General features: G+C 62.6%; 57 protein-coding genes and 1 riboswitch (2 of these 58 only partly in view). Of the genes, 30 read left to right on the top strand and 27 right to left on the bottom strand.

Going from position 1 to position 57009, the window contains the following annotated elements:
- Together AC56PL_RS15730 and AC56PL_RS15735 are read right to left on the bottom strand one after the other, a co-directional pair.
- Positions 1-161 carry the start of a thiolase C-terminal domain-containing protein gene (locus tag AC56PL_RS15730; RefSeq protein ID WP_495516295.1) on the bottom strand. 985 nt of this gene lie to the left of the window's left edge, so 161 of the gene's 1146 nt are visible here — the first part of the coding sequence; it begins with the start codon at positions 159-161; its stop codon lies off the left edge, out of view.
- A 16-nt stretch (positions 162-177) separates the two neighbouring features.
- Positions 178-606, bottom strand: a complete 429-nt coding sequence (locus tag AC56PL_RS15735) for a zinc ribbon domain-containing protein (RefSeq protein WP_495516296.1) — start codon at positions 604-606, stop codon at positions 178-180.
- 274 nt (positions 607-880) lie between these two features.
- On the opposite strand from AC56PL_RS15735, the gene AC56PL_RS15740 reads away from it, so the two are divergent.
- Positions 881-1801 (top strand): tyrosine-protein phosphatase, encoded by a 921-nt coding sequence (locus AC56PL_RS15740; protein WP_497154439.1) that lies wholly within the window; start codon positions 881-883, stop codon positions 1799-1801.
- Positions 1802-1873: 72 nt separating this feature from the next.
- Here AC56PL_RS15740 and AC56PL_RS15745 read toward each other — a convergent pair whose 3' ends face one another.
- Both AC56PL_RS15745 and AC56PL_RS15750 read right to left on the bottom strand, forming a co-directional pair.
- Positions 1874-3877 (bottom strand): SDR family oxidoreductase, encoded by a 2004-nt coding sequence (locus AC56PL_RS15745; protein WP_495516298.1) that lies wholly within the window; start codon positions 3875-3877, stop codon positions 1874-1876.
- Positions 3878-3980: 103 nt separating this feature from the next.
- Positions 3981-5003, bottom strand: a complete 1023-nt coding sequence (locus AC56PL_RS15750) for an ABC transporter substrate-binding protein (RefSeq protein ID WP_497154440.1) — start codon at positions 5001-5003, stop codon at positions 3981-3983.
- 131 nt (positions 5004-5134) lie between these two features.
- Between AC56PL_RS15750 and AC56PL_RS15755 the strand changes: the two genes are divergently transcribed.
- From AC56PL_RS15755 to AC56PL_RS15765, 3 genes are all read left to right on the top strand, one after another.
- On the top strand, positions 5135-6016 hold the full coding sequence (locus AC56PL_RS15755; RefSeq protein WP_497154441.1) for a DUF1295 domain-containing protein: 882 nt from the start codon (positions 5135-5137) through the stop codon (positions 6014-6016).
- Positions 6013-7128 carry an FAD-dependent oxidoreductase gene (locus AC56PL_RS15760; RefSeq protein ID WP_497154442.1) on the top strand — a complete coding sequence of 372 codons (1116 nt, stop codon included), beginning with the start codon at positions 6013-6015 and terminating at the stop codon, positions 7126-7128. The genes AC56PL_RS15755 and AC56PL_RS15760 overlap by 4 nt, the downstream gene beginning before the upstream one ends.
- A 484-nt stretch (positions 7129-7612) precedes the next feature.
- Complete coding sequence (locus tag AC56PL_RS15765) at positions 7613-8275, top strand: nitroreductase family protein (RefSeq protein WP_495516302.1); 663 nt, start codon at positions 7613-7615, stop codon at positions 8273-8275.
- 4 nt (positions 8276-8279) lie between these two features.
- On the opposite strand, the gene AC56PL_RS15770 is transcribed toward AC56PL_RS15765, so the two are convergent.
- The 5 genes from AC56PL_RS15770 to AC56PL_RS15790 form a co-directional block, all read right to left on the bottom strand.
- Positions 8280-9476, bottom strand: a complete 1197-nt coding sequence (locus AC56PL_RS15770; protein WP_497154443.1) for an oxygenase MpaB family protein — start codon at positions 9474-9476, stop codon at positions 8280-8282.
- Positions 9477-9553: 77 nt separating this feature from the next.
- The gene (locus AC56PL_RS15775) at positions 9554-10735 is read right to left on the bottom strand and encodes a metallophosphoesterase (protein WP_497154444.1); all 1182 of its coding nucleotides are present in this window, start codon (positions 10733-10735) and stop codon (positions 9554-9556) included.
- Positions 10736-10904: 169 nt separating this feature from the next.
- The gene (locus AC56PL_RS15780) at positions 10905-12170 is read right to left on the bottom strand and encodes an amidohydrolase family protein (RefSeq protein WP_497154445.1); all 1266 of its coding nucleotides are present in this window, start codon (positions 12168-12170) and stop codon (positions 10905-10907) included.
- Between the two features lie 110 nt (positions 12171-12280).
- Positions 12281-13099: a mycofactocin-coupled SDR family oxidoreductase gene (locus tag AC56PL_RS15785; protein WP_497154446.1), complete on the bottom strand. Its 819-nt coding sequence runs from the start codon at positions 13097-13099 to the stop codon at positions 12281-12283.
- Positions 13100-13221: 122 nt separating this feature from the next.
- The gene (locus AC56PL_RS15790) at positions 13222-13902 is read right to left on the bottom strand and encodes a TetR family transcriptional regulator (protein ID WP_495516307.1); all 681 of its coding nucleotides are present in this window, start codon (positions 13900-13902) and stop codon (positions 13222-13224) included.
- A gap of 147 nt (positions 13903-14049) precedes the next feature.
- On the opposite strand from AC56PL_RS15790, the gene AC56PL_RS15795 reads away from it, so the two are divergent.
- From AC56PL_RS15795 to AC56PL_RS15805, 3 genes are all read left to right on the top strand, one after another.
- A complete protein-coding gene (locus tag AC56PL_RS15795; protein WP_495516308.1) occupies positions 14050-15273 on the top strand; it encodes an oxygenase MpaB family protein in 1224 nt (407 codons plus the stop codon).
- Between the two features lie 127 nt (positions 15274-15400).
- Positions 15401-15838 carry a VOC family protein gene (locus AC56PL_RS15800; protein WP_497154447.1) on the top strand — a complete coding sequence of 146 codons (438 nt, stop codon included), beginning with the start codon at positions 15401-15403 and terminating at the stop codon, positions 15836-15838.
- Positions 15839-15967: 129 nt separating this feature from the next.
- On the top strand, positions 15968-17368 hold the full coding sequence (locus AC56PL_RS15805) for a carotenoid oxygenase family protein (RefSeq protein ID WP_497154448.1): 1401 nt from the start codon (positions 15968-15970) through the stop codon (positions 17366-17368).
- Between the two features lie 658 nt (positions 17369-18026).
- Here AC56PL_RS15805 and AC56PL_RS15810 read toward each other — a convergent pair.
- From AC56PL_RS15810 to AC56PL_RS15830, 5 genes are all read right to left on the bottom strand, one after another.
- Entirely contained in the window at positions 18027-18713 is a 687-nt protein-coding gene (locus AC56PL_RS15810; RefSeq protein WP_497154449.1) for a (2Fe-2S)-binding protein, read from the bottom strand.
- A gap of 215 nt (positions 18714-18928) precedes the next feature.
- Positions 18929-19130, bottom strand: a riboswitch (cobalamin riboswitch).
- Between the two features lie 35 nt (positions 19131-19165).
- Positions 19166-21397, bottom strand: coding sequence for a catalase/peroxidase HPI (gene katG, locus AC56PL_RS15815; RefSeq protein ID WP_495516313.1), 2232 nt, complete (start codon positions 21395-21397; stop codon positions 19166-19168).
- Positions 21398-21433: 36 nt separating this feature from the next.
- Positions 21434-21877 carry a Fur family transcriptional regulator gene (locus tag AC56PL_RS15820; protein WP_497154450.1) on the bottom strand — a complete coding sequence of 148 codons (444 nt, stop codon included), beginning with the start codon at positions 21875-21877 and terminating at the stop codon, positions 21434-21436.
- 78 nt (positions 21878-21955) lie between these two features.
- Positions 21956-22261, bottom strand: coding sequence for a hypothetical protein (locus AC56PL_RS15825; protein WP_495516315.1), 306 nt, complete (start codon positions 22259-22261; stop codon positions 21956-21958).
- A complete protein-coding gene (locus AC56PL_RS15830; protein WP_497154451.1) occupies positions 22261-22764 on the bottom strand; it encodes a flavodoxin domain-containing protein in 504 nt (167 codons plus the stop codon). The genes AC56PL_RS15825 and AC56PL_RS15830 overlap by 1 nt, the downstream gene beginning before the upstream one ends.
- 179 nt (positions 22765-22943) lie before the next feature.
- On the opposite strand from AC56PL_RS15830, the gene AC56PL_RS15835 reads away from it, so the two are divergent.
- Positions 22944-23378, top strand: a complete 435-nt coding sequence (locus AC56PL_RS15835) for an ArsI/CadI family heavy metal resistance metalloenzyme (protein WP_497154452.1) — start codon at positions 22944-22946, stop codon at positions 23376-23378.
- Between the two features lie 18 nt (positions 23379-23396).
- Here the strand turns inward: AC56PL_RS15835 and AC56PL_RS15840 are convergent, their stop codons facing one another.
- Positions 23397-24164, bottom strand: coding sequence for a haloacid dehalogenase type II (locus AC56PL_RS15840; protein ID WP_497154453.1), 768 nt, complete (start codon positions 24162-24164; stop codon positions 23397-23399).
- A 125-nt stretch (positions 24165-24289) separates the two neighbouring features.
- Here AC56PL_RS15840 and AC56PL_RS15845 point away from each other — a divergent pair, with 125 nt between their 5' ends.
- Positions 24290-24691 carry an Rv0313 family protein gene (locus AC56PL_RS15845; protein WP_497154454.1) on the top strand — a complete coding sequence of 134 codons (402 nt, stop codon included), beginning with the start codon at positions 24290-24292 and terminating at the stop codon, positions 24689-24691.
- A gap of 34 nt (positions 24692-24725) precedes the next feature.
- On the opposite strand, the gene AC56PL_RS15850 is transcribed toward AC56PL_RS15845, so the two are convergent.
- Entirely contained in the window at positions 24726-25274 is a 549-nt protein-coding gene (locus AC56PL_RS15850; RefSeq protein ID WP_495516320.1) for a CGNR zinc finger domain-containing protein, read from the bottom strand.
- Between the two features lie 25 nt (positions 25275-25299).
- Here AC56PL_RS15850 and AC56PL_RS15855 point away from each other — a divergent pair, with 25 nt between their 5' ends.
- From AC56PL_RS15855 to AC56PL_RS15875, 5 genes are all read left to right on the top strand, one after another.
- Positions 25300-25509, top strand: a complete 210-nt coding sequence (locus AC56PL_RS15855) for a hypothetical protein (protein ID WP_497154455.1) — start codon at positions 25300-25302, stop codon at positions 25507-25509.
- A gap of 46 nt (positions 25510-25555) precedes the next feature.
- A complete protein-coding gene (locus tag AC56PL_RS15860) occupies positions 25556-26761 on the top strand; it encodes an alpha/beta hydrolase (protein WP_497154456.1) in 1206 nt (401 codons plus the stop codon).
- A 127-nt stretch (positions 26762-26888) separates the two neighbouring features.
- Positions 26889-27182 carry a putative quinol monooxygenase gene (locus tag AC56PL_RS15865; protein ID WP_497154457.1) on the top strand — a complete coding sequence of 98 codons (294 nt, stop codon included), beginning with the start codon at positions 26889-26891 and terminating at the stop codon, positions 27180-27182.
- A 148-nt stretch (positions 27183-27330) separates the two neighbouring features.
- Complete coding sequence (locus AC56PL_RS15870) at positions 27331-27456, top strand: hypothetical protein (protein WP_495516324.1); 126 nt, start codon at positions 27331-27333, stop codon at positions 27454-27456.
- Positions 27456-28400, top strand: a complete 945-nt coding sequence (locus AC56PL_RS15875; RefSeq protein WP_497154458.1) for a PfkB family carbohydrate kinase — start codon at positions 27456-27458, stop codon at positions 28398-28400. Before AC56PL_RS15870 ends, AC56PL_RS15875 begins: the two co-directional genes overlap by 1 nt.
- A gap of 175 nt (positions 28401-28575) precedes the next feature.
- Here the strand turns inward: AC56PL_RS15875 and AC56PL_RS15880 are convergent, their stop codons facing one another.
- The 4 genes from AC56PL_RS15880 to AC56PL_RS15895 form a co-directional block, all read right to left on the bottom strand.
- Positions 28576-29439 (bottom strand): HpcH/HpaI aldolase/citrate lyase family protein, encoded by an 864-nt coding sequence (locus tag AC56PL_RS15880; RefSeq protein ID WP_497154459.1) that lies wholly within the window; start codon positions 29437-29439, stop codon positions 28576-28578.
- Positions 29429-30241, bottom strand: coding sequence for an IclR family transcriptional regulator domain-containing protein (locus AC56PL_RS15885; protein WP_495516327.1), 813 nt, complete (start codon positions 30239-30241; stop codon positions 29429-29431). The genes AC56PL_RS15880 and AC56PL_RS15885 overlap by 11 nt, the downstream gene beginning before the upstream one ends.
- Positions 30238-30492, bottom strand: a complete 255-nt coding sequence (locus tag AC56PL_RS15890; protein WP_482139565.1) for a hypothetical protein — start codon at positions 30490-30492, stop codon at positions 30238-30240. The genes AC56PL_RS15885 and AC56PL_RS15890 overlap by 4 nt, the downstream gene beginning before the upstream one ends.
- A gap of 70 nt (positions 30493-30562) precedes the next feature.
- Positions 30563-31630 carry a class I SAM-dependent methyltransferase gene (locus tag AC56PL_RS15895; RefSeq protein WP_497154460.1) on the bottom strand — a complete coding sequence of 356 codons (1068 nt, stop codon included), beginning with the start codon at positions 31628-31630 and terminating at the stop codon, positions 30563-30565.
- 587 nt (positions 31631-32217) lie between these two features.
- On the opposite strand from AC56PL_RS15895, the gene AC56PL_RS15900 reads away from it, so the two are divergent.
- From AC56PL_RS15900 to AC56PL_RS15920, 5 genes are all read left to right on the top strand, one after another.
- On the top strand, positions 32218-33585 hold the full coding sequence (locus AC56PL_RS15900; RefSeq protein ID WP_497154461.1) for an FAD-dependent oxidoreductase: 1368 nt from the start codon (positions 32218-32220) through the stop codon (positions 33583-33585).
- A 59-nt stretch (positions 33586-33644) separates the two neighbouring features.
- A complete protein-coding gene (locus AC56PL_RS15905; RefSeq protein WP_495516330.1) occupies positions 33645-35117 on the top strand; it encodes an amidohydrolase family protein in 1473 nt (490 codons plus the stop codon).
- Positions 35114-36352 carry a CaiB/BaiF CoA transferase family protein gene (locus tag AC56PL_RS15910; protein ID WP_497154462.1) on the top strand — a complete coding sequence of 413 codons (1239 nt, stop codon included), beginning with the start codon at positions 35114-35116 and terminating at the stop codon, positions 36350-36352. The genes AC56PL_RS15905 and AC56PL_RS15910 overlap by 4 nt, the downstream gene beginning before the upstream one ends.
- 139 nt (positions 36353-36491) lie before the next feature.
- A complete protein-coding gene (locus AC56PL_RS15915) occupies positions 36492-37550 on the top strand; it encodes an alpha/beta hydrolase (RefSeq protein WP_497154463.1) in 1059 nt (352 codons plus the stop codon).
- A 500-nt stretch (positions 37551-38050) separates the two neighbouring features.
- A complete protein-coding gene (locus AC56PL_RS15920; protein ID WP_497154464.1) occupies positions 38051-39241 on the top strand; it encodes a GAF domain-containing sensor histidine kinase in 1191 nt (396 codons plus the stop codon).
- Between the two features lie 30 nt (positions 39242-39271).
- On the opposite strand, the gene AC56PL_RS15925 is transcribed toward AC56PL_RS15920, so the two are convergent.
- The 3 genes from AC56PL_RS15925 to AC56PL_RS15935 all read right to left on the bottom strand — a co-directional run bounded on the left by AC56PL_RS15925 (position 39272) and on the right by AC56PL_RS15935 (position 41484).
- Positions 39272-39724, bottom strand: a complete 453-nt coding sequence (locus AC56PL_RS15925) for an Hsp20/alpha crystallin family protein (protein ID WP_497154465.1) — start codon at positions 39722-39724, stop codon at positions 39272-39274.
- Positions 39725-39836: 112 nt separating this feature from the next.
- Positions 39837-40484, bottom strand: coding sequence for a response regulator (locus AC56PL_RS15930; RefSeq protein WP_495516896.1), 648 nt, complete (start codon positions 40482-40484; stop codon positions 39837-39839).
- A 109-nt stretch (positions 40485-40593) separates the two neighbouring features.
- Complete coding sequence (locus AC56PL_RS15935) at positions 40594-41484, bottom strand: universal stress protein (protein WP_497154466.1); 891 nt, start codon at positions 41482-41484, stop codon at positions 40594-40596.
- Between the two features lie 554 nt (positions 41485-42038).
- Here AC56PL_RS15935 and adhP point away from each other — a divergent pair.
- The 4 genes from adhP (at position 42039) to acpM (ending at position 46877) form a co-directional block, all read left to right on the top strand.
- A complete protein-coding gene (gene adhP, locus AC56PL_RS15940) occupies positions 42039-43067 on the top strand; it encodes an alcohol dehydrogenase AdhP (protein ID WP_495516336.1) in 1029 nt (342 codons plus the stop codon).
- Between the two features lie 70 nt (positions 43068-43137).
- Positions 43138-45630 carry an ATP-dependent Clp protease ATP-binding subunit gene (locus AC56PL_RS15945; RefSeq protein WP_497154467.1) on the top strand — a complete coding sequence of 831 codons (2493 nt, stop codon included), beginning with the start codon at positions 43138-43140 and terminating at the stop codon, positions 45628-45630.
- Positions 45631-45722: 92 nt separating this feature from the next.
- On the top strand, positions 45723-46535 hold the full coding sequence (locus AC56PL_RS15950; protein WP_497154468.1) for a hypothetical protein: 813 nt from the start codon (positions 45723-45725) through the stop codon (positions 46533-46535).
- Between the two features lie 45 nt (positions 46536-46580).
- Entirely contained in the window at positions 46581-46877 is a 297-nt protein-coding gene (acpM, locus tag AC56PL_RS15955) for a meromycolate extension acyl carrier protein AcpM (protein ID WP_495516339.1), read from the top strand.
- Between the two features lie 195 nt (positions 46878-47072).
- Here the strand turns inward: acpM and AC56PL_RS15960 are convergent, their stop codons facing one another.
- Positions 47073-47585 carry a nitroreductase/quinone reductase family protein gene (locus AC56PL_RS15960; RefSeq protein ID WP_495516340.1) on the bottom strand — a complete coding sequence of 171 codons (513 nt, stop codon included), beginning with the start codon at positions 47583-47585 and terminating at the stop codon, positions 47073-47075.
- Positions 47586-47873: 288 nt separating this feature from the next.
- On the opposite strand from AC56PL_RS15960, the gene AC56PL_RS15965 reads away from it, so the two are divergent.
- Positions 47874-50603, top strand: coding sequence for a cation-translocating P-type ATPase (locus AC56PL_RS15965; RefSeq protein WP_497154469.1), 2730 nt, complete (start codon positions 47874-47876; stop codon positions 50601-50603).
- Positions 50604-50666: 63 nt separating this feature from the next.
- Here the strand turns inward: AC56PL_RS15965 and AC56PL_RS15970 are convergent, their stop codons facing one another.
- Positions 50667-50933 carry a helix-turn-helix domain-containing protein gene (locus AC56PL_RS15970; protein ID WP_495516342.1) on the bottom strand — a complete coding sequence of 89 codons (267 nt, stop codon included), beginning with the start codon at positions 50931-50933 and terminating at the stop codon, positions 50667-50669.
- 95 nt (positions 50934-51028) lie between these two features.
- On the opposite strand from AC56PL_RS15970, the gene map reads away from it, so the two are divergent.
- The 4 genes from map to AC56PL_RS15990 all read left to right on the top strand — a co-directional run bounded on the left by map (position 51029) and on the right by AC56PL_RS15990 (position 54166).
- On the top strand, positions 51029-51802 hold the full coding sequence (gene map / locus AC56PL_RS15975) for a type I methionyl aminopeptidase (RefSeq protein WP_497154470.1): 774 nt from the start codon (positions 51029-51031) through the stop codon (positions 51800-51802).
- A 309-nt stretch (positions 51803-52111) separates the two neighbouring features.
- A complete protein-coding gene (locus tag AC56PL_RS15980) occupies positions 52112-52870 on the top strand; it encodes a carboxymuconolactone decarboxylase family protein (protein ID WP_495516344.1) in 759 nt (252 codons plus the stop codon).
- A gap of 34 nt (positions 52871-52904) precedes the next feature.
- Entirely contained in the window at positions 52905-53747 is an 843-nt protein-coding gene (locus tag AC56PL_RS15985) for an SDR family oxidoreductase (RefSeq protein WP_497154471.1), read from the top strand.
- Between the two features lie 47 nt (positions 53748-53794).
- Positions 53795-54166 (top strand): DUF2255 family protein, encoded by a 372-nt coding sequence (locus tag AC56PL_RS15990; RefSeq protein WP_497154472.1) that lies wholly within the window; start codon positions 53795-53797, stop codon positions 54164-54166.
- On the opposite strand, the gene AC56PL_RS15995 is transcribed toward AC56PL_RS15990, so the two are convergent.
- Positions 54137-55411 (bottom strand): RNA polymerase sigma factor, encoded by a 1275-nt coding sequence (locus AC56PL_RS15995; RefSeq protein WP_497154473.1) that lies wholly within the window; start codon positions 55409-55411, stop codon positions 54137-54139. The genes AC56PL_RS15990 and AC56PL_RS15995 overlap by 30 nt on opposite strands.
- Positions 55408-55779, bottom strand: coding sequence for a YciI family protein (locus AC56PL_RS16000; protein ID WP_495516348.1), 372 nt, complete (start codon positions 55777-55779; stop codon positions 55408-55410). Before AC56PL_RS16000 ends, AC56PL_RS15995 begins: the two co-directional genes overlap by 4 nt.
- Before the next feature lie 210 nt (positions 55780-55989).
- On the opposite strand from AC56PL_RS16000, the gene AC56PL_RS16005 reads away from it, so the two are divergent.
- Positions 55990-56418 (top strand): hypothetical protein, encoded by a 429-nt coding sequence (locus tag AC56PL_RS16005; RefSeq protein WP_495516349.1) that lies wholly within the window; start codon positions 55990-55992, stop codon positions 56416-56418.
- 156 nt (positions 56419-56574) lie between these two features.
- Positions 56575-57009 carry the 5' portion of a YceI family protein gene (locus tag AC56PL_RS16010; protein ID WP_495516350.1) on the top strand. It continues 90 nt past the right edge of the window, so the window shows 435 of its 525 coding nt (coding positions 1-435); the start codon lies at positions 56575-56577; its stop codon lies off the right edge, out of view.

A 57009-nucleotide genomic window follows, 5' to 3' on the forward strand; every position in this document is an offset into this window, starting at 1 on the left:
ACCTCGTAGCTACCGCCGATGCCGAACTGGATGTCTTTCCACTCTGCGCCGGCATCGGCCAGTGCGAGTTGGATTGCGTCGGCAGCCATTTCGATTGCTGACTTGGCGCCGAATCGGCCAAATGGGTGCAAACCCACGCCGATGATCGCAACGTCGTTCATATTCGCCTCTCCTCGCTCAGCTGTTCTCTGCCACCGGCGCGAACGCCCAGGTGATGATCTCGGTGCCGTCTTCTTCGGTGTAGAAGGGGATGAAGGTCAGTTCGACGTCCGTGATGGTCGCGAGCTTCTCCGGATCCGCTTCGGTCAGACGCGCTTCGACGCGAACCACGTCGTCGAGCTGGATCAGGCCGACACCGAAGGTCTCGAAGGTTGCCGCCGTCTCGCCGCCCGCGTACGGAAGCTTCGGGACGAATCCCTGGGTGGTGAAGGCGATCAGTTTGCCGCGCCGGGGCAAGAGTAGATCCGACATGTCCGGGCCGCTGCAGCGTGGGCAACGATCCTGGCGCGGCCAGGTCGTTGCGTTGCAGGCATCGCATTTGCTGCCGATGAGCTGCGGATTTTCCGCAGGCCAAGTTGAAACGTCGGGCGCGAGCGCCTTCGTCATGAGCCGTCCTCCATGGTCTGGGGCCCCACCTGAGTCCGGAGGGACCGGGGCTATCCATTCACACTATACGGAAATGGCATTCTCGTCTACGAAAGTGTGATGCTCCGAGTGTCGGGCTCGGTCGACGCTCAGCCCAACAGGACGCACTGCCCCAGTGTGGGCCACCAGGCGCTGCGCGTGAGAATAAAATTGTTGTTGTCTGCAATTCGAATTCTCGGACGTTGAACCCAGATATGTTCCGCTCGTACTTCTTCGACTACGTAAGGAACCTGAGTTGTCTCGAATTCTTGCCGGTGCCCATCGCCGGAATACTGGTCTCGCCATCACCCTCACAGTGGCAGGTTCGCTCTTGCTGTTCGGTTCACCGGCTGCGCTCGCAGCCCCGGTTGCTGATCCGGTCGGCGGGCTCGGCTTCGGCTCATCGGAATCGCCTTCGATCCCGGCCACCCCAGTCCTGACCTCTGTCGACAATTTCCGTGACATTGCAGGTTCGCCTGCCGGCTACCAGGGCATCGGGGGTCTCGAACTCAATCGGGGCACCATCTATCGTTCGAATGCGTTGCTTGCCAGCGACATCGATTTGGCGACGCTCAATACGCTCGGCATCACCAGGGTCTATGACCTGCGGACGGCACCGGAAATCGAGGGCAAAGCGGACCGCCTGCCAGACGGTGCGACCCGGACCTGGCTCCCGACCCTGGCCGGCGACATGCTGAGCCAGGTGAGCCAGCTGAAGACCCCTGCGGACTCGGTCGCTTTCATGGAGGACATGAATCGACAGTTCGTGACCGATGCCGAGGTGAGGAAGAGTTTCACCACGCTTTTCAACGATCTGGCAACTACGCCTGGCGCGCAGGTCATTCATTGCACCGCGGGCAAGGATCGCACCGGTTGGGCCACAGCCGTTCTCCAGAGCCTCGCGGGCGTCTCGCCGCAAACGATCATGTCGGACTACCTACTGACGAACGAGTATTCGGCAGTCTCGATCGAGCGTCAGCTCGCTGGGGTCGGGGCCGCGCGCGGGCCCGAGGCAGTCGCGCTCTATTCGCCGCTGCTCCACGTGGATGAGAGTTACCTGCAAGCGGGACTGACACAATTGCAGGCCGACTACGGCTCTGTGTACAACTACCTGCTCTCCGGATTGGGCTTGAGCCCCCAGACAATTGCCGCCCTGCTCGCCAAGCTCATCGGCTGACCCCGACCTGACCGAGGAGTGATGTGCCGGGGCGGCCGCGGTGGCCACCCCGGCACGGACCTGGATATAGGCCTACCAGTGAACGCCGCCGAGCACGCGCGCCAGGATGAGCTGCTCGGATTCGCGTCGACCCGACTCCTCGCCGCGAGCAGCTGCTGAATCAGGGAAGACCTGATAAGCCAGGTTGAGGATTCGGAATGCGAGCTTGGGCGTGAGGGTGTGCGCCAGCGCTCCGAGGTTCCCGACCTTGGTGTTGATCTCGTGTGGCTTGTCGACCAGGGCAGCGATGACCTTGTCCGCGGCCTGGCCCGGACTGATCGTGGGGAACCGGTCGTAGATCTTGGTCGGCGCGATCATGGGTGTGCGGACCAGTGGCATGTGAATGCTGGTGAAGGAGATCCCGTCGCCGAATAATTCGGACGAGACCACGTTGGACCAGGAATCGAGGGCGGCTTTGGAGGCGACGTAGGCGCTGAATCGCGGCGGGTTGGTCTGAACTCCGATGGATGAGACGTTGACGATGTGGCCGCACCCCTGTTGACGCATTGTCGGCAGCAACCCGATGACCAGCCTGATGGCACCGAAATAGTTGAGCTGCATGGTCCTTTCGAAGTCGTGGAAGCGGTCCTCGGACAGTTTCAGCGACCGGCGGATCGATCTGCCCGCGTTGTTGACGACGAAGTCGATTCGCTCGAAATCCAGACTCAACTGTTTGGTGAGGGCGTCGATCGCGTCCAGATCCGATAGATCGCAGCCGTACGCGTGCGCAGTTCCACCCTGACTTTCGATGAGATCTTTGGTGGCTTCGAGCTTGTCGATACCGCGTGCGATCAGAATCGGGATGGCGCCGGCCTTGGCGACTTTGACCGCGGTGACCAGGCCGATACCCGACGATGCCCCGGTGATCACCACGGTCCGTCCGGCAAGGGCGTCGACGGTGCGCCGGTCGGAGATGATCGAATCGTCGAGGAACTGCTCCCAGTACGCCCACAACCCCGATGCATAGGAGTCGAGGTCGGGCACTGTGATGCCAGAACCCTGCAGTGCGTTCACCGTCCGAGCGGAGGTGTACACCGCCGGAAAAGACACGTGGGCCAACACTTCTGGTGGGATTCCGAGTCTTCCTACGGTCCCTCGCAACGCGAACCGGACCGCACCGAAGCGCAGGGCGGTGCCGAGTAGCTCTGCCGGTTGCAGCGCCCGCGGCAGGAGTTGGGTCGGGATGCGGTCGGTGACCGACCGGTCGAGGGGCAGAGCGAACTGAGGTGCCTTCGCCGCGGCGGCAAAGCTGTTGACCATGCGCACGGTGTTCTGCGGCTGTGGATTCATCAGGTGGAAGGCCTGGCCGTCCAGGTCGGGTACATGCGCAAGGTGATCCATGGCGCGGGCAACGTAGTCGACCGGTACGAGATTGGTGTCTCCGAGGTCGATCGCGACGAGGGGGATGCCGGCAGACAACAGGTCACGGATCCGCTTGATCGCCGGGAAGAAATAGTAGGGTCCGTCGATCTTGTCCATCTCGCCGGTCTCGGAGTCGCCGACCACGATGGACGGGCGATAGACCCTCCATGGAACAGCCGACTCTTCGCGGACCATCCGCTCCGACTCGAACTTGGTGCGGTGATAAGGCGACGGCAGACCCTGACCCTCGTCGAACATCGTCTCGTCGAAGACGCCCCGGTGGTCACCGGAGGCTGCGACCGATGAAACATGGTGAAAGCACGAGGCTTCGAGTGTACCGGCCAACGACAGTGCCGCCCGGGTGCCGCCGACGTTGAGCATTTCGTTGGCCTCGTCCGAGGCGGTCATGTCGTAGATCGCGGCGAGGTGGAAGAAATGATCGATGGTGCCCCGGTGTTCATCGATCCACGTGTCGTCGACACCGAGTAGATCCTCTTGGAGGTCACCGACCACCGGAATCACCCGGTCCGTGCTCCAGATCCGGATCTGCCGGTCGAGTGAGGCCCGAGATCGGTTGCGTACCAGGACGAAGATCGTCCCGACACGGTTGTCGAGGAGCTGCCCGACAAGATGCCGACCGATGAACCCGGTTGCGCCGGTGACGAAGTAGGCCACGGGACCAGCGTAAGTCCACAAATGACACACGTCCCCGAGTTGCGCATACGCGAACCCGGGGACGTGTGTGGAAAAGCTTGGTCGTGACTACTGGATTACTGGACTACTGGGCGAGTTGCGGTGCCAGTTGCTCGACGACGTAGGGGATGGTGAGCACGGACGGGACCGACATCGCGCCGCCGAGGACCTGGTCCACCCAGACGACCCCACCGCGCTTGACGACGTCGAGGTTCATGAACGCGGCATTCTGCTTGAGCTTGTCGTTGGATCCCTGCCAGTCGACAACGACGACCTTGTCGAGTGAGTTCAGCAGGTTGAGGTTCTCGGTGGAGATCGAACCGTAGAAACCGCTGGTGATCGTCGGCACGAGTTCGGCCGGGAATGTCATACCCAGTTCCGCCAGCGTTTGGCCACGTCCGTCGGTGTCGCTGTAGATCGCGACCCCACCGTCGGTTCCGTTGGTGATCACCGCGCCCTTCTTACCCACGATGGTGGGGTATTCGGTCTGGGCATCGGTGAAGACCTGCTCGGTCTCGTCGATCAGCTTCTGGGTCGCCTCGGGCATCCCGACGGCCTTGCCGATCTGCGTCGCGGCGGCCGGCCACGGCACCTGCCAGTCCGGGTACTGGGCCTCACGCAGGATCGTCGGCGCGACCTTGCTCAGGGAGTCGTACTGCTCCTTGGTCACCGAGCTGTTCACCGCGACGATCAGATCGGGGTTCGTTGCCAGGATATTGGGGATCTCGGCGCCGAGGTTGGAACTCGCTTCGGCCAGCACGACCGGAGCGTTGTCGCCGATCAAATCCTCGTTCCAGGGCTCGGTGACACGTTTGGCCTCAGGATCGCTGAACGGGCTCATCGTGGTCGGGACGATACCCAGCGCTAGCAGGGTGTCGCCGTCGCCGACACCCACTGCGGCAACGCGAGTGGGTTCTTTGTCGATGGTCACCGAACCGAAGTTCTGCTCGATGGTGACGGGATACGCGCCGGGCTCTGCGGAAACCGTTGCCGACGTGTCGTTGTCCTCGTCGGGCGAGGAGCACGCCGAGGCTCCGACGAGAGCGGCCACCGTCGCGGACGCGATGACAATCTTTGATACGGCCGAACGGCGGTTCTTCCAGTGCACTAGGGCTTCCTCACATCAACGACTCGGGGGCGGGGATTAGGGCAGGCTCACCATACAGCGTTTGCCGGTTGATTGGGCAAAGATGGTGCTTCCGGGTCGAAATGTGCACGTGCGGTGGCAGTATCGGGGCGGTGACCAGGAGCGCTTCGTTTGTCCGGGTTGGCGTGGCCTATCTGATCGCGTTGGTGCTCGCGGGTGCCTGGCTCGGGTGGGGTCCGCGGACCGACGTCTTGTGGCTCGACACCTTGATCGCCGACGTGCTCGGAACCCTGGTGATCTTCGCCTTCAGCCGGTGGTACGGCAACTCGAGTTTCTATGACGCCTACTGGAGTGTGGTCCCGCCGCTGTTGCTGTTCTACTGGTGGTTCGCCGGCGGGCTGGGCGTCGATCAGATTCACTGCTGGCTTGTTTCGGTCGTGGTGGTCCTCTGGGCGATCCGGCTGACGGCGAACTGGGCTCAGTCGTTTCCCGGCCTGCATCATGAGGATTGGCGATATGGGATGCTGCGGGCCCGGGCCGGCCGGTTCGGGTTTGTCACCGATCTGGTGGCGATCCACCTGATCCCGACCGCTCAGGTGTTCCTCGGCATGCTCCCGGTCTATGTCGCTGTGACCACCGGGGGCGACAACCTGTTGTGGCTCAGCGTGTTTGCGTGTGCGCTGGGGTTGGCCGCGGTCCTCCTCGAATGGGTGGCCGACGGTCAGATGCGTCGGTACGTCGGCAGCTCAGGCCCCGGTCAGATCATGGATCAGGGTGTGTGGAGTTGGTCGCGGCATCCGAACTATTTCGGAGAGTTCATGTTCTGGTGTGCGTTGGCGTTGTTCGGTGTTGCCGCCGCGCCCGCGGATGTGTGGTGGCTGTTCGTCGGTGCTGCCGCGATGCTCGCGATGTTCCTCGGGGCCAGTATCCCGATGATGGAAGAGCGCAGTCTGCAGCGCCGCCCGGGATACCAGCATGTGATCGATCGAGTATCCCGGTTTGTCCCACGGCCGCAACGGAAGGTGACGGTGTGAGCCGTCGGCGCGTGGTCATCGCCGGATTGGGTGACAGTGGCGTCCTGGCCGCAATCCACCTCGCGGGGCGTTGCGACGTGGTGGGGATATCGGTCAAGCCAGGCCTGCTCAGTGGGCAGGAACTGGGTTTGCGGATCAGTCGTCCGGACTCCTGGTCCCGGGACTATCGGGTCGATTTCGACAGGTTTCGCGGCCTGGACGGCGTGCGAACCGTCCACGGAGCCCTGACCGGTGTCGACGTCGGAGCCCGGCACGTCACGATCTCCGGCCCGGACGGGTCGGCGTGGGTCGAAGATTATGACGCACTGGTGATTTCAACCGGTGTCACCAACGGGTTCTGGCGGCGTCCCACGGTCCAGTCCGGCACGGACATCGACGACGACCTTCAGCAGACACACGACACCATCGCGCGGGCGCGCTCGGTCGTCGTCGTCGGTGGTGGTGCGGCCGCGGTCAGTTGCGCCGCAAATATCGCCGCTCGCTGGCCACGTACCCGCGTCGATCTTCACTACCCGGGGCAGCGCGCGTTGCCGCACCATCACCCCCGTGCCTGGCGGCGCGTCAGGAGCCGACTGGTTGACCTGGGAGTCCACCTGCATCCCGAGCACCGGGCGTTGGTGCCCGACGGGTTCGACTGCGACCGGATCATCGACGACCCGGTTCGATGGACCACGGGCCAGCCACCTTCGGAGGCCGACGCCGTCGTGTGGGCGATAGGACGGACTCGTCCGAACACCGAATGGTTGCCCGACGAGTTCCTCGACGAGAGCGGATTCGTGCGGGTCGACAGCCATTTGAGGGTCCCCGGATATACCGGGGTGTTCGCCGTCGGCGATGTCGCCGCCACCGACGCGCTACGAACGTCGGCCCGCAACAGGGCCGATCGTCTCGTCGCGCACAACGTCCGGGCCCACTTCGAAGGCCGTCGACTCAAGTCTTACCGACCGAAGAGCCATCGGTGGGGCTCGGTACTCGGGGCGCAAGCCGATGGCCTGGAGGTCTTTGCACCGACCGGTCACGCTTTCCGATTCCCGGCGTGGTCCATCGACCGGGTGTTGCAACCCTGGATCGTCCGGCGCGGGATCTACCACGGCGTGCGGGGATCGCGCTGACCTTGAAACGAGCCGACCCCGCAACATCGGTGAGATGTTGCGGGGCCGGAAGACTACGGGTGGGGGCAGCGACGTTGGTGCCCGATCAGCTGTGGATCACGGCAATCCGGCAAGGAAGAACCGAAGGATTTCCATCGCCCACGGAGTCGAGTTGAGGAATGCGTCTATGGCGGCATCAATTGGTGAGTACAAAGAAATCCTTGCTCCTCCAGATATGTCCGCAGCCCTCGTGTGTGCACGAGGGCTGCGGAGCGAGTGTCAGTTGATAACAGTACTGGACCCTCTGTGGCGGTGATGATCAGATTCGGGTGATACCGGTTCCGAAGGGGGATGTCGTTCGGATCCGCGCTGGTCGTGCCCGGTGGTGTGAGCACCGATGACGCGCCATGAGAGGGTGGCGAAGACAAATCACTGAAATGTCGGGCAGTTCGCCGCGCCGGGCGTGTCCCGGTCAGGCCGGTCAGGGACGGGTAGGGAGTTTTGCATGGGTGAGACGACGACGGATGTCTGGGAAGCGATGTCGACCGCTCGCGCGATCCGGCGGTTCACCGACGAACCTGTCGACGACGCCACGCTGGCCCGTTGCCTGCAAGCCGCCTCCTGGGCGCCTTCGGGCGCCAATGCGCAGGCCTGGCGGTTTATCGTGCTGCGCTCACCGGAGCAGCGCGTTGTTGTCGGCAAGGCCGCCAAGCACGCACTCGACGTGATCGAGCCGGTGTATGGGATGTCGCGGCCCGCCGACGACGACAACAGTCGTCGTGCGCGGACGAACCGGGCGACGTACGAATTGCACGACCGGGCCGGTGAGTTCACATCGGTGCTCTTTGTTCAGCAGAATTTCACCACCGCCTCCGAGTTGTTGCTCGGCGGCTCGATCTTCCCGGCGATGCAGAACTTTCTGCTGGCCGCCCGGTCCCAGGGGTTGGGGGCCTGCCTCACCGGTTGGGCGTCGTACGAAGGTGAACCGTTGTTCCGGGAGGCGGTCGGTGTCCCGGCGGACTGGATCATCGCAGGACATGTGGTGGTCGGATGGCCGCGGGGACGGCACGGCCTCGTTCGTCGAAAGCCGCTGAGCGACATCGTGTCCCTGGACCGATGGGATGGCGAACCGGGTGCTCTGGCAGATGCTCCACCCCCGGTGAGCTGACGGGTCAGATCGCGTACCCGCCGGTGGTGTGCGGTGCCGCGTCGACCAGATCGTGGGTCACGCGGTAGTGCGTGCGCATCCGTGTCATCTCTTCATCACGCTGCCGGTACCCGCGGCGGGTGAGGTTGTCCCGTCCGCCGGCCAGAACCAGTCGGGCCCGGCCACCGAGCGCGAGCAGCGGGCTCATCGTGCCCAGAACGTATTTGAGTCTGCCGTCGGGGATGCCCAGGTGATCTGCCGCGACGTCACCGATGAACACGCGCGACAGTGACTCCATCAGGCGCCCGGCGACCTGTCGAGAAATGCGGTCCGGTCCCGGCATGAGGTTCGCCAGTTCGGGGACCAGGTAGTCATAGGTGAGTGCGGTGACAAAGTCGCGGTCGTCGTCGCCAGGACCCGGTGAGGTCAGTCGGTAGAGCTCCTCGATGCGGACGTGGTCGGCTTCGTCATGCGGGTTGATCCGTGGGTCGACGCCGATGACGTGGCCGACATATCGCCAGAGATGGTAGATGTCGTCGAGTTCGTGGTCCGTCAGCCGGACGCCGACCTTGTGCATGGCTTCGAGCGCGATGTGTCCGAACTCCGCGAGCGTGAATGCCATGTACGGCTGCGGAATCGGGACACCCCATGACGCGTGATCCCAGAGACCCTGGCTCAACAAACCGGTCCGGACGTGTGCGTGGATGACGCGGACCCGGACGGTGTACGCGAAACCGTTGCCTCCGCGGCGCATGCCGCCCGGGGTGAGCACCGCCCGCAACCACTCACCGACCTCGACCGAACGGATCGCGGGCATCGACGTATATCTCCCGGTGAGGGCGAGAGGCTTGCCTGCGATGGTGTTGCCGGCCCCGCGGACCAGGGATGCCGCACCCAGGACGATGCCCAGTGCGGCGGTATGGCGGACCAGCACATCGGCTGCATGATCGAGGCGGGCGTGGTCGACCCACTCGGGCTCGTCGTCGAGGAATGCGAAGAGCTCCCGAAGCGACTCCGGTGTATCCGCGACGGCTTCGATGCCCTCGGTAAGTGCTGCCCGGACCGCGGTGGTGGCCGATGAACCGTTGAAGTCGTCACGCGCCACCGCATCGGCAAGCGGATCGGCAGACCACATCGCGTCGAGCCAGAACTGCCCGGCCGTGCCGTACCGCGATATCGCCCGCTGGGCGTTGACGAGGTCCGTGGGGAGCTGAGTGGCCATGGATTCAGTGAAACACGAGTGGCGGAGGTTGGCGGCGTTCCACTTTGGCTGACCCCGGTCCGCGACGACGCCGTCGTTCAGGCTTCGCGATGTAGTTCGAGGATGGTGATCTCTGGGGGCGCTCCCACTCTCACCGGGGGTCCCCAGGCGCCGGCGCCGCGCGTCGTGTACAGAACCGTGTCACCGACCCGGTCCAACCCTGATACCGAAGGTTGTTGCAGGCCAACGAGATAATTGAATGGCCACATCTGGCCGCCGTGGGTGTGCCCGGACACCTGCAGGTCGATCCCGAGGTCTGACGCCTCGAACGCCTGGCGTGGTTCGTGTGCCACCAGCAACGTGAAGGTGGCGGGATCGTGACCGTCCAGCGCAGCCGGAAGATCCGGTTCGTAGGGTTGCGGCGAGCTGTAGTCGTGGATACCGACGATGTCGATGCTCGCGCCGTCTCGTTCGATCGATACCCGTTCGTTTCGTAAGGTCCGGATTCCCAACCGATCCCACACATCGAGCCAGCGTCCACCGTCGTCGGCATAGAACTCGTGATTGCCGCTGACTCCGTACACACCCAACGGTGCGGACAGGTCGGCGAGCGGCTCGAGGTCGGCGGCAACATTGGCGACGGTGCCGTCGATGAGGTCGCCGGCGATGAGTATCAAATCCGGCCGTTGTTCGTTGACGAGCTTCACAACTCGTTTGGTGAACCCGACGCCGCGAGCAGGCCCGACGTGCAGATCCGATACCAGCGCGACTTTGAGTCCGTCGAACTGCGTGGGCAGTCGGGGGAGTTCCACCGAGGCATTGACGATCTTCGGTTGTGCCGCAACAACTACGCCGTACGTCGTGGTGACCAGCGCGCCGACGACAACCGCGGCGGTGGTCACGCGCACCACCAATAGACGTGTGTCTCCGCTTGTCCGACCATCACTCGACTCGTCGGTGCCAGTGCTCGACCGACGTCTGCGCAGTGCTCCGATCAATCGGGACAACGCAGATCCGATAGCGATCAGGAGCAGGCCCAGGATCAGATAGAAGCCGACACCGAGCCACACCCACCCGGCAAATCCGAGTGGCCGGGCCCAAGAGGTGTCGAATTGATCGCCGCTGCCCATCCCGATGACCGCGAGCACCCACAGGAGGGCAAGTGCACTGTCGACGACAATCGACCACGGACGTGCGAGCTTGGTTGCCCGGACGAGCCTGCGGTGAAACCAGTAGGTCAGCAGCGCGGCCACAACCGCAAAGACCATCAGACGTGTCATCGACGCACTGGGAACGGGAGATGGGGCAAGCTCTGCTCAGTCATATCCCGACCAGGCTAGCGGCGAATGCGCAGGAGGCGGTCATCGCCGGCGTGGTCACCGCCGATCGGCCACATGCGTGTGGCCCACCGGATCAGATCCGATGGGCCACAGACACGAAGCGCTGCCTCTACGTGTTGGCGAGCTCGTAGCGTCGGCGGTACTCCTCTTTGGACGTCTCGTTGGTGTCGATATCTTCGGCTCGTGCGCGCAGTGCGCCGACGGTCGCCTGTTCGCGTGGGGTGTGCTTGAACGGATCCCAGTTGAAGAACTTGGCGACGTTTCCGAAGGTGATCTTGTCGATTTCCTCGTCGGTGAGTCCGGCGGCGTCCAGCTCCGGCTTCAGCGTCTCCGGCGACAACGGCCAGGTGGAGTCCGAATGCGGGTAGTCGCATTCCCACGCGATGGTGTCGATCCCGATGTGGTCGCGGTTGTTCAGTCCGCTCGGTTCCGTGATGTAGCAGGCCAGGAAGTTCTTCTTCCACACATCGGTGGGCGACATCCCCTTGGGGGTGAAGCTCTTACCTGTCCACGACTGGTTGACCACGTGGCGTTCGAGTCGATCGAGCCACGGTGCAACCCAGCCGACGCCACCCTCGCTCATCGCGAACTTGAGGTCGGGGAACTTCAGGAATACGCCGCTGAGCATGACATCGTTGGCCGCGATCGTGGAGATCAGCGGTGTCAACACCATCATGTCGTCGATGTTGAACCCTTCGGGCCGCTGGATCAGGCCGAAGCCGCCACCGATATGCAGGCTCAGGACGATGCCGTGCTCCACGCATGCGGCAAAGATCGGGTCCCAGTAACCGGATTCGAAGCTGGGGAAACCCGACCCGTACGGGGTTTCCGGGATGCTGATCGACCGGCATCCCATGGCAGCAAGGCGGTGGACCTCTTTGACCGACTCGTCGATGTCGAAGAAGGGGAGAATACCCAGCGGGATGAAGCGACCGGGATGGGCGTCGGGGACCTCGCCGACCACCCAGTCGTTGAACGCCCGGCATGCAACCAGCGACAGGGCCTTGTCGGGCAGGCTTGCCAGGTGGGTTCCGGCAAAGCCGGGGAAGGTGGCAAAGAGCGTGGCCGCGAGGGTGCCGTTGGCATCCATGTCACGGACGCGCAGGTCCATGTCGTAGACGCCCGGCCGCATCTCGGCGTATCCGGTGGGGTCCATGCCCCACTCTTCCTTCGGCCACGAGACAACGGCGTTGAGGCCGGAGCTACCGACCACCTTGTCCTGGAACAGCCAGGCTTGGACCTTGGGATTGCGCGGATTGGCGGTCAGCTTCGGCGCCTGATCCATGAGGCTCTTCGGGAAGTGCTTTTCAAAGATGTCGGCGGGCTCGACCACGTGATCGTCGATGCTGACCATCACCATGTCGTCAATATTCATCAGAGTCCTCTCGTACTGGGCAGCAGTGCCCGGGGGCAGGCCTATGAGAATGATACTCTCATTCACAGAGAAGATGGATCTTTTCAGGTGATTGAAGTCCGTTTTCGGTGCTACTGCAGGCCGTTCGAGAGGATGATGGACTCGCCTGATTTGCACCGTCCGTGGTCGGACACCAGATACAGAACCGCGTTGGCGACGTCTTCGGGCTCGAGAAGTCCAGGCCGTGGATGTCCCTGGGAGAAAACGGATTCGACATCGGCGGAGGTGGGTTCGTCGAGATCTGGGCGAATCATTCGGTACGTCGACGGGTTGTGGATCATCGGCGTGTTGACGCCGGACGGAAGTACGGCGTTCACGGTGATCCCGTACTCGGCAACCTCGTATGCCACTGACTTGACCAGAGCGACAACCCCCGCTTTGGCGGCGGCGTAGTGGCCGGAATTGGCTGCCCCGGTGCCGGCGACAATCGATGCGGTGGCCACCAGTCGGCCCGCGCCAGTATCGATCATGTGGGGGAGAGTCGCCCGAAATGTGTTGAAGACGCCGGTGAGATTTACATCGAGCATGGTCTGCCAACGCCGTGGCGACATCGTCGCAATCGGGCCGGCACTGGCAATCCCCGCGTTGGCCACAACCACATCGATCGCGCCGAACATGGCGGTCGCGCGGTCGACGAGCTCCTGCAGTGCCATCAGGTCCCGCACGTCTGCCATATCCGACAAGCAGCGACGATCGAGAGATTCGACCATCCTGACCGTGTCCGCGAGGTCGTCGGGGGTGGCCCCCGGATAATCGACCTCTTCGACCGCTGCGGCAATGTCACACAGAACGATGTCGGCACCTTCGCGGGCAAGGGTGACGGCATGGGCTCGGCCCTGACCGCGCGCGGCTCCGGTGATGAATGCGACCTTGCCCTCGAGTGCAGCCATGCCGATACGCCTTTCGTCGCCGCCGTGTGGATACCGGTTTCGACCCGGGGTTTTCCGTTCGACCCGGGTTTTCCTATTCGACGATGTAGACCGCACGATGCGGCCGAAATCATCGGCGACGATCAGCTCGAAGTGGCGGGTGGGTCGAGCATGGGCACCAGGAACTGCCAGGCGATTGCGGCCAGTTCGTCGTCGTTGTCCAGGTCGACGACGTGGCTGGGAATGGCCAGGAAGGACGCCGAGATCCGTACCATCATCTCGGCCACGAGATCGGTGTCGAGGCGGGTCGAGACGTTACCCGCGCGCTGTTCCTGACGTAGCTGGGCGGCCAGGAACTGGCGGACGGTGGCCAGCATCAGCCCGTTGTCGCCGATCATCGAACCGGCGACGAGGTTTGGTTCGGCCGAGATGAGGCCGCCGATCATCGGATTGCCGCGAATCGCGCGAAGTGAGCTCACGAATCCCAGCACCACACGATCGGCGGCGGACTCGGCTTGTTGGATGTCGACGAGAAACCGGTCGAAGTATCGTCGGAACTCCCGGAGAATCACCTGCTCGACCAGTTCGTCTTTGGTGGCGAATCGGCGATAGACGGTGATCCTGGACAGCCCGGCCCGGCGCGCGACATCCTCCATGGACGACCGCTGAATGCCCATCCGACAGAACTGTTCGTATGCCGCGTCCAGCAGGCGGGTTCGGGTTCGATCGCCGTTGTCCGCTTGTTCGAGTGCCTGGTGAAACGCACGTTCGATCAGGGATCTGGGCTCGGGTGATCGGGGGCTGTCGGTCGGCGCAGATGCCACTAGCCCTCCTCTTTCGGTGTCGCGGTCTCATCACGATCATATTCCAGCCCGGGCTCACTTGTGATGTGCGGCACACTCTGATAGGTATGATACAAGGAAACGCTTTGTGTTTCACTGCAACAGAATTAGGGATGGGGACAACCGACAATGGACAATCTCAACAGGCGCAGTTTGCTGAAGGCAGGTGGCGTCGTCGGGGCCGCCGGAGCAGTTGCGCTGGCCGCTCCCGCCACGCCGTGGACATGGTCGCCGGCCGGATCGGTGCCCGGAACGGGTGCCGGTGCCGACCCGCGCGGTGTGTGGGATGTCGAGGCCGATCCCGTAGTTGCGGCACTGTTCGACCGTGGTGAGGTGCAGAAAGTCAATGAACTGCTGCGTCATTGGACGAAGAACGGACAGCCCCTCCCGCAGGGTTTGCCCGCGGATCTGCGTGACTTCATGGAATATGCACGGCAACTCCCGGCCTGGAGCGACCAGGAAAAGCTCGCGGACGCAGTCAGATTCAACCAAAAGCGGGGTACTTATCTCGGCGTGATCTATGGGTTTGCCAGCGGCATGATGAGCACCGTCATTCCGCGCGAAGCCCGAGCGGTGTACTACTCCAAAGGTGGTGCGGACATGAAAGACCGCATCACCAAGACTGCGAAACTCGGTTACGACATCGGATCCCTCAACGCATACCAGCCTGATGGCGAGATGGTGGTCACCTGCGTGAAGACCCGGTTGGCGCATGCCGCGGTACGGCACTTGCTGCCCCAGTCTCCGCATTGGGTGAACTCGGCATCGGAAGAGGTACCCATCAGTCAGGCCGACATCATGGTGACGTGGCACAGTCTGCCGACCACGGTGATGCGGAATTTCAAACGCTGGGGTGTGCCCATCGCGGCAGACGAATCCGAGGGCTTTTTGCACTCCTGGCAGTTGAGCGCCCATCTGCTCGGTGTGAAGGACGAGTACATTCCGAACTCGTGGGCCACGGCGGAAACGCAGGCCCAACAGGTGCTCGATCCGATTCTCGCGCCGACGCCCGAGGGCATCAAACTCGCAGACATGCTCCTGGATCTCGGCATGAACCTCGATCTGACGCTGTTGAGTCGGCCGATCCTCGGAGCGTTGACCCGATTCATGTTGGGCAACAAGATCGGCGACTGGCTTCGGCTTCCTACCGAACCGGTATGGACTCCGCTGCTCGAAACCGCCTGGGGCCCATATGTTGCCGTTCGTGAGGGGCTGCTCGACGTGGGCATGCCCAAAGAGGCCTACTGGTTGTTCGACGAGTTCCTCCGGCAGTTCGTGTTGTTCTACATGTCAGAACTGAGGATGCCGATCAACATCATCATGCCGGTAGGGAACAACCCGAACTACAAATAAGCTCACTTCACCCAGGATTGCGGACCGAATCTGTCCTTGTGGTGTGCAAGTGTGAAGTCTGAACGGACTCGCCGCCGGTTGGGTGACCGGTGGTGACACTGCACACCAACACAAAGGGGCGAAGGCGATGAGCCGCGAGTTTCAGGTGACTTTTGATTGTGGAGATCCGGCTGCGTTGGCGGGGTTTTGGGCGGACGTGCTCGGTTACGAGCTCCAGGCCCCGCCACCGGGCTTCGATTCCTGGGATGCAGCGCTCGAAGCGATGAACATTCCACTGGACCGGCGCAACGATGCCTCGGCCGTGGTCAGTTCGGATGGAACGGGTCCACGACTGTTCTTTCAGCGCGTTCCAGAGGGTAAGACCGCCAAGAACAGAGTCCACCTCGATGTTCGCGCGGTTCCAGGATTGACCGGTGACGAGCGAATGGCGGCGTTGGAGCAGGAATCCTCCCGGCTGGTGACGCTCGGGGCGTCGCGGATCCAGCGTTGTGAGCCGGACCCGCCGCTCGGCACCGGCCACATCGTCATGACCGATCCGGAGGGAAACGAGTTCTGTCTGGATTGATGCCCTGGGCGCTGCGGGGGGTGCGGTCATCCGGCGCATTGAGACGCTCTTGATGATCCGTCTCAGCTGTGCGACCCTGCATGGATGGGTGTATCTGCGACAGGACGTTTGACTGATACCGCTACGGATGTGGGACGCTCCCCGTGGGATTCCCAACATGTCGAGTTCGACTATCAGGTGAACGACATCGAGGGGCAGATTCCGGCCGATCTCAATGGCGTTCTCTACCGCATCGGGCCGGGGCGTCTCGATGTCGGCGGACATCCGGTCAACCACATCTTCGACGGCGACGGAATGGTCTCGAGAATCGAAATCGATTCTGGTGGAGTGCATTACAGCAATCGGTATGTTCGTACCCGGGCGTATGCACGCGCCAACCGGGCGGCGCGGCCACCCCGGGGCATCGGGACCCAGCGAGTCGGCGGAGTCGTGGCGAATGCGCTGCGCGGCCCGGCGAACATGTCCAACACCAATGTCCTGCTGCACAACAACAAGCTGTATTCGTTGTGGGAGGGCGGTCGGCCGCATCAACTGGACCCGCAGACCCTGGAAACCATCGGCCCCGACGACTTTGATGGAGCACTGAAGCGCCTCGGCGCGTTCTCCGCTCACCCCAAAACCGATCCGACAACCGGCGAAACTTTCAACTTCGGCGTCGACTTCTTTCCGCGGCCGATGATCCGCTGCTACCGACTCGCGCCGGGTGACAGCAGCATCACCGAGCTTCAGAGTGTCCCGATCTCTCGGCTCGGATTCATCCACGATTTTGCCCTCACCCAGCGGTACCTTGTATTCATCATCGATCCGATCGTTGTAAAGAACCCTGTTCCGGCAATTCTTGGTCTGCGGCCGATCGACGACGCTCTGACCTTCGAGCCGCGCCGAGGGACGAGGATTGTCCTGGTTCCCCGTACCGGTGGTGAGTCGATCAGTATCGATCACGACGCGCTGTTCCACTTCCACGTCAACAATGCCTATGACAGCGACACCGAGACCGTTGTCGAACTTGTTGCGCACGATCAGGATTCGGGCTGGGAGGGTTGGAACGAGCATCTTCACAACTTCCGGGACAACCCCGGTCCGGCATTCGGTGGCACCCTGAAGCGGCTCACCATCAACCGCCGCACACGCAAAGTCACCGAAGAGCAACTCAACGACGTCGGATGCGAGTTTCCGCAACTCGATCACCGGCAGGCCACTGTGGCCCACCGGTTCTCGTACCTTGCCGAGGCATCGACCTCTGGTGGGAACCCTGACTCCATCACCACCATCGACCACCGCACCGGAACCCATTCCAGATATGTCGCCGCCGCCGGCGACACCATCTGCGAGCCGCTCTTCGCGGCGGATGACACCTCGGGCGCGGAGGGTGACGGCTGGTTGCTCTCGCTCGAACACCAACCCGCACACCAGCGATCCCGAGTTGTTGTCCTATCGGCGCGCAATCCTGATAGGGGACCGGTTGCGTCGATCAACCTGAGTCATCACGTCCCCATGACCTTTCATGGCGCATTCCGGCCCGGTCCGTGATTGCCGGGGCGCAATCCCGATTGCCTTGTCCACCTTCGTGTCTCCGCCGAGGAAATCGATGTAGTAGTGCGGCAATAAACCGCCACCCTGCGACCAGCCCACCAGGTCGACCTGTTTGGCGCCGGTCTTGCGCATGATGGCATCGATCTTGCCCGCCACCTCGCGCCCTGACTTTTCGATGTCGTCGATGCCTTGGAGCGGGAAGTTTGCAGTTCGGGTCATTGGCGCCGTCCGGGGCCCACTTCGGATCAAGGGTCTGATCGAGGATCTTTGGGATGGCCACTCGAAAATCCCACTGCACGGGGTACTTTGTCGGAGCCGCACCGGCAACGGCCTGACTCGAGAACACAGCAACAGTTGCCACCGCAGCCGCGAGCCAACGAATCTTCATCGATTTCCCCACCCCTTGGACGATCCCTGATCTGAATACGAAAGCGATCAGAATATAGTCGGCGGCACAGGGGGATTGCCCGGATCGGCTAACCGCGCCGGAAACCTTGTCCCGTACGGTCGAGCGGATCCGGTTCGAGACCGAGGAAGTCGGCACGGACCCGGTCCCGCAGTGCGAGGTGTTCTCAGACGGGTTGCCCGGTGAGCGACTGGGTATTGGTGAGGAACGGTGTGGGCAGCATGACGATCAGCGGTGAGAAGCTGACGGTCACGGTATTTCCTTTGCTGGGCCGGTAGTGGGTGGCGAGGGGAATGGGCAATCTCCGCAGACGCCTCCGGTGGGCGTGCGGTAGAAGAGACAGCAGCTTCGTCGGCGATGGGTGACCGGATCCACCGTGAGCTGAAGACGAGGATCGTTGAGCAGGGCGGCGACCCAACGGGACGTGATATCGCCGGTGATCCGGGCGGCGCCGAGCAACGCGGATGTGGTGTTGCCCCACAACAATCCGGGTGCGACGATGTCTCGCCAGGCATCGATACAGGGGTCGAGTTGGCTGTCGAGTACCTCGGTCCGCGCCGATCGTCCCATTCGTGGTTCTTCGACGTGAAGCTGTAGTGATCCGTTGATGCTGCGCCACAACAGTTCATCAGGTCCCAGGTGTATGCAGCGGCCGTCGTCCAGACGGGTTCCTGCCGCGATTGACCACAACCGTGCCGCATATCCGAAGAAGACTGTGGAGGCGGCAACGCGTTCTTCGTCGACGTTCAGCGCGAGGGCGACCTCCGCGACGAGGCGGTCGCGGGTATCAGGTTCTCGGAGTGTGGCGGTGGGTTGCCAGTCCCTGTCGGACACCGGCCCGTAACCGAGTGTGAAGTACGGTCCCGACTCGGCCACCTGGGCGAGCATCGAGGCAACATCCGAGTTGTCCCGGCCGGGGGCGTTCGCATCATCCATGGTTTGGCTCCGCGTCGATGTCGAACCACCATCGTATGTGGGTCACAGCGCATCCGGCCACGGTCGAAGGCGGGCGACATACGATCCGCGGGATGCCCCGCTGAGCACGCCGGGTACATCGAGTTCGGTGATGCATGCGGGGGATAACGCAACTCGGTGAGTTGCACTGCGTACACGCATGGCGATGACGCCTCTCTCGGGGAAATCCGCCCCGGGCAGAAAGGTGCGGCAACGCAGAGTCTCCTGGCTCTCGGATCATTGCTCGTTTCCGCCTTACAACCCCAATGGGTCGCGGCCGTGATGGAAAGTTGCATCCCCGATTACAGTGGCGGGACCGCGCCGGTCTTTCACCGGCTTCCTCTTTCGCTGTCGCTAGGACCGGCTGAATCTAACACAACGACGACACCCCGCCTGCCACAAGGCAAGCGGGGTGCTGTCGCTTCGGTCGAGAATCAGCTCAGGTCGAAGCGGTCGTTGTTCATGACCTTCACCCACGCCGCGACGAAGTCGTTGACGAACTTTTCATCGGCATCGGCCTGTGCGTAGACCTCGGCCAGAGCGCGCAACTGTGAATGTGAACCGAACACCAGATCGGCCGGTGTCGCAGTCCACTTGGCGTCGCCGGTCAACCGATCTGTGCCCTGGTAGACATTCTCGTCGTTTTCCGATGGCTTCCACTCGGTTCTGCCGTCGAGAAGGTTGACGAAGAAGTCGTTCGTCAAGGTTCCCAGACGGTCGGTGAACACACCATGCTTGTTACCGGCGTGATTGCTGCCGAGGGATCGTAGGCCGCCCACGAGCACGGTTGCCTCCGGAGCGGTCAGATCGAGCATGTACGCACGATCGAGGAACAGCGTTTCCAGATTGATCTTCTCACCACTGCGTGAGTAGTTCCGGAATCCGTCGGCCCGGGGCTCGAGGACCGAGAACGAGTCCACGTCGGTGCTCTCCTGAGAAGCATCGGTCCGACCCGGCGTGAATGGCACCGTGACGGCGTGACCGGCTTCTTTGGCCGCCTTTTCGATACCGGCCGAACCCGCCAACACGATCAGGTCGGCCAAGGAGATCTTCTTGCCACCCGAAGCCGAACCGTTGAAGTCCTGCTGGATCTGTTCGAGGACAGGGAAGATCTTGGCCAACTCGGCGGGTTCGTTTATGTCCCAGCCTTTTTGCGGCTCGAGACGGATCCGTGCACCGTTGGCGCCGCCACGCTTGTCTGTGCTGCGGAAGCTGCTCGCCGACGACCATGCCACGTTGACCAACTGAGAGACCGACAGTCCGGAATCGGTCAGCTTGCCCTTCAGTGCAGCGATGTCCTGGTCATCGACCAGCGGGTGGTCGACGGCCGGAACGGGGTCCTGCCACAGCTGCGGCTCGGGAACCCAGGGACCCAGGTAGCGGGTGATCGGCCCCATGTCGCGGTGGAGCAACTTGTACCAGGCCTTGGCGAACGCCTCGGCCAGCTGCTCAGGATTCTTCAACCAGCGGCGGGTGATCTCGGCGTAGATCGGGTCTTCACGCAGCGCGACGTCCGTGACCAGCATTGTCGGGGCTCGCCCCGGTCCGCCGAATGGGTCGGGAATTGTGCCTGCGCCTGCGCCGTCCTTGGCTGTGAACTGCCAAGCGTCGGCCGGGCTCTTCGTCAGCTCCCACTCGTAGCCGTAGAGAATCTCGAGGAAACCGTTACTCCACTGCGTGGGTGTCGATGTCCAGACGACCTCGAGTCCGCTGGTGACGGCGTCTTCGGCTTTACCCTTGCCATAGCCGTTTTTCCAACCCAATCCTTGTTGCTCGATCGGTGCGGCCTCGGGCTCGGGTCCGATCCGATCGGCCGGGTGGGCGCCGTGGGTCTTCCCGAAGCTGTGTCCACCGACGATCAAGGCTGCGGTTTCTTCGTCGTTCATCGCCATCCGGCTGAACGTTTCGCGGATGTCTTGGGCCGCGGCGATTGGATCCGGTTTGCCTTCTGGGCCTTCGGGATTCACGTAGATGAGCCCCATCGTGGTGGCGCCGAGGGGTTGCGCGAGTTCACGCTCGCCCTGGTACCGCTTATCGGTGCCGAGCCACTCTTCTTCTGGACCCCAGAACACTTCCTCGGGTTCCCAGATGTCTGGTCGTCCGAATCCGAATCCGAAGGTCTGGAATCCCATCGACTCCAGGGCGGTGTTCCCTGCGAACACCAAAAGGTCAGCCCAGGAGATCTTGCTGCCGTACTTCTGTTTGACGGGCCAGAGCAGTCGACGCGCCTTGTCGAGGTTGGCGTTGTCCGGCCAGCTGTTGAGGGGAGCAAACCGCTGGGCACCTTGGCCGCCACCCCCGCGACCGTCGAAGATGCGGTACGTGCCGGCGGCGTGCCAGCTCATCCGGATGAACAGGCCCCCGTAGTGGCCGTAGTCAGCGGGCCAGAAGTCCTGCGAGTCGGTCATCAATGCGATGACGTCGGCCTTGAGCGCGTCGACGTCGAGTTTGGCGAACTCTCTCGCATAGTCGAAGTCGGCGCCGAGCGGGTTCGATTTCGAGGTGTGCGAGTGCAATACCGACAGGTCGATCTGTTCCGGCCACCAGTCTTTGTTCGTCAGCGGGGCATGAGCCTTCGGCGTAGGCGATGGAATCGCCGGATTCTCGCTCTCGCTGGTGCTCTTGGTCCCGGAATCGGGATTGGGGGGACGGCTGTCAGAGGTCACAGGATTCCTTTCAGATGGTGATGAATTGGGCTGTGATCACGGATGTGACCGGTTCATGGTGGGTCCGGTGCAGTCCGGACATCGACCCCAGTAGACGACCTCTGCCTCGTCGAGGACGAAGCCGTGGTCGTCGGAGGCTGTGAGACAAGGGCGTTCGCCCGTGGCGCAGTCCGCATCGGCGATGACACCGCAGCTACGGCACACGACGTGGTGATGGTTGTCGCCAACCCGGCTTTCGTAACGTGCGATATGGCCGGCGGGCTGAATACGGCGAATCAGTCCCGTAGTTGTCAATGCACTGAGCACGTCATAGACGGCTTGCCGTGACACCGTTGGCAACACGGCGCGCACAACATCGAAGATAGTTTCGGTGTCGGCGTGGGCGTGACCGTCGACGGCATCCATCACCGCCATCCGCGGCCGGGTTACCCGAAGGTCTGCACCGCGTAGCCGATCCGCGTTGTCCGGTGTGGGGGCCACGACCCCACGATAGGCAAGTTCGTTGCCATCAGTGTTGCGTTTTCTGGAATCAGTAAAAATTGAGTCTGGCGAGATCGGTCACTTACGGATGGTCATTCGCGGCCACGGAGGCTGTTTCAGTACCGCGGCCGATCCGAGTGTCGCCGCGATGAGACCGGTGAGAACTCCGATCAATGCAACAGTTGCTCCGTCGATGGCAGGGGTCCATGTGGTCTTACCGTTGACGATCGTATACAGGCCCAACGGGGTGGTTCGGCCTCGTATTGTGGGTCGGGACACCGGAATCACGGTTGTCTGGTCATCGATTCTCACCGGCTCGCCGTATTGGAATCTTGGTTCCACGCGGATCTGTGGCGTTTTGTCACCATGCTGATTCGAGTTCATCACCGGCCTGCCCTGGTCGTCAGATGTGTACAGATACTGTCTGCCCATGTCGCGATCTCGTCCATGCTGCGAAGGTCACCGTCCGGCGCGTGTGCGGCATTGACCGCGAGGCGTTCGGTGAAGGACAGGACGGAACGGTCGACCTTGCCACCGAACGTGTGGTGCTCGACCGCCCATGGCGTGGTGGCCCATGTCAGGTTCTCGGCATCATCACCGGGTGTGACCGGACCGCTGGAGAACAGCCACACCGGGCGATCTTGGAGGTAAGGCAGTTCGCGGTCGACGAGCTTGGTGGCGTGTTTGAGCCATCGCCCGAGATAGATTGCGCTGCCGAGGATCACGGCATCGAAGTCTTCGACGGTCTCGACATCTTCGACATCGACCACGGTAACCTCGGCTTCGACGTTCCGCTTCTTCAGCCCCGCCGAGACCTCCGCGCCCAGCCGTGCACCGATCTCGCGGGTTGCTCCGTGTTTGCTGGCGGTGGCCACGAGAACTCGCATGATGCTCCCTGTCGTCGACAACGCGATGCTACCTCGATGGACTGGGTCCTTCCATGCTCAGCGCAGGGGTATGGCCGGGTGCTTGCACAAGACCTCGCTTGTTATTGACATATGTCGAAAAGGTGGCACCCTGGGTGGTGCAGTAATTAGATGTATGTCGTACAGGTGGAGGTAGTGTCATGTCCCGTGTTCAGCTCGCCCTCAACGTCGATGATCTCGACGCGGCGGTCACGTTCTATGCCAAGTTGTTCGGCGTCGAACCGGCCAAGCGCAAGCCCGGCTATGCCAACTTTGCCGTCGTCGAACCACCTCTGAAGCTCGTCCTCATCGAAAGTCCGGGCAAGGGCGGATCGCTCAATCACTTGGGCGTCGAGGTGGATTCGAGCGAAAAGGTCCACTCAGAGATCGCGCGTCTGAGTGACGAGGGTTTGTTCACCGCCGAAGAGATCGGCACCACGTGCTGTTTCGCGACCCAGGACAAGGTGTGGGTGACCGGACCGGCGAACGAGAAATGGGAGGTCTACACGGTTCTTGCCGATTCGGAAACATTCGGTACGGCCTCTGAGGTCTTGGCGGATGATGCCGCTGCGGGCGGGCCCTGCTGCGCGAGTTGACCGACCGGTAGGTCTTCTTCAGATCTTTGGCGTGCGTGCGGCTCGCGCGAACGCCTCCATCGAGGGGTACTCCGCCACGTAGCTGAAATCTTCGGACGGTGCAGGCGTGGCGCCCCACCCGGTTCGGTTGTGCCGCCGGTTGATCCACACCGAGTCGAGTCCGTGGCGTTTGGCGGGGACGTGGTCGTGGAACAGGCTCTGCGCCACATGAAGTAGACCTTCGCGTGCTACGCCGAGTTCGTCGAGCGCGGCGCCGAGGGCGTCGAAGTGGTTGGCTGCAGGTTTGTACGCTCCGACATCTTCGGCCGTGATGATCTTGTCGAAGTCGACACCGAGTCGGGCGTTGCTGCCCGCGAAGCCTTCTCGGTGGACGTTGGAGAGGATGATCAATCGGTGGTTCTCGGCCAGCGACTGCAGCGCGGCGGGTGAATCCGGGAAGGCCGGCCAGGACGGCACCGAATTGCCGATGCGCGCAGCCCATTCCCGCGATACCCCGACTCCGAGGTCCTGGCCGGTGCGGCGAAAGGCCTCGGACAGGATTTCTGAATACCGGGCAGTGGGCGTTTCGCGTTCCGCGTCGGCCTCGTTGTCGGCGTAGGCGAGTAGTAACTGTTCGTCGGACAACTCGAGTCCCGCCTCGGCGGCCCACGGGGCCAGTACCGACGCAATGCCGGTCTCCCAATCGATGAGGGTGCCGTAGCAGTCGAAACTGAGCGCTTCGTAGTCGGCGAAGTTCACGGGCGCACTCCTGGTCGGTACCTCGTTGTGTGAGTCGAACGTGCTCACCATTTCTGTCTACACGTCTCTCCGCGCCAGTGGTGTATTGGTGATTCGGGTGTGTGACCTGCAATGGACCACGGGGCCGTGTATTGCGTGCACACTGGAGGCGACCACTACAAGGAGTGAGATCTATGAGCACCAACGGACCGTTCGGCTTCGATCCCGAAGACATCGACCGCATCGCTCGCGAAGCCGGTGACGGACTTCGCGATCTGTTCGGCCAGGTTGCCAAAGGGATGTCGCAATCAGGCGCTGATCAGCCACTCGTGGCTTTCTTCAGTGAGTCGATGTTCGGCAACTCCGCGGCGAAGGCGAAGCCTTCTGCACCCCCGCGGGAGACGACGGGTGACACCGGCGACGGTGTGTGGGCCATCTACACGGTCGATGACGACGGAACAGCGCGCATCGACCAGGTGTTCGCGTCGGAGCTCGACGCCCTGCGTTCACACAAAGACAATGTCGACGTTCGACGTAAGGTTCGATTCCTGCCGTACGGGGTGTCTGTCGGCGTCCTTGATGACAGCAGTACATAGCCGATCTCGATGCCGGCCAACGTACCTCGGCGGATCAGCGGATACCTGTTGTTCGATGCCCGGCCCGATGTCGACGTACGGCGGCCCGGTTTGCGCACCGAACTGAGCAGTACTGTTGCCGTCCGTTTCTGGTGATGTCGACGACAACGCGGACACATGGGTCACCGGGTGCCATACCGGCAGCGCATCGCGACAGTCGATTCATCCCACGGGTGGTGAGGTGAAGCGCGGTACCGACGCTGATCACGGCCAGTAGTACCTCTGGCAGCGTTTGCCCGTCGTCGCGGTAGTGCAGATGCCAGCCCTCGCCGTCGTGGTCGGTCAGGCGAGGGTAGGCGGTCGCCTGTTTCATCAGTGCATTCAGTTTCACCGCCCGCGCGTCGGGAGTTTCGGCGTCGACGACATCGAGCCACTGATCGATCACGGCGCGCGTGCGGTGGTGGTCGGTCGGCTCGTCGGGGAAGTCCATGGTCATGCCGAATCTGCGGGTCCGTTCGACTATGCCGCTTCGTGACTCCGGCCAATCGTCGGCCAGCGATGCGGCAAGGAGTACGGCATACTCCCCGTAAGGGTTGAGATGCATAAGGCCATTACATCATTGTGGGTGCATGAGTTCATCCAGCGAACCGCAATCGGCGGCGCATTCCACGCTCACGTCGGCGTGCGAGCACGCCTGGTCCAGTGAATCGCGGCATTCGACTTCGCTCGGGGTGGTGATCTACCAGCGTTGTGTTCGCTGCGGGACCCGTCGGGTGGATTTGTGGACACCCGGGCGCGTCGTGCCGGACGGGATCAGTGCAGAACTCGGCTCCGAATGATGCGATCGCGCGATGGACAGTCCGGTCAGGGCTAGCATCGAACGGTATGAGATTTCACAGCGTCGTCGTGTTCATCGCGGTCGCTGGAATCATGTCCGCCTTGGCAACCGTTAGCCCTGCCGTAGCGGACGACATGCCCGCGTTCGTGGCTCCACAATGGTCTGGCATCGACGCGCGAAACACTCCGACCCCTGTGGGTTCTGTTCCTGGGGAGATCGTTGCGCAGACGGAACTCGACCCCGCATTGTCACTTCCCGACGCAGCGATATCTCGCCGATTCCTCTACACCACAAGGCGTTCCGCTGATTCGGATGTCACGACGAGTACCGCCGCTGTGTTCATTCCCCACGGAGCGGTACCCGGCGGCGGCTGGCCCGTCATCGCCTGGGCCCACGGCACCACCGGACTCGGTGATGACTGCACACCTTCGGCCCTTCCTCGGTCCGCCCGCGACGCGGCCTACCTCGGACACTGGCTGCGACAGGGTTATGCCGTTGTTGCCACCGACTACGCCGGACTCGGGACTCCCGGGCTCATGCAGTATCTCGGTACCGAAGCGGCCGGGCACAACCTCGTGGACTCGGTGATCGCAGCGCAGTTCGTCGGCGTGCCGTTGGCGAAACGATGGGCCATCGTCGGCCAATCCCAGGGTGCAGGTGCTGCGCTCGGTGCTGCTCATCGGGCGACAGGTCTGTCCACCGGATCGGGGCTCGACTATCGAGGTGTTGTTGCCACCGGCACGCCCGCCTACATCGAGTATCCGGGCAGCTTGTTCGGGCCGGCGTTTCCACCGTTTGCCCTGCCACCCGGACTCACCACATACATGGTGTACATCCTCGCCGGGTTTCTCGATGCCCGCCCCGACGTCGCAACCCGCTCTGCGCTGACACCGCAGGCCGTACAAGTCATCGATCAAGCCAAGACACTCTGTCTTCCGGCGATGGCCGAACTCACGAAAGATCTGGACTCGAGAACGCTTTTCAGCAAGCCTCTGGCCGAAGTGCCGGGCTTGTCTGCCGCAGTGCAGGAATACCTGGCCACACCCGATCGTGGCTACGACAGGCCGATCTTCCTCGGCCAGGGATTGTTTGACGTCGACGTTCCGGCCCCATTCGCGTTGACTTTGGCTGCCGCGCTCACCGCCAACGGGCAACCGGTGACGTTGCGTGTGTATCCGACGGACCACAGCGGCACGGTCAACGCCTCACCCGCAGATTCGACGCCCTGGTTGGCTCGCTTGATGGAGCCATGAACTCCGCTGGTGTGGATCAACTCGCGCCGGAGAACTTCCTGATCTGCGGTGAGTTATTTGCACACTTCGTGTCTATATGAACAGTGCGTTCGACCACGACTCGAGGCTGACCGGGACGGAGTGCAACATGGTCATCGTTGCTGGACACATCACAATCGAAGCCGGCCAGCGAGAGGCCTACCTCGCCGGTTGCCTCAGCGTTGTCGAAGATGCCCGCCGTGCAGCAGGATGTCTCGACTTCGCGATCTCCGCTGACCCGATCGACTCCGCCCGTATCAACATCTTCGAACGGTGGGAGTCGCAGGGGGCTGTCGAAAAATTCCGAAGCGGCGGGCCGAGTGACGACCAAGGTGCGGCCATTCGCTTCGCCGTGGTGGCGGAATACGAAGTCACCGGCGAGCGATCCCTATTCGATGGATGACGCTGCGGAAGTGTCACTGCCACCTGCCGATTCGATGCCGAGGATCACGTTCCGCGCGGTCGGCCTCCTCAGGCGGATCCCGCGGAGTTCGATACTGTCATGGGCCAGAGCACATTCAGGCGACAAGATCTCAGGTGAAGGTGACGTGATGCCAACTGACCGCACGGTCAAACAACCCACGATGGCGGACGTCGGTGACGGCGCGGACGTTTCGATCAGCACGACCGGTTCCGTGCTCCGGCAATCGGTGTGCCTGATCGGACGTCAAAAGTGATGGCTCGGGTGCTCGTTGTCGGAGCGGTCAACGTCGACCTCGTGGTGACGGCCGACCGGTTACCTGGTCCGGGTGAGACGGTTGTCGGTCCCGGGGTCGAGCGCCATGGGGGCGGAAAGGGTGCAAACGCGGCCGTCGCTGCTGCACGGGCCGGTGCGGAGGTTCGCTATTGCGGAGCGGTTGGGCCAGACGATACCGGCACTGGTGCTCTGGCCGAACTCCGCGCCGAAGGCATCGACGTCACAGATGTGGCTGTGCTCGATGGGGTTTCGACGGGTATGGCACTGATCGTGGTCGATGCCGGCGGGGAGAATCAGATTGCGGTCGGCGCCGGGGCGAACGCCGCTGTCGACCCCGCATCGGTGCGGGCAGCGGTGCAGCGAGCGGCGACGTGGGCCGACTGTGTCCTGGTCAGTACCGAGATCACTTCGGAAGCAGTGATCGCCGCGGTCGAATCTGCTTCCACCCACGGGATTCGGTGTGTGCTGAACCCGGCGCCGGTGACGCCAGGGCTGGTGGACCTCCTGCCACTTGCACCTTTGGTCACCCCCAATGCGTCTGAACTGGGTGACCTATACCGATTGCTCGGAGGTGAAGGTGACGCCTCGGTGGGGAATATGGCGGTGCAGGTCGCTGCCCGCACCAAGGCTGCGGTCGTCGTGACTCTTGGCGCAGATGGAGTCTTGGTCGTCGAGCCTGCGGGAGTGACGACGACGTTGCCTGCTCGATCAGATGTCACCGTGCGGGATACCACTGGTGCGGGAGACACGTTCAACGGAGTATTCGCGACTGCCCTGGCAACCGGAGTTCCCGTACAGGATGCGAGTTCGCGTGGCATGGCTGCTGCCACCCTCTCGGTGGAACACGTCGGTGCGCGGGCGGGGATGCCGCGAGCGGATGAGATTGATGCTGCGTTGGCGGCATCCCGGCGAGTATCCGAGTAGGAGAAGGCCAAATCTGCACGATCCGTCGACCTCGACGGAACCGGGTCCAGTCATGTCCCCTCACCGCGCGGAGCCCCCGTGGATCGGCGCGGTGAGGGAGCGGATCAATCGATGTGTGCGTTCATCAGATCGCTGACGGTGCCAATCGTGCGCAATACGGGACCAGACACACCAGTCAGCGCTGAGCGCTTGCCGAAGTCTGGGCCGTACGGGCGCGGGCGAGTACGGCACGCGCCTGTTCGACAACGGCGTTGTCGACGAAGCGTCCGTGTTTGTCGATGAAGGCGGCGGTTCCCTCTGACTGTGCCTGCACAGCGGCATCGACGGTCTCTTGAGCCCGATCGATCTCGGCCGATGCCGGAGTGAATACATCGTGGACGATCGGAATCTGCCGGGGGTGGATCACCGAACGGCCGAAAAACCCGGTATCGCGGCCGGATTCGCTGTCTGCCCGCAGGCCGTCGAGGTCTGACACGTTGGTGTAGACACTCTGGATCGGCGATTCCAGTCCGGCGGCCCGGACCGCGGCGACCAACCAGCCTCGTGACCAGGCCAGTCCGGATGTCGGTACCCGCAGGTCGGCGGCGAGGTCGGCTTCACCGGCACTGATGCCGGTGACCAGGGGATGTGCCGCAGCGAGCGCAGCAACGCCGAGTAGGCCACGTGCAGACTCGACTAAGAGCTGCATCCGGATACCGGTCTCGTCTCCGATGGCTCGGATCAATTCGGGCGCTTCGGCTTTCGGTATCCGGAGACCACCCACCGAACTGCCGGCCAGGGGCGTGCCGGCCAGGGCCTCGATATCTGCGCTGTGCCACGGACTGGCCGTGTCGTTCACCCGCACCCAGATCTGTGGTGCATCCGGTGTATCAGCCCACTGCTCGATCGTCGCGACTGCCGCCGATCGGGCGTGCGCCTTGGCATCCGGAGGGACGGCGTCCTCGAGATCGATGACGACAGCATCGGCAGCGCTGGTGATTGCCTTCTCGATACGAGAACCGGAGTGGCCAGGGACGTACAGCCAGGACCTAGGCGTCATGTGCACGGGTTGTATCCGTTCTGTTGTCGGTCGGCAGGCCACCACGCCATCCGAGTGTCCGGGACACCTGGTCGGCGGCCGCGGTCACAATCGGCGCATAGCCGAGAAGAACCTCGTTCGTCATCCGGTGGATCGGACCGCAGACCGAAAGCGCGCCGATGGCAAGACCATCGAGATCGAAAACCGGGGCAGCAATCGACGATGCGCCTTCTTGCCTTTCGCCACTGGAGACGCACCAACCCTGTTCTCGGATCTCCTGCAGACTTGCGCGGAGGGCTTCCGGGTCGGTGATGGTCGCAGGGGTGAGGCGATCGAGGGGGTCGGTGAGTACGGCGTCGTTCACCGCTTGCGTCTGGAAAGCCAGGATCGTGCGCCCCGAACTCCCGGTGTGCAGCGGAAAGCGACGTCCGAGTTCCACTGTCATCTTGATTTCGTTGCGGCTTTCGACCTGGTCGAGATAGATCCGTCCGCGGCCGGCCATCGCTGTCACCGTCGCCGTCTCACCGGTCTGCTGTTGCAGGTCGGTCAGCAGCGGTCGGGCGATTTCTCGCAGCGGGGACGATCGCAGAGCCGACGCGCCGAGCGCTGCGGCAGCAGGTCCGAGTGCGTACTCGCGGTCCGGTGACGTGATCACCAGCAGGCCGCGGTCGACAAACGTGGTCAGGACGCGATGGACGACAGCCTTCGACAGGTTGAGTTCCCGTGCGACACGCGATACGCCGAGCGGTCCGTTGGTGAAATGCAGGAGGATGTCTGCGGCCCGGCCGGCCGACGTGGTGGTGTTGTTTACCGCGCCACTCATCGCCGGACCCCGACGGGTGCGCCGAGGACCTTGCGGATGATCCGCTGGCGCTCCCGGCGAAGACGCGTGGACAGGGCTTCGCCGGGCTCGTGGAGGTCGACGGACTCCACCGTGACGACGTCGTTGTCTTCGAGGACCTGTTCCAAGGTCATCACGCGGTCCCGCAGGATCCACAGTTCCTGGGTCAGTGTCGTGACCATGCGCGCCAGTTCGTCATTGGTCGCGTTCTCCAAGTAGGACGGACTACTCATCTTCTTCTCGATTCGTGTTTTGCGACAGTCGGTTTCGGTGTCCGCGGACGTTGCGTTGGGTGACGGGCGATCAGGCCTGGGGTTTGACGCCGCGCGCAACCCACGGGTATTTACCGGGGCCGACGCCGTATTCCTCGATGTCGACGAAGCCGGCATCCCGCAGCAATGCGCTCCGGTCCAGCAGCAGCGCACCACGCCAGAAAGGCTCGTTGCGGTTTTCGGTCTCCCAGTCGAGAACCACACACCGGAACAGCGAATCCTGCTCCGAGTACGGAGCCACATCGCCGATGATGATCTCGCCGCCGGGTCGACACAGCCGGAAGGCCTCGGCGACGATCGTTCTTGCCGCAGGCACCGGAATCTCGTGAAGCAAGATGAAGGCGGTTACCATGTCAAAGCTGTTGTCGCCGTACGGAGTCGACTCACAAGCCGCCTGACGCAGGTCCCATTCCCAGCCGTTGCGGGCTGCGATGAGTTTGGCGTGCTCCAATTCAGTTCGGCCGAGGTCGACACCCGAGATCTTCGCGTCGGGCCAGGCCTGCTGCAGAGCCGTGGCGTATCGGCCGGTGCCGACGCCCAACTCCAGTATCGACTCGTAGGAGGGGAGGCGGCCTTCCTGCGCGACGAGGAGACGCTGATCCGCAAACGACTCACCGGGCTTGACCGCGCCGATGCCGCCGGTGGCGAAGAGAAGATCGTAGACGTAGTCATGGATCATGAAGCCCATCCGCTCATGGCCTTCCCATCCGCCAGGAGCGAGGTGGAACTCGGTGTCCGACCAGTATTTGGGTGCCTCGACCGTCGGATCGAGAACCAGGTTCCCACCCTTGTCCGCGTTCGCGTCGTACTCGGCTTCGACCGCGAGGCTGCCGTCGTCGTAGGCGTCCCGAGCTGCCACGAACTGCTGCTCTCCCGAGAATCGGGTGTAGAACCTGTCCCAGGTGTAGTTCTGGGACTGCTCCAGCAGACCCGCGGCAAACCTGATCTGGGACTGCAGACCCTCAGGCAGCTGCACACCCTCGGTCAGTGCGTCGAGGTCCGCAGACGCCGCCGACTGCAGTTCTTTACCGCTCCACGCGGCCAGATCGGCGAGGAAGTTGAAATTGGCGCGACCACGCTGCCGGAGTCCTGTTTTCATCGTTGTTCCTTGTCTTTCGAGACCGGTGGTCTGCGTGAGATCAATCGTTGGAGGACTGGCGCCGACGGAGAGTTCGGTGGGGAACCTGTTCTCCGGTCCGGCCGGCTTCACCATTGACGGCACGGTCGACCGATGAGCGGCGAATCCGCATGTGACATCCGTTCGTTAATGAGCCTTGGTCTCGTCTGCCGCCTTCGGTCCGTTCCGCTGAGCGGACCCACTGGCGACTTAAAGGCGCCGGTATGAGGGATATTAAACATCATCTCGTGACAAAAAGGTGTCTTCTTGCCACATTGCTATTTCGTGACCACGTGTTTCTTGGTAGACAGTGGACGAATACGCTTACTGCAACTAACGTTCCGTGTAACGAAACGATAGCTAGCAAATAGCCTCGAATCTGAGCAGTGATCGAACGCGTTCCGACGCCGCGCCGCCACCGGCGGCGATGGATCGTGAACTATCCTTCGCTCGCGGCCAGTCCGCACGACAGAGAAGAGAGTCCAGTGGCGCAGGTCTACCGACGCGATGAATGACTGACGGTCACCGATCAACCGATTCCGACGAAAGACCAAGAACTGTGACGATTCATGAGTGAAAACGGACCCGACCTTGTCGTGGCCGGTGCCGGTGGCGGCCTGATTGCGGCTCTGCGCGCCGCGCAAGGCGGTCTCGACGTACTGGTGGTAGAGGCGAGCGAACACTTCCGGCGTGGCAACAACACGTCGATGTCGACGGCGATGGTGCCCGGCGCGGGTTCGCGTTGGCAGGTGGCTGCGGGCATCGACGACTCGGCCGAACGCTTTGTCGACGACATGGTCCACAAGACCAAGGGTGCGGTCGACGTGGCGCTGGCCCGTGCGCTCGCCGAAGTCAGTGCACCACTGGTGGAGTGGATGGCAGATGACCTCGAGCTGCCGCTCGACCTGGTCACCGACTTTCCGTACCCCGGTCACTCGGCACTGCGTTGCCACACCATCGAGGGCCGGCACGGAAGCGCCTTGATCGATCACCTCATCCGGCTGGTGTCCGCGCATCCGCGGATCGACCTGATGGTCCCGGCCAAGCTCACCGACGTCGCACTGGACGACTCCGGTGCGGTGTGTTCGGTGACTGTCACATCGCCCGATGGGGCAACCGAGGAGATCGAGACCACCGCTGTCTTGCTGGCCACCAACGGTTTCGGTGCCAACAGTGCGATGGTCTCGGAGCTGTTGCCCGAGATCGCAAATGCCGTCTATCACGGTAGTGAGTACTCGACCGGCGACGCGCTGGACATCGGAAGGCGGCTCGGCGCGGACACCGCCTTCCTGGACGGGTATCAGGGTCATGCGGCATTGTCCAAGAAGGCAACCACTCTCGTGGGCTGGGCGACGGTCATGCACGGGGGAGTGGTCCTCAATGTCGAGGGCAAGCGATTCGGCGATGAGACCACCGGCTATTCCGAATACGCCGCGATCCTTGCCGCACAGCCTGATTCGTCGGGCTGGATCGTCATCGACAAAGAGATCCATCAGCGGTGTCTGCTGTTCACCGACTTCCGGCAGACGGTGGACTCTGGTGCCCTGGTGTGGGCCGATTCGGCCGAGCAACTCGCCGAGGCGACCGGACTGCCGCAGGCACAGGTCGTCGACGAACTCGCCCGCGTTGCGGAGTACTCGAACGGCTCCGCCGCCGACCCCTTCGGGCGGTCGAACTTCGGACGTACGCTCGAAGCGCCCTATGCCGCAGTGGAAATTGTTCCCGCCCTGTTCCATACCCAGGGCGGCCTCAGGGTCGACCGTCGGGCACGGGTTCTCCACACCGAAGGCGAACCCATACCCGGCCTCTATGCCTCGGGCGGTGCGGCCATGGGAATCTCCGGCCACGGTGCATCCGGATACCTCGCCGGGAACGGTCTCCTACCCGCTTTGGGTTTGTCATACCTCGCTGCGAACTCGGTACTCGCCGCACTTTGAGAAACAGCCGAGAACATCTCTCGGCCGCATCACCATCCACCCAGTTGAAAGGAACCACCATGGCGAGTACATCGCTGCTGATCAAGAATGCACGGGTCGTTCAGACCGGACCGGAACATCCGGAAGAGGGCGAGTTCCTCGACATCCTGATCACCGACGGCAAGTTCTCGCGCATCGAGGCATCGATCCCCGTCGACCCGACGTATGAGGTCATCGACGCTGCCGGACGCATCGCTTTCCCCGGTGTCGTTGACGCGCATCAGCACTGGGGTATCTACAACCCGCTCGGCGACGACGCCGAGATCGAGTCACGGGCATCTGTGCAGGGTGGTGTCACCACTGCGCTGTCGTATATGCGTACCGGCCAGTACTACCTGAACAAGGGTGGCGCCTACGGTGACGTGTTCCCCGAGGTGCTCGAGCAGACCGAGGGCAAGCCCTTCGTCGACTACGCCTACCACCTGGCACCGATGTCGAAAGAGCACATCGCCGAGATCCCTTCGCTGATCGAAGATCACGGTGTCACCTCGTTCAAGATCTTCATGTTCTACGGTAGTCACGGACTGCATGGTCGCTCCACCGACCAGAGCGAATTCCTGATGATCCCGAAGGACGAGCGGTACGACATCGCACACTTCGAGTTCGTCATGCGTGGTATCCAGAAGGCGCGGGAGCAGTTGGCCGACAAGGCCGATCACATCTCGTTGTCTCTGCACTGCGAGACCGCCGAGATCATGAGCGCGTACACCAAGCTGGTCGAAGAAGAGGGCACGCTGACCGGTCTCGCCGCGTACAGCGCCTCGCGTCCGCAGCACTCCGAGGGTCTGGCCGTCACCATCGCCTCGTTCCTCGCCGACGAGACGCAGATGCCCAACATCAACCTGCTGCACCTGAGTTCGGCCAAGGCATTCGTCGCCGCGATGCGGATGGCAAAAGCATTCCCGCACGTCAACTTCCGGCGTGAGGTCACCATCGGACATCTTCTCGCCGATATCGACACCGCGTACGGCCTCGGCGGAAAGGTCAACCCGCCGCTGCGTCCCCGTGACGACGTCGAGGCACTGTGGGAGCACGTCATCGCCGGCAACGTCGACTGGGTTGTCAGTGATCACGCCTGCTGCAAGGACGAGAAGAAGTTCGCCGAAGACCGTGGCGACATCTTCTCCGCGAAGTCCGGATTCGGTGGCGCCGAGTACCTTCTGCCCGGACTGGTCAGCGAAGGCCGCAAGCGTGGGCTGAGCTGGCAGCGGATCGCCCGGCTCACCGCGACCAATCCGGCGGAGCGTTACGGACTCCCGGGCAAGGGTGCAATCGAAGTCGGCATGGACGCCGACCTCGCGCTCGTCGACCCCGATCACAACTGGACGGTTCGTCCGGAGGATTCGGAGTCCGCTCAGGAATACACCCCGTTCGAAGGCTTCGAGCTGGCTGCCAAGGTCACCGACACCTTCGTCCGCGGACAGCGGGTGCTGACCGACGGTGCGGTCTCCGGGACACCGGCCGGTCGCTACCTGCACCGCCCGTACAAATGAGTGATCCGGTGACCACCGGTTCCACGGAGGTCCCCAGCGGGCCGGTTGCGACCGGCCCGCTGGCCGGCATTCGAGTCCTCGATGTGTCGACCATCCTGGCCGGACCGTTGGCTGCCCAGATTCTGGGTGACTTCGGGGCGGATGTGATCAAGATCGAACATCCGACCCGTCCGGACGGCATGCGCGGCCATGGGCTGGAAAAGGACGGTCAACCGCTCTGGTGGAAGATGGTCTCGCGCAACAAGCGCACGTTGTCGCTGTATCTGGGCAGTGACGAAGGTGCAGCCATCTTCCGGCGTCTGGTTGCCGAGGCCGACGTGGTGATCGAGAACTTCCGGCCGGGTACGTTCGAGAAGTGGGGCCTGGGCTACGACGTCCTGTCCGAGATCAATCCGGGGCTGATCATGCTGCGCGTGACCGGCTTTGGTCAGACGGGGCCATACTCCGCTCGGCCTGCGTTCGGCACGCTGGTCGAATCGATGAGCGGCTTCGCGCACCTCACCGGTGCTGCCGATGGTCCGCCGACCCTGCCGGCTTTCGGACTGGCGGACTCGATCGCCGGTATCGCCGGTACCTCGGCGGTGTCGATGGCGCTGTTCAACCGGGAACGCACAGGCAAGGGCCAGGTCATCGACCTCGACCTGCTCAGTCCGATCATGACGGCCGTCGGTCCGGGCATCATCTATGCCGATCAACTCGGCATCGATCAGAAGCGTAGCGGGAACCGATCGAGCAACAATGCTCCACGGAACCTGTACCGCACCAGCGACGATCACTGGCTCGCCATCTCCACCAGTGCGAACTCGATCGCCGAACGTGTGCTGCGCCTGGTCGGGCATCCGGAGGTCATCGACGAACCGTGGTTCGCCACGGGCCGTCAGCGTGCCGCCCATGCAGATCTCCTCGACGGCTACGTCGGTTCGTGGATCGCTGAGCGAACCCGCGACGAGGTGATCGATGCGTTCGAGTCCGCAGGCGCCGCAGTGGCACCGGTGTACAAGCCGAGCGACCTGCTCAAGGATCCGCAGGTCCAGCACATCGGCATGACAACAACGGTGGATGATGCCGATCTGGGTCCCATGCGGATGCAGAACGTGATGTGGCGGATGAGCGAAACTCCGGGCAACATCCGGCACACTGGTCGCCCACACGGTTCGGACACCACCGAGATCCTGTCCGAAATCGGTTGTGATGCAGATGAAATAGCGACGTTGCGCGAACACCGGACGGTGTGATTTCCGGCGATCGTAGGTTCAGTGCATCGGTGGCCGACTCACATCCGGCCACCGATGCGCTGGTCGGCGCCATCCCGTGCGTCATGGCATTTGTGTTCGAAGTGTAGACGGCGTGTAGGTTTCGCGTACTCTCACGATCGTGAGCCAGGCCACCGCGATGTCGCTGTCGACGCGAGTCAGAATTCAGCGCACTGTCATGCAGATTGCCGGGCGTATCCCGCCGGCAGTGCTCGAGATGGCCGGTCGACGAAGTCTGGTGAACGCAGAGGGTGACCGGCTGGCCGTCGAGATGGCTGTGACAGGTTTCGTGGCTGCGCACCTGAAGTCCTTTGACATCGCAGGAAAATCGGTCAGCGAGGCTCGTGCGGACCTACGGGCCAACGCGGTTGCAATGGCCGAGAATCTTCCACCGATGGCCGTGGAGGAGGACCATTTGATCGACGGGCCCGGCGGCACGCTCCCGATCACTCGCTATCGGGCTCAAGCGGGATCGACGGGCGTCGTGGTCTTCTTCCACGGTGGTGGATGGGTGATCGGGGATCGTGTCAGTCACGACAACCTGGTGCGCAGGCTGGCCATCGCGTCCGGTGCCGACGTTCTGTCGGTGGACTACCGGCTTGCGCCCGAACATCGGTTTCCGGCCGCAGTCGACGATGCGGTCGCTGCGTGGCGGTACGCGGTGAATTCCGCTCCGCGCTGGGGTGTTTCGCCGTCACGGATTGCCCTCGCCGGGGACAGTGCCGGAGGAAATCTGAGTGCTGTTGTGGCACAGCAGGTTCGAGATGAGGGCGTGACACCGTGCCTTCAATTGCTTATCTACCCCGGCACCGACGCGACCACTCGACGCGCGTCGCGACAGGAGTTCGCGAACGGGATGTACCTGACCGACGAGCACATCGACTGGTTCCTCGACCAATACGTGCCCGATATCGCAATGCGCAGTGACCCTCGCGTGTCGCCGCTGCTGGCGCAAGACCTTTCGGGACTGGCGCCGGCATATGTCGTCATTGCCGGATTCGATCCACTTCGGGACGAGGGGATTGCGTACGCGCAGCGGCTCGCGGCGGCAGGCGTGCCCGTCACGTTGGATCGCGCAGGCAGCCTGATTCACGGATTCGCAAACATGACTCTGATCAGTGCGGATGCTCGTGCTGCGGTCGATCGGATGGGTGCAGTGTTGGCCGACGCGTTTCGTTGAGCACGGGTGCAACCGTCGGGGTCGGGTGGTACGAAATTCATCGAAATCGTGTTGTGGTATTGCGATACAAGCGATACCGGGCGGGATTGGCCCAAAGAGCGCTCGAATGTCTGTGACGCAAATGTGATTGAACTGTTATGGGCTCGATGAATTGTGGTCGATATATCCGATATGGCCACCAAGGGTGCGCTATAGCGATTGTGTGTTCGTCGCGTAAGCGAACAATGCAAGCCTCCAGATGGCCACCGATAACCGGAAAGATTCCATTTTCAAGTTGATATTCCAACTGCTGCAGCCAATTTGATCAAACGGAAACCCGCGGAGACACTTTGCCACTAGCGTGGGTTAGGTAACGCTGCATGACCACCCGATCCACGGGGGACCTTATGGAACTGACGTCCGCCGCTTCACAGCAACTGCGAGGTGATTTGTCCCTCCTCCGCGTACGTGACCTCTTCGGCGAAGTCCACGACCAGATTGCGCATCTGCAAGGACCGAGTGTGCAAACCGATGAGCTCATCGAGGCACTGGCATCGGCTGCGGCCGTGGTGGTCGACAGTGCATGGCTCTACGACGAGTCCCGGTCGAGATTGGGGTGGATCGAGGCCATCAGTGATGTTCGAGCAGAGTTGCTCTCGGGTGCGGACTTCGACGTGGTTGTGGAAATGATCGCCCGAAAGGCAAGGGAACTCACGAGCGGAGATGTCGCATTCATCGCCAGACCGCGGGATCCGGAACAACCCCGTGAACTCGTCTGCGACCTCGTCGTGACCGTGGCCGAAGGTGAGTGCGTTTCGCAATCTGTCGGTCGCACCATCCATATCGCAGGATCACCAGCCGGCACGGTGTTCTCCGAGCTGACGCCGCACTTGTGCGACGTATCGGATGTCGAGATCTCGGGCCTCACCATGAGCACCGAAGGTCCGGCGTTGGTTGTCCCGTTGAGTGGCGGGGACACAATCCACGGCGTATTGGTCGTTGCCCGCCGGGGCGGGCAGAGTCCGTTCAGCCAAGACATGCTGACACTGGCTACGGATTTCGCAGATCAAACGGCGTCGGCACTGTCGGTGGCGGCGACGAACCGGCGTACCCACGAACTCGAGGTGTTCGCAGACCGCGACCGAATTGCACGCGACCTGCACGACCACGTCATCCAGCGCGTTTTCGCCGCGGGAATGAACTTGCAGGGGACCGTACAGCGAACTCGATCTCCGGATGTCCGACGGCGGCTCACCGGGACCATCGATGATCTGCAGGACGTGGTGCAGGAGATACGCGCGACCATCTTCGACCTGCAGGATGCGGGGCCGCAGACCCCGCAGCTGCGCCAGCGAATACACGAGGTCATCGACAAGCAGGCAGGGGATACCAGCGTCAAAACCTACCTGCGGCTATGCGGGCCCCTGTCCGTGGTCAGGCCAGAGTTGAGTGACCACGTGGTCGCGGTCGTCAGGGAAGCGGTGAGCAACGGAGTCCGTCACGCTGCAGCCGAAACGATCACCGTGACCATTTCGGTCGGCAACGATCTCACTGTCGAGGTCATCGATGACGGGATCGGCATGCCGACCGAGGTGGTTCCCAGCGGTCTGGGCAATCTGCGCTCCCGTGCGCGAGAACTCGGTGGGGACCTGACGTTGGCCTCGCCGGACACTGGGACCGGTCTGGTGTTGTCGTGGTTTGTGCCGATGTGACGGGGACCTCTCGTCAACCGCCTCGTCGGTTCACTTGGTCTCGACGGTGATCTGCTTACCCTGTGACTTGGCTTCTGACAGCGGTACGGTCACGGTGAGAATGCCCTTGTCGTAGTCAGCTGTGACCTTGTCCTCGACAAAACCGTTCGGCAGCGGCATCGATCGGATGAACGAGCCGTAGGCGAACTCGGATCGGGTATCGGACTTCTCCTCAACGGTCCGCTCTGCTTTGAGCGTCAACATGCCGTCCCGGACTGTGACCTCGACGTCCTTCTTCGGATCGATGCCCGGCAGTTCGGCACGCACGACATATTTGTCGTCGCTCAACTCGTCTTCGATTCGGATCAGATTCGAACTCGGTCGCATCGACCCCAGTGCAGGAAACGCGGCAAAGAAATCTGCCACATCGGGGATTAGCGATTGGATCGGATGGCGCGTCGCAAGCTTGTTCGTCGCGGCCTTGTTTGTCGCAGGCTTGTTCATCGGGGGACCTCTCAGTCGGTTACGGTCTACCTCTATTTCACCGGAGTTCGACATGTCCGCGGGAGGGCAGAAAGACCTTGCTGTGGCGGCCGAACGAAAGGGCCGACAACCCTTATCGACCGGAGTTCTTGGGCTGCCTGTCCAGCTTGGCGGCATAAACTGCCGCCTGTGTGCGGCGTTCCATTCCGAGTTTCGCCAACAGCCGGGAGACGTAGTTCTTCACGGTCTTTTCCGACAGGTGCATCCGGGCGGCGATCTGGCGATTCGTCAAACTCTCGCCGAGCAACGCGAGAAGCGTCTGCTCCTGCTCCGTGAGTGCGTCAAGGGGACCGGTCGCCCCTTGCGTGCGGAGTTGATCCATGAGCGCCGCGGCCGCGGTGTTGTCCAGAAGCGACTTGCCTGCCCCGACATCTTTGATCGCTTTGGCCAGGTCCATCCCGGCGATGTTCTTGACGACATACCCGCTGGCTCCGGCGAGAATGGCATCGAGCATGGCCTGGTCTTCGGTGAACGACGTCAGCATCAGACAGCGGAGATCGTCGAGTTTCGTGCGTAACTCCCGGCACAGTTCGATGCCGCTGCCATCTGGCAGTCGAACGTCGAGAACGGCCACATCGGGTTTCAATGCCGGAATCCGGGCGAGCGCCTGAGCGTAGGTGCCGGCTTCCCCGATCACCGCCAGATCGGGGTCTGAGCCGATGATCTCGATCAACCCTCGGCGCACCACCTCGTGGTCGTCGACCAAGAACACCGAGGTCACAGCTGCACTCCCCATATGGCGTGCTCCTCAAATGGTGATGACGGACCCAGTTAGGCTCCCTCAATTGTAGGCGCCGGAAATGGTCCGTCGACCGGCTTGAGCAGTCGGGTCAGGGACGCGCGATGAGCACGGGGCAAGACGCGGTGTTCAACAGGACACGGCTGGTCGACCCGAGAACGCGGGCGATGAAGTTGCCGCGTCCTCGCGAGCCCACGACCAGCAGGGAGGCGTCGGTTGACGCATCCCGCAGTGCAGCGACCGGCTCGCTGTCGAGAACCAACTGGGAGACCTCGAGGTCTGGGTACTGTTCACGGTATCCGGCAAGCGATTCGGCAAGTACAGCCTCTTCGGCCGTACGGGCGTCGTCCCACGACAGTCCCGCGTGATCGGCCCTGAACGCCGGGTGCAGTCTCGTGAAGTTCCACGCATGGATGGCCACGAGTCGACCGTTTCGTAACGCTGCCTCTTCGTACGCCAGACGCACAGCCAGTTCGCTGGATCTCGATCCGTCCACCCCGACGACAACGGTGTCCGGCATCGTGTCCCGCGCCGGACCAGGATATTCGCGCATCACCACGACGGGGCACGCCGCGTGGGAAGTCAACGCCTCGGCGACTCTCCCGAGCAGGCCGGGGACTCGGCGGGTCTGTCCTTCAGCGCCGATGACAAGGAGGTCCGCGCTCCCCGACATGCGCTGCAGGCCCAATCGGGGTTCGCACAAGAGACGTTTTGTTTCGATGACGATGTCCGCACCGGCGTCGGTGACCTCAGATGCTGCCAACGACCTCGCCTCGGCCAGGTCCTTGTCGGCGCGGTCGTTGAGGAGATCGAAGTACGCGTCAGGTATCGGATAGTCGCTGAGGGTGATCAGGTCGTCGTCGACACAGCAGAGGAGTAGCAGTCGGGTCGATCTGATCGCAGCTTCGCGAGCGGCCCACCGCACTGCGCCGTAAGACGCTGCCGAGCCGTCTACGCCCACGACAATCGGTTTGCTCTCCATGTTCGCTCCTGACATCGAGCACAGGCGATACCGTAACCACGGTCCCATCTTTCGGTCCGGTTCGGTAGTGCCACAGTGCATGGCAACCAATGCCGAATGGCACTTGGACCGATCGGCGATGAGAATGATGGTCGACCAACCCGCAACCGGGTCACTTGGGTCGGGTGAAGGTCCGTGAGTGGGTCCGCACACCCGCTGGAGCGGATCTCAGCAGGATGCGGCCGGACGCGCGTGCGCTCCATCAAGGGATCGCATTATCCCGGATATATGTGCACCCCAAGAGATTTCAGTTCCTGCTTTGGCGGGCCGTGCGGTCGGTGGATGTCCACGACGCTTCGAGGTCCAGGCCGGTTTGATGCATGGAACCCGGTCTGCGTTGTTGACGAAGGTCAACGTGCACGACCCTCTCCCAGTGACCCTTGGCATTTGTTCGATGACTTTGTGCCCGCGCGGTCAAGAGGCCACGCGTGATGCACTGGGATTCGTGGCATCATCGGCGGTTGCCGCCCTCTGTTAGAGACCACGAACTTCGGACAGAAGGGGTCAGCGCAGCAATGGACATGATGAAGGCCGCGGTCGTGCAGAGTTTCACCGATCCACTTGTCGTCGAGGAAGCTCCGATCCCGTCGCCCGGCCCGTTCGAAGCCCTGGTCGAGGTCTACTACTCCGGTGTGTGCCACACGGATCTGCATGCGGCGCGGGGGGATTGGCCGATCAAGCCGCAAGTCCCATTTGTTCCGGGCCACGAAGGTGTTGGAAAGGTCATCGCGACAGGTGACAGCGTGACACGACTTGCCATCGGAGACACGGTTGGCAACGCCTGGTTGTGGAGTGCCTGCGGCGAATGCGAATACTGCGAGACAGGCTGGGAAACACTGTGTCCCAACCAGATCAATGGCGGATACAGCGTGGACGGATCGTTCGCAACCCATATGCTCGTCGACTCCCGGTACGCCCCGATCATTCCGGACAACGTCGACCTGAAAGCCGTGGGACCCATCCTGTGTGCCGGCGTCACCGTCTACAAGGGTCTCAAGGTCACCGATACCAAGCCCGGAGACTGGGTGTTGATCTCGGGCATCGGCGGACTCGGGCATATCGCTGTTCAGTACGCGTGCGCCATGGGGCGGCGAGTGATCGCGGTCGATGTCGATGACTCCAAACTCGACCTGGCCAAAAAACATGGTGCTGAGATCGGCGTCAATGCGGCGAAGGTCTCCGATCCGGCGGCGGTCATCATCGAGGCCACCGATGGCGGCGTGCACGGCGCATTGGTCACCGCGGTCAACGCCCATGCCTTTCCTCAGGCTGTGGCGGGTCTTCGTCGCGGCGGCACCGTGTCCCTGGTCGGTTTGCCGCCGGAAGCGTTTCCGCTCGACATCTTCACCACAGTGCTCTTCGGTCTCACCGTGCGAGGGTCGATCGTCGGTACTCGAAAGGATATGGCGGAAGCGCTCGACTTCTTCGCACGGGGACTGATCGAACCCACATACACGGTGCGCGAGTTACCTGAAATAAACGACATCTTCACTGCCATGACCGACGGCGATATCGATGGACGAATTGTTCTCGATCTCACCTGAACCGCGTTGGCGCGGCACTGTCGTCGAATGGTGAGGCTGCCGGCGAACCGGAGAGAGAAAGGTACGGCTGATGACCAACCCCTGGATGGACCAAAGTCCCTTCGACGATATGTTCAACCGGTTCTTCGGTACTGAACGACCCCGTCCGCAGGTTCAGCGCGTCGACTTGGGACGGCTGCTCAACGACGAGGCCAAACTGCTGGTGGCAACGGCTCGCGAAGCCGCAAAGCAGTGGAACAGTGGTGAGCTCACACCGGAACACCTGCTCTACGCCGCAGCGCAGGTCGAGACCTCACAGAACATCCTGCGAGAGTTGGGGGTTGATCCCGACGAGCTGGCCACGCAGATGTATGAGCGCATCACCGCGGCTCCCTCCGAGCCGCACAGCGGCGACCTCCCACTCAGTCCCGCCACAAAGCTCGCGCTCCGGACCGCTCAACAGCAGGCCTACCAGGCCGGTGCCAGCTACGTCGGGCCTGAGCACATTCTGCTGGGGATCGCGTCGAGTGCCGAGACACCTGCCGCACAGGCGTTGGCAGGCAATCTGAAAGCTGATGGAGTGCAGCCAAGTTCGAGTGCCGGTGGCAACAGTGAAACGCCCACGCTGGAGGAATACGGTCGCGACCTGACCGCCGAGGCGCGTGCGGGGAACATCGATCCGGTGGTGGGTCGTGCGGACGAGATCGAACAAACGGTGGAGATCCTTTCCCGGCGACGCAAGAACAACCCGGTCCTCATCGGCGATCCGGGTGTCGGCAAAACTGCGATTGTCGAAGGATTGGCGCAGCGAATCGTCAACGGCGACGTGCCATCCACTCTCGCGGACCGTCGGGTGATCGCCCTCGATATCGGCCAGGTCGTGGCGGGAAGCAAGTATCGGGGCGAGTTCGAAGAACGGCTGACCAAGATCCTCGATGAGATCCGGGCTCATTCGGATGAACTCGTCATCTTCATCGATGAGCTACACACCATCGTCGGTGCGGGCTCGAGCGGCGAAGGTTCAATGGACGCGGGCAATCTCCTCAAGCCGGCCTTGGCCCGTGGCGAACTCCACACCATCGGTGCCACCACCATTGACGAGTACCGCAAGTACATCGAAAAGGACGCCGCCCTCGAGCGTCGCTTTCAACCGATCCTGGTGTCGGAGCCGTCGGTCGATGACACCATCGAGATTCTTCGAGGCCTTGCCGACACCTACGAAGCTCACCACCAGGTCCACTACACCGACGAAGCGCTCATTGCTGCGGCCGAACTCTCCGACCGCTACATCACCGATCGGTTCATGCCAGACAAGGCAATCGATTTGATCGACCAGGCCGGGGCGCGTGTGCGGTTGCGTACCAAGACACCTGACACCGACGCCCGCGCGGTAGAAGAAGAATTGGCCCGTCTCGAACGCGAGAAGGACTCCGCCGTTGCGGCGGAAAACTACGACCGCGCTGCGGAATTGAAGGCCGAGATCGCGGCGCAGAAGGGCGCCGTCGATGAGTCCTCCGACGGACGCACCCAAGATGTCACCGTTGTGGACATCGCCGAAGTCGTCTCCCGGCAAACGGGCGTGCCTGTCGCCGAACTGACAACCGAGGAGCGCACAAAGCTCCTCGCGCTCGAGGGCGTGCTGCATTCCCGCGTCATCGGCCAGGACAAGGCGGTCACTGTTGTCGCCGAGGCGGTACGACGGGCCCGGGCGGGGCTCGCCGATCCCAGTCGCCCGATCGGTTCGTTCCTCTTCCTGGGGCCCACCGGCGTCGGCAAGACAGAACTCGCGAAAGCTCTGGCAGAGGCCGTGTTTGGTGATGAGGACCGGCTGATTCGGTTCGACATGAGCGAGTTCCAGGAAAAGCACACGGTCTCGCGTCTGGTCGGCGCACCTCCCGGCTACGTCGGATACGAAGAAGCCGGCCAGCTGACCGACAAGGTGCGAAGGCAGCCGTATTCGGTGATTCTCTTTGACGAGGTCGAGAAGGCGCACGCGGACGTCTTCAATGTGCTGCTGCAGCTACTCGATGATGGTCGCGTCACCGACGCACAGGGGCGCACAGTCGATTTCAAGAACACGATCGTGATCCTCACCAGCAACATGGGATCGGATCTGATCCTCAACACACCCGACGCCGACACGATCGCCGTGCAGTTGATGGAACGTCTGCATTCGCACTTCCGTCCGGAGTTCCTCAATCGCATCGATGAGATCGTGACCTTCACGCGCCTCGACGAGGAGCAGCTGCGCGCCATCGTAGAGCTGACACTCGACAGCACCCGCCGCCGACTTCGTGCACAGGACATCGAGCTTTCGGTCAGTACCGCAGCCCAGGACTGGTTGGCGCGCACCGGGTATCAGCCGGAGTTCGGTGCGCGACCACTGCGCCGGACGGTGCAGCGAGAACTCGACAATAAACTGTCGCGCTACCTGCTCGACGGTGCGCTCGTTCCGGGCGACACCGTCAACGTCGATGTAGCCGACGACACCCTGAAGATCACTTTCGATGCGGGCGATGCCGCAGAGGGTGACGAGAGCGCCGAGGTCAGTACCGAGAAGGAGTCGTCGAAACACTCGGTGTGACGACGCGGCCGCGCGGGGATCGGCTGACCGGAGCAGTTGTCAAGTGTCCAATTCTCTGGACACCTGGCAGATGAACGTGCCACACTCGTGCGGTGACTTCCCCGCACAACTACCGCATCGACGTCGCCGTGGCAGCGGTGGACGCCGCTCGCACGCGGGCTTCAGTCGCTGATTTGGCGCAACGTCAGGTGGTTGCGGCGGCAATTGCGTTGATGCGGGCCGAAGGGCTCAGCGACCGGAAGATCGCGACCGCAATGGGTATCTCGAAATCGTCGATTCGGGCCATGTCTATCGAGCCGGCACCCGATCCTGATCAGCAGCGCGACGTCACACGGCTGGCACACCAGGTTTGGGTCGATGTCGCCGATCTCGCCGGGGAGCGGTTCGTCGTCGACGGCGATGACATCCCGAGTTTTGAACGTATGGCCGCGCACGGTATCGAGCTTGCGTTCCCGGCTTCGCTGGGACGCGCGGACACGACCTCGCGCGAATATGTTCAGATGACCACGGGGCAGCGGATACTCGTTTTCTCCCAGTCGCGATGGAACGGCTTTCCCGACCACTCGGCCGCGTTGGGCTGGGACCACCGGGGAACCTACATCATCCATCGTTGCCCCGGCCTCCATGTCGATGGATGCGCCGAATCGCACACGGTCATGCCGCCGAGTGAACTCGGCCTCGAGGACGGTGTCGAGGTTTACGGATCGGGTTGGGACGACCGCAAACCGACGGCGCACCAGGTCTGGAAGCTCCTCACCGCAGCCATCGAAGAACACTTCGAGGTGTTCGATCCTTCCTATCCAGAACTCGAACTGCGAAGGCGCCCGGGCACGACACCGCGGTACCCGACCCGCGCCGGGAACAGCGGTGTCGCCGCAGACGTGAGCCGACCTTCAACCCGTTGAATATCCGACAGCTGCAACCCAACTCCGAGAAGAGGACATCCGCTCATGGCTACTGAACAAGAATTGATCGCCGGCATAGCCGAGATCATCGAAGAGGTCACCGGTATTGAGCCAGAGGAGATCACCATCGAGAAATCGTTCGTCGACGACCTCGACATCGACTCGTTGTCGATGGTGGAAATCGCCGTGCAAACCGAAGACAAGTATGGCGTCAAGATCCCCGACGAAGACCTCTCCGCTTTGCGCACTGTCGGCGATGCGGTCGCCTATATCCAGAAACTCGAATCAGAGAACGCCGACACTGCGGCGGCTATCCGGGCACGAATCCAGGAACAAGACTGATTGTTTCCAACGGTTTCGCCCGATCAATTCGGGCATACGAATAGCTCGATCTGCATCTCGCCAAGTGTTGAGCCAATTCGAAACATTGGCTGATTTGATCCTGTGCGCGGTTATCGCGCAGGGAATTCTGCCGGCGATTCCGACGTAGTTGATGCATTGTCGATTGTGCTGCCTTCCGTGCAGGGGCGCGGACAGTCAGACGGGGCCGTTGAAGTGTTGCTCGATCCGGAATACGGGATAAGACCCTGCGACACTGCGAAATTCGGATAGCGATGCGGTGCGGGTGACCGGGATGTGGGGCCGGGCTCCGGGCGCCACCTGCAAATAGCGCTGCAGAATCGGCGCTCGTTCATCGACGGGGATTTCGATGAGGCGCACCGGCTCCGTACCGAGCGTCGCCTCGCCATCAGCCGCGCGCACATTGCGCACCCAGTTCGCGTCATCTCCCAACATCGACACCAGATAGCGCGAATCCCCAGAATCGGTGACCACCACCGGCACCGATACGGGTTTGCCGCTGCGTCGGCCGCGAACCACCAGCGTGGCCGCACGCCCCATCGTCAACCAGCCTCGGGCGTACATCCACGCCGACAGCGAGTTCATCGCTCGGGCCAGCGCATGTGGGCGACCACCCCGATACATCCACCTCTTCGGGGCATACCACCACGGTCCACTGCTACGTGCCTGCCTCCGGCTGTCCTCGGTCATCAGCGCCTCCCCAAAAGCTGGTCGTCACAACATGAACTCACTTTCACCCTCGCCCGTCAACCCGTATGTGAGCGGCGTTCGGCTGAGATAATCTCGAAATTGCCGCACGGTCGATCGACTTCCCGGTTCGACCCACGTCGGTGATGGGCCCGAGTGCGAACCGCTTGGGGCGAGTGGCCGGAGCAGTGTGGTCTCGTCTGGATCGGTCTGTTCCGACTTTTGCGCGGATCAGCTTGTGCGCCAAAGGTCTCTTGGGCAACCTCTGATGAGCCCGGTGAGGAGCGCTGAATGTCCGAGCAGGTACAGAGCGTTACGCATACTGCGAGCGTGGCGAAAATTGTCGAGGATCTCGACGTCGATATCGAGCAGGGTCTGTCGAGTGAGGACCAGCGTCGGCGCCTTGCGGACCATGGCGAGAACAGCCTGGATGAAGCCGCCCGCATCCCGACCTGGCGCAGAATTGCCCGATTGCTCGCCGACAAGATGACGGTGGTGCTGATCATCGCCGCGGCGGTCAGCGCTGCCGTCACTCACGAATGGGAGACGCCCGTTGTCATCCTTGCGGTGATCAGTCTGAACACGGTGCTCAATTACGTTCAGGAGACCAGGGCAGAAGGCAACCTGCAGGCCCTCCGGGATTTGTCCGTGGCGGTCTCACGGGTTCGACGCGACGGGCGTGTGCAGAACGTGCCCCGCACCGAGATCGTGCCGGGCGATGTGGTGCTGCTGGAGGCCGGCGACGTCATACCCGCCGACGGTCGGGTGGTCGAGGCCGCCCGATTGCAGGTCGCCGAGTCGGCGTTGACCGGGGAATCGCACCCGGTGGACAAGAGCACTGCGGTGCTTGACGATCCCGATCTGCCCATCGGGGACCGGACCAACATGCTGTTCATGAACACCGAGGTCACCCGCGGACGAGCTACCATGGTTGTGGCCGGCACCGGGATGAACACACAGTTCGGAACCATTGCAGCGCTGCTGCATTCCGCCGGTGCCGACAAGACCCCCTTGCAGCGCCGTATCGATCAGCTGGCCACGCTGCTTACTGTCGTTGCAATTGTTGTGGTCCTGATCGTGTTCGTACTCGGGCTCATTCGAGGTGAATCGTGGTCAGACATGTTGCTGACGGCCGTATCTCTCGCGGTGGCAACGATTCCGGAGGGTCTGACCGCGGTCGTCGCCTTCACACTGGCGATGGGGGCCTCCCGGCTCGCCAAGCGTGGTGCCATCATCAAACAGTTGGCTGCCGTCGAGACACTGGGCAGTACAACGCAGATCGCCACGGACAAGACCGGCACGCTGACTCTCAACGAGATGACGGTGCGTCGCTTCGAGGCCGCCGGTCAAACCTTTCGGGTGACGGGCTCGGGCTACACCACCGAGGGCAAGATCCTGACCGACGGCGAGCGAGCTCTTCCCGATTTCCGCCGTGCGTTCCTGGCGATGTCATTGTGCAACGACGCCAGTGTTTCCGAGGGTGTGCTGGTCGGCGATCCCACCGAAGGCGCACTTGTGGTGCTTGCCGAGAAGGGCGGCGTGGACGTTGTTGGTGCCCACCGGAGCTATCCGCGCGTGGCCGAGGTCCCGTTCGATTCCGACTACAAGTTCATGGCGACGTTCCATGTGCACCAGGATCGTCCCGACGACACCCCTGGGGTTCGCTGTTACGCAAAAGGCGCGCCGGGACCGTTGCTGGCACGCGCGAGCCAGGTGCGCGACATCGATGGTGATCGGGTGCTCACCGATGAAGACCGGACGGCATTGGCGGCGATTGTCGATGAGCTGGCACGAGACGGTCTGCGTACCCTCATGATTGCCGGCAAGACGCTCGAGCGCCTTCCCGAGGATGCAGAAGGATTGTTCGACGCGGTCGACGGTTTGACCGTGTACGCCGTGGTCGGCATCCTCGACCCGCCGCGTCCCGAAGCCCGCGAAGCCATCGAGACGGCGCGGGGGGCCGGCATTGCTGTGCACATGATCACCGGTGATCACCTCACGACGGCATCGACGATTGCCGGTGATCTCGGGATCGTCGGTGAGGCCGTGTCGGGAACTGATCTCGACACGATCGACGACGCCGAACTACGCGAGCGCGCAGCGAGATACGGCGTTCTTGCTCGTGTGGCACCCGAGCACAAGATTCGCTACGTCCGGGCTTTGCAAGAGGCCGGCGAAGTGGTGGCCATGACCGGTGACGGCGTCAACGACGCACCCGCCCTCAAACAAGCCGATATCGGTATCGCCATGGGTATCACCGGCACCGACGTTTCCAAGGGCGCGGCGAAGATGATTCTGACCGACGACAACTTCGCAACAATCATTGCGGCGGTGCAGGAAGGGCGTGGGATCTACGCGAACATCATCAAGTTCGTGAAGTTCCAGCTCACCACTGCGTGGGGCTTTGTGTTGATCTTCCTCACCGCGGGAGTGGCCGGTATCGCCGGTGGGACACCGTTCACGGCGATCCAGATCCTCTGGGTCAACATCATCATGGACGGTCCGCCTGCGCTTGCGCTCGGCGTCGACCCGACCGAACCCGACACGATGCGACAGAAGCCGCGTTCCCCGAGCGAACGACTCCTCAACCGCAACAGACTACTTCGGATTCTTGCCCTGGGAATTGTCATGGCGACGGGCACGATTCTCGTCATCGCCGGGGCCGATGAGATCTTCCCGGAAACTGCCGATGATCCTCTGGTTGATACGACACTGGGGTTCACGACGTTCGTCTTCTATCAGGTCTTCAACCTTCTGAATGTGCGCTCGGATCGGGTCTCCGTGTTCTCGCTGCAGACATTCACCAACCACACGATCTGGTTGTCCCTCGTGGCGATCATCGTCTTGCATATCGCGGTCATCAACGTCGGCGCCCTTCAAGATCTCTTCGACACCACTTTCCTGACCGGCTCCCAGTGGTTCTTCGCAATTGCGGTCGCCTCATCCGTGCTGTGGATCGAAGAGGTCCGAAAAGCCGTGGTGCGGAGGGTCTGGCCGATAGATCGGCGGCCGGCAGCTTGATGGTCGAACGATCTCCGCTCAACTACGGATCAGCGCGCCCAGGCACGCCTGCGCGGTTTCGCGTCAGCCACTTTTTCGGAGGTCAGCCGGGGCAACGCAGATGTCCGCAAGGTCATCGAGCGGCAGGTCGAGGGCGCGGGCCAAGGCCGCAATGGTTGTGAATGCCGGCGTCGGCATCCGGCCGGTCTCGATCTTGCGGAGCGTCTCTGGTGAGATCGCCGCGGCCTGCGCCACTTCGGCGAGGGTGCGATCACCGCGGGCTTGACGCAGATATGCACCCAGGCGCTGACCAGTCGCGAGTTGAGCAGGAGTGAGCGGGAGACGGACCATTCCGCCAGCCTACTCCAGGCCGGTATGAAAATACCGGCGAAACAGCTAGGCTGGTATTTAAATACCGAACATCTGGCCGGTTGGAGAGGAAGCCAATGCTCGAACTGAAGACCCCTCGAGAGATCGAAGCGATGCGCGTCACCGGCGCATTCATCGCCGATTTGCTCGACGACCTCACCGCCCGCGCGAAACCGGGGGTGAACCTGCTCGACCTCGAACACCGCGCCCGCGACCTGATCTCGCAGCGCGGTGCGCAGTCGTGCTATTGGGACTACGCGCCGTCATTCGGGCGAGGCCCGTTCCGCAACGTCATCTGCCTGTCGGTCAATGATGCAGTGCTGCACGGTCTTCCGCATGACTACATACTGCGTGACGCCGACCTGTTGAGCATGGACATCGCGGTGTCGATCGATGGTTGGGTCGCCGACAGCGCGCGCAGTGTGATCGTCGGAGTCCCGCGACCTGAGGACGAGCATCTCATCGAAGCCACGGAACGTGCCCTGGCAGCGGGGATTGCGGCGGCGTTGCCCGGCAACCGCCTGGGCGACATCTCGGCTGCAATCGGTGCCGTGGCCGCCGACTACGGCTACCCGGTCAACACCGAGTTCGGTGGCCACGGTCTGGGGCGCACCATGCACGAAGACCCGCACGTGCCCAACATCGGGCGCGCGGGACGAGGTCTCAAACTGCGCCCAGGGTTGACCCTTGCGCTCGAACCCTGGCTCGCCCGCAGCACCGACAAAATCATCTACGACGAGGACGGGTGGACGATCCGATCCGCTGACGGATCTCGTACCGCCCACAGCGAACACACGATCGCAATCACCGCCGGCGCCCCGCTTGTACTGACGTCCCCGGACCGTTCGTGAGCGCGATGAGTCCCGGATAAATTGCGGGGGAGTGGTTTTCAGCAATGCATCCCGCGGTTGCCGACAGGTGGGCACCTCGGGGACGGGCTCCTCGGACGGTGACCGGTAGACGCCGGGCAGCATGATCGATCCGTTGTCGCATTTGTCGTCGGCCGGTCGGAGGTCACCGGCGCCGCTTTTGTCCAGATATCGCGTCCGACTCCTGAACGGGGTACTGATAGACCCTCCCGCAGCCGAGGCAGCCGACCTACATTCGAATCATCGGCCTCTGTCGAGGTCAACGTGTGGTCACGGTGAGGAGTGTTGGAGATGCCTGCGAACGCGCGAGCGCAGAAGAATCACGATGAGCTCTTTCCAGGGCATGTGTCGACACTGGCGCAGACCGATCCGGAGTTGATCGAGTACTTCGACAACTTCGCTTTCGACGAGGTACTCCAAGACAGTCGCCTCGACATCCGGACCCGACTGATGGTTCAGCTGGCCTCGATGATCGCGGGCCAGGCGCTGCGCGAATACCGAGTGATGCTCGGAGCGGCGCTGACCGTGGGAGTGACACCGGTCGAGGTCAAGGAAATCGTGTATCAAGCAGTGCCGTATGTGGGTATGGCCAAGGTGTTCGACTTCCTTCACGCCACCAACGAGGTGCTGACCGAACGCGGTGTGGAGTTGCCGCTGCCGGGCCAGTCCACAACCTCGCCGGACAATCGCATGGCGAAGGGCTTGGCAGTGCAAAAGGAGATCGTCGGGGCCGACGCCGTCGAGCGCATGTACGCGAACGCACCCAAGGATCAGGCGCATATCCAGAGACTGCTGTCCGCCAACTGCTTCGGCGATCACTACACACGCACCGGAGTCGATGTGCCCACCCGAGAATTACTTACGTTCACGATGCTTGTCGCGCTCGGTGGTTGTGACCCGCAGGTCCAAGGTCATGTTGCCGCGAATCTCAATGTCGGCAACGATCGCCAAACTCTGATCGATGTCCTGACCCAACTCCTACCCTTCATCGGCTATCCCCGAACACTCAACGGTCTTCGCATCGTCGATGAGGTCACGCAGGACAACTAGTCGCCGCACATGGGCGAGGATGAAAGGACCGGCCATGGCTCAGCGCACCTGGCTCATCACCGGAGTCAACAGCGGCTTCGGCCGCGAACTGACCGAACAGCTCCTCGCTGCCGGTGATCGGGTCATCGGGACCGTCCGCGACACCAGCAAGGTCGACGACCTCGTTGCGCAATACCCTCAGACGTTCGTCGCCGAAGTGCTCGATGTCACCGACATTCCGGCCGTTCACGAGGTCGTCGATCGCAGCTTCTCGACGGCCGGTCGGGTCGACGTCATCATCAGCAACGCTGGGTATGGTCTCTTCGGTGCCGCCGAGGAACTCAGTGACGCAGAGATCGACCGTCTGATCGCGACAAATCTCACCGGATCGATCGCGTTCATCCGCTCGGCACTGCCGCACTTTCGTGCGCAGGGAAGTGGGCGCATCATCCAGATGTCCTCGTACGGAGGACAGGTCGCATTCCCCGGCAACTCCATGTACCACGCCACGAAATTTGGGATCGAGGGCTTCGTCGAATCAGTGGCGCAGGAGATCGCCCCTTTCGGCATCGGGACCACAATCGTCGAACCAGGCGGTGCCCGGACCGAGTTCCGCTACGGCAGTGCCAAAGTCGCCACCCTGATGTCGGTCTATGACGACAACCCGGCGCACGGCTTCCTGAAGATGCTCGACCCCGCCAATGGCCTCGCACCGGGCGACCCTGCTCGTATGGCCGCTCGCATCATCGACAGCGTCGACATCGAGCCGGCACCGTTGCGGCTTTTGCTTGGATCGCAGGCACTTGCGATCACGGTGGACACCCTTCGCAAACGTATCGCCGACTACGAGGCACAAGCCGATGTTGCCGCGTCGACCGACTTTCCGCCTGGTGAATGAGCCCGCCTGACAGCGGTTGTCATGCCGAACCCAACGAAGGAACACCGATGAAAACATGGAATATCGAGGACGCCGCCGTCGTCGGCGCACCGGACGAGGTACAGGTCGTTACCTACCGGCCGGATGGTCGCCCGCGCCGACCGACGACCATCTGGATAGTGCGCGACGGTACCGACGTGTTCATTCGTTCAACCAACGGGCGCACCGCGGCCTGGTTCCGCGCCGCGATCACCGCACATAACGGGCAGATAATGGCGCGGCAGAACACCTTTGACGTGATCTTCACCGAAGCCGACGACAAGGATCTCGCGCGGGTCGATGCCGCATACCGCGCCAAGTACGGTCAATACGCTTCGATCGTGGATCACCTCGAAGAAGAAGGGCCGCGGTCAGCGACGCTCCAGGTTCACCCGGTCTGAATCGCAGACCGGCCCAGGCAGCATGGCTTTGTCGCGTAGGTAGCGCTGCTCGACCTGATTGCCCGTCAGGTCGGCTGCCCGGTGGAAAAGTGCGGCGGCTGCGGTGGTCTGGCCGGTTTGTTGGAGGAGATGTGCGCGGACAGCGGGTTCACGTTGGCGGGTGAGTGGATTCTGGTCCAGGTGATGATGTCGGTTGAGATCGTCCAGGAGTGCCAGGCCGCGCTCCGGACCGTATGCGTGGGCGACGGCGACCACGCGGCTGAGTTGGACCGGTGGTGTCGGGGTGAGCCTCTCGAGCCACAGATACAGCATCGCGATCTGGGGCCAGTCGGTCTGGTCCGGGGTCGCGCTTGCGGCGTGTGTCGCGGCGATCGCGGCCTGGAGTTGGTAGGGCCCGGTATGGCCGCGGTCCCAGACACTGTCGAGAAGTGCGGTGCCCTCGTCGATCAGCATGCGGTTCCATCGGGTGCGGTCCTGCCCGTCGAGGGGAATCAGTTCGCCGGCGACCGTGCGCGTGGTGCGGCGGGATTCGGTGAGCAGCATCAGCGCCAGCAGGCCGGCCACTTCGGCGTCCTCGGAAACAGTGGTGTGCAGGGTTCGGGTCAGGCGGATGGCCTCGTGGGTCAGGTCGACGCGGGCGAGTTCGGTGCCTGCCGTGGCGGTGTAGCCCTCGTTGAAGATCAGGTAGAGCACCTGCATGACTGCGGTCATCCGGCGCTCGAGGTCGGCGTCGGTGGGTGGGATGAAGCGGGCTCCCGCTCGGGACAGTTGCTGTTTGGCGCGACTGATCCGCGTGCCCATGGTGGCCTCGGTGACCCCGTAGGCGTGCGCGATCTCGGCGGTGCTCAATCCACCGACCGCCCGTAAGGTGAGCGCGACCTGCGAAGTGTGACCGAGTGCGGGATGGCAGCAGAGCAGCAGCAGGGTGAGACTGTCGTCGGCCGGCGTGGTCTGCGCCGCCCGAGTGTGGTGCTGCATGGCCAGTTCCGCGGCACCGACCTCCAGCTCGCGGCGACGGCGAGCCCCCTCGGAACGCAGCAGGTCGACCATCCGCCGATAGCCGATCCGGATGAGCCAGCTACGTGGGTTTTCCGGTACGCCCTGGGTCGGCCAGGTCTGGCTCGCGGCCAGCAACGCCTCCTGCACCGCGTCTTCGGCGATGTCGAAGCGCCCGAAACGGCGCACCAGTGCACCGAGAACCTGTGGAGCCTCGGCACGCAGCAGGTCCTCGGTTTCGGGGTTCACGCGGTGAAGTCCTCGCCCATCACCGGCCGGATCTCGATGGGCTCGCCGAGCGCCTCGACGATGCGCGCGACGATCTCGACGGCGCGTTCATGGCCGGCCACATCGATCACGGCAAAGCTGGCCAGCACCTCCTTCAACTCGGCGAACGGGCCGTCGGTCGCCACCACACCGTCGGCAGTCTTCCGAACAGTGGTGCTGACCGCCGGATGACCGAGGCCTTCGCTGCTGACGAACTCACCAGAGGCGATCAACTCCTCTTCGAGGCGTTGATAGGTCGCAAACGCGGACAGCGCTTCCTCCGAAGGGGTTTCGGCAGTCGCGGCATCCCAAGCCGTGGCCGGGGTGTAGCCGAGCAACAGGTATTTCACGATGCATCCTCCAAATAGTTGGGAATTTGTCACGTTAATCGGGTTCGGGTGGTCTGACGTCGATCTCCGCTGCGAGTCGTCTCTGCTACCTCGGAGCCGACCTCCGGTTCTCGACCATCCAGAGCGTGTGATTCAGATCTCATGTCCTGATGTCGAAGTTCGGATCGCAGCTCCGAGGTAGCAGTGAACAACCCACATAGGAGGAATGAAATGAACGAAACCCAACCACAGCCGAGCCCCGAACTCCAGAACCTGGACCGCCTGGTCGGAAACTGGAAGGTCAGCGGCGGCGCCGAAGGCACGGTTCGCTACGAGTGGATGCCCGGCCGATTCTTTCTGCTTCAGCACGTCGATCTCCTCCAGTTCGGCGAACCGGTCACCGGCATCGAAGTGATCGGCAACCTGCGCCCATTCGGCGAACCGACCGGCACCGACGTCGTGTCGCGGTACTACGACTCGCTCGGCAACACCCTCGACTACGTCTATGAACTGACCGGCGACGTACTCACCATCTGGGGCGGCGCCAAAGGCAGTCCGGCCTATTTCCGAGGTACCTTCGACGCCGATGGCAACACCGTCACCGGCGAATGGGTCTACCCAGGAGGGGGTGGATACATCTCGAATATGACCCGCATCTGAACCCGGATCCTGGGTACTCGATGCGGCCAAGGGCTGTCGGGTACCCAGGATCTCGGATTTCGGTTGCCCGGTGGGTCACGATCGGTGACACTTCCGATCAGGCTGCTCGACTGGATATTTCGTCGACAACGGATCGCCATCTACCGGAGGTTGCCAATGACATCGCCGATCGACTCCGTCCCGGACTTGCGCGCATTTGCCGGGTCGTGGACCTTGGACCCCGCTAGCACCTCGATAACCTTCCGCGCCAAGGGTTTGTGGCTGTTCACGGTCACGGGCACGTTTGATTCCGTCGAAGGCACCGGAACGGTCGGCGACGATGGGAACGTGACCGGAACGCTGGTGGTCGATGCCACCTCTGTGAACTCCAAGAACCGGCAACGGGACGAGCATTTGCGCTCTGCGGACTTCTTCGACGTCCGGACATATCCCACCATCACCTTCGTCGCTACGCAGGTGCGGCCCGGCGATGGGGGACAGGTTGATGTCATCGGCGATCTGACCGTCCACGGTCAAACACGTCCGTTGACCGTCCCGGCTCATGTGGTCGCGGTGGATGACAGCGCGACAGTCGCCGCCCAAGTGCGCCTC

This window comes from Williamsia sp. Y721 (genome assembly GCF_059683565.1).

Coding starts and splice junctions, on each gene's coding strand:
- AC56PL_RS15800 (WP_497154447.1), top strand. CDS start 15,401: ATGAGCCGCGAGTTTCAGGTGACTTTTGATTGTGGAGATCCGGCTGCG.
- AC56PL_RS15925 (WP_497154465.1), bottom strand. CDS start 39,724: ATGAACAAGCCTGCGACAAACAAGGCCGCGACGAACAAGCTTGCGACG.
- AC56PL_RS15870 (WP_495516324.1), top strand. CDS start 27,331: ATGCCAACTGACCGCACGGTCAAACAACCCACGATGGCGGACGTCGGT.
- AC56PL_RS15765 (WP_495516302.1), top strand. CDS start 7,613: ATGGGTGAGACGACGACGGATGTCTGGGAAGCGATGTCGACCGCTCGC.
- acpM (WP_495516339.1), top strand. CDS start 46,581: ATGGCTACTGAACAAGAATTGATCGCCGGCATAGCCGAGATCATCGAA.
- AC56PL_RS15780 (WP_497154445.1), bottom strand. CDS start 12,170: ATGAATATTGACGACATGGTGATGGTCAGCATCGACGATCACGTGGTC.
- AC56PL_RS15890 (WP_482139565.1), bottom strand. CDS start 30,492: ATGAGTAGTCCGTCCTACTTGGAGAACGCGACCAATGACGAACTGGCG.
- AC56PL_RS15945 (WP_497154467.1), top strand. CDS start 43,138: ATGACCAACCCCTGGATGGACCAAAGTCCCTTCGACGATATGTTCAAC.
- AC56PL_RS15860 (WP_497154456.1), top strand. CDS start 25,556: ATGAGATTTCACAGCGTCGTCGTGTTCATCGCGGTCGCTGGAATCATG.
- AC56PL_RS15775 (WP_497154444.1), bottom strand. CDS start 10,735: ATGACACGTCTGATGGTCTTTGCGGTTGTGGCCGCGCTGCTGACCTAC.
- AC56PL_RS15990 (WP_497154472.1), top strand. CDS start 53,795: ATGAAAACATGGAATATCGAGGACGCCGCCGTCGTCGGCGCACCGGAC.
- AC56PL_RS15810 (WP_497154449.1), bottom strand. CDS start 18,713: ATGGATGATGCGAACGCCCCCGGCCGGGACAACTCGGATGTTGCCTCG.
- AC56PL_RS15875 (WP_497154458.1), top strand. CDS start 27,456: ATGGCTCGGGTGCTCGTTGTCGGAGCGGTCAACGTCGACCTCGTGGTG.
- AC56PL_RS15735 (WP_495516296.1), bottom strand. CDS start 606: ATGACGAAGGCGCTCGCGCCCGACGTTTCAACTTGGCCTGCGGAAAAT.
- AC56PL_RS15795 (WP_495516308.1), top strand. CDS start 14,050: ATGGACAATCTCAACAGGCGCAGTTTGCTGAAGGCAGGTGGCGTCGTC.
- AC56PL_RS15830 (WP_497154451.1), bottom strand. CDS start 22,764: ATGCGAGTTCTCGTGGCCACCGCCAGCAAACACGGAGCAACCCGCGAG.
- map (WP_497154470.1), top strand. CDS start 51,029: ATGCTCGAACTGAAGACCCCTCGAGAGATCGAAGCGATGCGCGTCACC.
- AC56PL_RS15980 (WP_495516344.1), top strand. CDS start 52,112: ATGCCTGCGAACGCGCGAGCGCAGAAGAATCACGATGAGCTCTTTCCA.
- AC56PL_RS15965 (WP_497154469.1), top strand. CDS start 47,874: ATGTCCGAGCAGGTACAGAGCGTTACGCATACTGCGAGCGTGGCGAAA.
- AC56PL_RS16005 (WP_495516349.1), top strand. CDS start 55,990: ATGAACGAAACCCAACCACAGCCGAGCCCCGAACTCCAGAACCTGGAC.
- AC56PL_RS15900 (WP_497154461.1), top strand. CDS start 32,218: ATGAGTGAAAACGGACCCGACCTTGTCGTGGCCGGTGCCGGTGGCGGC.
- AC56PL_RS15985 (WP_497154471.1), top strand. CDS start 52,905: ATGGCTCAGCGCACCTGGCTCATCACCGGAGTCAACAGCGGCTTCGGC.
- AC56PL_RS15850 (WP_495516320.1), bottom strand. CDS start 25,274: ATGCATCTCAACCCTTACGGGGAGTATGCCGTACTCCTTGCCGCATCG.
- AC56PL_RS15865 (WP_497154457.1), top strand. CDS start 26,889: ATGGTCATCGTTGCTGGACACATCACAATCGAAGCCGGCCAGCGAGAG.
- AC56PL_RS15935 (WP_497154466.1), bottom strand. CDS start 41,484: ATGGAGAGCAAACCGATTGTCGTGGGCGTAGACGGCTCGGCAGCGTCT.
- AC56PL_RS15905 (WP_495516330.1), top strand. CDS start 33,645: ATGGCGAGTACATCGCTGCTGATCAAGAATGCACGGGTCGTTCAGACC.
- AC56PL_RS15885 (WP_495516327.1), bottom strand. CDS start 30,241: ATGAGTGGCGCGGTAAACAACACCACCACGTCGGCCGGCCGGGCCGCA.
- AC56PL_RS15770 (WP_497154443.1), bottom strand. CDS start 9,476: ATGGCCACTCAGCTCCCCACGGACCTCGTCAACGCCCAGCGGGCGATA.
- AC56PL_RS15960 (WP_495516340.1), bottom strand. CDS start 47,585: ATGACCGAGGACAGCCGGAGGCAGGCACGTAGCAGTGGACCGTGGTGG.
- AC56PL_RS15785 (WP_497154446.1), bottom strand. CDS start 13,099: ATGGCTGCACTCGAGGGCAAGGTCGCATTCATCACCGGAGCCGCGCGC.
- AC56PL_RS15970 (WP_495516342.1), bottom strand. CDS start 50,933: ATGGTCCGTCTCCCGCTCACTCCTGCTCAACTCGCGACTGGTCAGCGC.
- AC56PL_RS15880 (WP_497154459.1), bottom strand. CDS start 29,439: ATGACGCCTAGGTCCTGGCTGTACGTCCCTGGCCACTCCGGTTCTCGT.
- AC56PL_RS15895 (WP_497154460.1), bottom strand. CDS start 31,630: ATGAAAACAGGACTCCGGCAGCGTGGTCGCGCCAATTTCAACTTCCTC.
- adhP (WP_495516336.1), top strand. CDS start 42,039: ATGGACATGATGAAGGCCGCGGTCGTGCAGAGTTTCACCGATCCACTT.
- AC56PL_RS15835 (WP_497154452.1), top strand. CDS start 22,944: ATGTCCCGTGTTCAGCTCGCCCTCAACGTCGATGATCTCGACGCGGCG.
- AC56PL_RS15825 (WP_495516315.1), bottom strand. CDS start 22,261: ATGAACTCGAATCAGCATGGTGACAAAACGCCACAGATCCGCGTGGAA.
- AC56PL_RS15855 (WP_497154455.1), top strand. CDS start 25,300: ATGAGTTCATCCAGCGAACCGCAATCGGCGGCGCATTCCACGCTCACG.
- AC56PL_RS15910 (WP_497154462.1), top strand. CDS start 35,114: ATGAGTGATCCGGTGACCACCGGTTCCACGGAGGTCCCCAGCGGGCCG.
- AC56PL_RS15845 (WP_497154454.1), top strand. CDS start 24,290: ATGAGCACCAACGGACCGTTCGGCTTCGATCCCGAAGACATCGACCGC.